The 55,357-nt window shown below is 65.8% G+C and carries 56 protein-coding genes and 1 pseudogene (2 of these 57 only partly in view); 33 read left to right on the top strand and 24 right to left on the bottom strand.

Features of this window, described 5'->3' with window-relative positions:
- On the top strand, positions 1–154 hold the 3' end of the coding sequence (locus ACFTS5_RS09850; protein WP_378629392.1) for a cysteine hydrolase family protein. Its footprint begins 530 nt before the window's first position; the window shows 154 of its 684 coding nt (coding positions 531–684); the start codon falls outside the window, past its left edge; its stop codon occupies positions 152–154.
- A 15-nt stretch (positions 155–169) separates the two neighbouring features.
- Complete coding sequence (locus tag ACFTS5_RS09845; protein WP_378629390.1) at positions 170–1,744, top strand: regulator; 1,575 nt, start codon at positions 170–172, stop codon at positions 1,742–1,744.
- Positions 1,745–1,769: 25 nt separating this feature from the next.
- Here the strand turns inward: ACFTS5_RS09845 and ACFTS5_RS09840 are convergent, their stop codons facing one another.
- The gene (locus tag ACFTS5_RS09840; protein ID WP_378629388.1) at positions 1,770–2,618 is read right to left on the bottom strand and encodes an SDR family oxidoreductase; all 849 of its coding nucleotides are present in this window, start codon (positions 2,616–2,618) and stop codon (positions 1,770–1,772) included.
- Positions 2,619–2,726: 108 nt separating this feature from the next.
- Between ACFTS5_RS09840 and ACFTS5_RS09835 the strand changes: the two genes are divergently transcribed.
- On the top strand, positions 2,727–3,608 hold the full coding sequence (locus ACFTS5_RS09835; protein ID WP_378629385.1) for a DUF5995 family protein: 882 nt from the start codon (positions 2,727–2,729) through the stop codon (positions 3,606–3,608).
- 79 nt (positions 3,609–3,687) lie between these two features.
- Here ACFTS5_RS09835 and ACFTS5_RS09830 read toward each other — a convergent pair whose 3' ends face one another.
- Complete coding sequence (locus ACFTS5_RS09830; RefSeq protein WP_378629383.1) at positions 3,688–5,415, bottom strand: GMC oxidoreductase; 1,728 nt, start codon at positions 5,413–5,415, stop codon at positions 3,688–3,690.
- Positions 5,416–5,493: 78 nt separating this feature from the next.
- Between ACFTS5_RS09830 and ACFTS5_RS09825 the strand changes: the two genes are divergently transcribed.
- The 4 genes from ACFTS5_RS09825 to ACFTS5_RS09810 all read left to right on the top strand — a co-directional run bounded on the left by ACFTS5_RS09825 (position 5,494) and on the right by ACFTS5_RS09810 (position 8,775).
- Entirely contained in the window at positions 5,494–6,228 is a 735-nt protein-coding gene (locus ACFTS5_RS09825) for a MerR family transcriptional regulator (RefSeq protein WP_378629381.1), read from the top strand.
- Between the two features lie 7 nt (positions 6,229–6,235).
- Entirely contained in the window at positions 6,236–6,976 is a 741-nt protein-coding gene (locus tag ACFTS5_RS09820; protein WP_378629379.1) for a TetR/AcrR family transcriptional regulator, read from the top strand.
- Between the two features lie 84 nt (positions 6,977–7,060).
- Complete coding sequence (locus ACFTS5_RS09815; protein ID WP_378629376.1) at positions 7,061–7,654, top strand: hypothetical protein; 594 nt, start codon at positions 7,061–7,063, stop codon at positions 7,652–7,654.
- A 122-nt stretch (positions 7,655–7,776) separates the two neighbouring features.
- Positions 7,777–8,775 (top strand): diiron oxygenase, encoded by a 999-nt coding sequence (locus tag ACFTS5_RS09810; RefSeq protein ID WP_378629374.1) that lies wholly within the window; start codon positions 7,777–7,779, stop codon positions 8,773–8,775.
- A gap of 18 nt (positions 8,776–8,793) precedes the next feature.
- Here ACFTS5_RS09810 and ACFTS5_RS09805 read toward each other — a convergent pair whose 3' ends face one another.
- The 3 genes from ACFTS5_RS09805 to ACFTS5_RS09795 all read right to left on the bottom strand — a co-directional run bounded on the left by ACFTS5_RS09805 (position 8,794) and on the right by ACFTS5_RS09795 (position 11,658).
- Entirely contained in the window at positions 8,794–9,516 is a 723-nt protein-coding gene (locus ACFTS5_RS09805; protein WP_378629371.1) for a TetR/AcrR family transcriptional regulator, read from the bottom strand.
- A gap of 30 nt (positions 9,517–9,546) precedes the next feature.
- Positions 9,547–10,878: a family 1 glycosylhydrolase gene (locus ACFTS5_RS09800; protein WP_378629369.1), complete on the bottom strand. Its 1,332-nt coding sequence runs from the start codon at positions 10,876–10,878 to the stop codon at positions 9,547–9,549.
- Positions 10,879–11,112: 234 nt separating this feature from the next.
- Positions 11,113–11,658, bottom strand: a complete 546-nt coding sequence (locus ACFTS5_RS09795; protein ID WP_378629366.1) for a nitroreductase/quinone reductase family protein — start codon at positions 11,656–11,658, stop codon at positions 11,113–11,115.
- A 110-nt stretch (positions 11,659–11,768) separates the two neighbouring features.
- On the opposite strand from ACFTS5_RS09795, the gene ACFTS5_RS09790 reads away from it, so the two are divergent.
- Positions 11,769–12,251 carry a nitroreductase family deazaflavin-dependent oxidoreductase gene (locus ACFTS5_RS09790; protein WP_378629363.1) on the top strand — a complete coding sequence of 161 codons (483 nt, stop codon included), beginning with the start codon at positions 11,769–11,771 and terminating at the stop codon, positions 12,249–12,251.
- Positions 12,252–12,320: 69 nt separating this feature from the next.
- Here ACFTS5_RS09790 and ACFTS5_RS09785 read toward each other — a convergent pair whose 3' ends face one another.
- Both ACFTS5_RS09785 and ACFTS5_RS09780 read right to left on the bottom strand, forming a co-directional pair.
- The gene (locus ACFTS5_RS09785) at positions 12,321–13,523 is read right to left on the bottom strand and encodes a site-specific integrase (protein ID WP_378629360.1); all 1,203 of its coding nucleotides are present in this window, start codon (positions 13,521–13,523) and stop codon (positions 12,321–12,323) included.
- Between the two features lie 76 nt (positions 13,524–13,599).
- Complete coding sequence (locus ACFTS5_RS09780) at positions 13,600–13,839, bottom strand: hypothetical protein (RefSeq protein WP_378629358.1); 240 nt, start codon at positions 13,837–13,839, stop codon at positions 13,600–13,602.
- A gap of 129 nt (positions 13,840–13,968) precedes the next feature.
- Here ACFTS5_RS09780 and ACFTS5_RS09775 point away from each other — a divergent pair, with 129 nt between their 5' ends.
- Positions 13,969–14,520 carry a hypothetical protein gene (locus tag ACFTS5_RS09775; RefSeq protein ID WP_378629355.1) on the top strand — a complete coding sequence of 184 codons (552 nt, stop codon included), beginning with the start codon at positions 13,969–13,971 and terminating at the stop codon, positions 14,518–14,520.
- 18 nt (positions 14,521–14,538) lie between these two features.
- Here the strand turns inward: ACFTS5_RS09775 and ACFTS5_RS09770 are convergent, their stop codons facing one another.
- A complete protein-coding gene (locus ACFTS5_RS09770; protein ID WP_378629354.1) occupies positions 14,539–15,237 on the bottom strand; it encodes a winged helix-turn-helix transcriptional regulator in 699 nt (232 codons plus the stop codon).
- A 117-nt stretch (positions 15,238–15,354) separates the two neighbouring features.
- Here ACFTS5_RS09770 and ACFTS5_RS09765 point away from each other — a divergent pair, with 117 nt between their 5' ends.
- On the top strand, positions 15,355–16,476 hold the full coding sequence (locus ACFTS5_RS09765) for an acyl-CoA dehydrogenase family protein (protein ID WP_378629351.1): 1,122 nt from the start codon (positions 15,355–15,357) through the stop codon (positions 16,474–16,476).
- A 36-nt stretch (positions 16,477–16,512) separates the two neighbouring features.
- On the opposite strand, the gene ACFTS5_RS09760 is transcribed toward ACFTS5_RS09765, so the two are convergent.
- Positions 16,513–16,953 carry a hypothetical protein gene (locus ACFTS5_RS09760; RefSeq protein ID WP_378629350.1) on the bottom strand — a complete coding sequence of 147 codons (441 nt, stop codon included), beginning with the start codon at positions 16,951–16,953 and terminating at the stop codon, positions 16,513–16,515.
- Between the two features lie 230 nt (positions 16,954–17,183).
- On the opposite strand from ACFTS5_RS09760, the gene ACFTS5_RS09755 reads away from it, so the two are divergent.
- The gene (locus tag ACFTS5_RS09755) at positions 17,184–17,897 is read left to right on the top strand and encodes a hypothetical protein (RefSeq protein WP_378629348.1); all 714 of its coding nucleotides are present in this window, start codon (positions 17,184–17,186) and stop codon (positions 17,895–17,897) included.
- A gap of 27 nt (positions 17,898–17,924) precedes the next feature.
- Here the strand turns inward: ACFTS5_RS09755 and ACFTS5_RS09750 are convergent, their stop codons facing one another.
- Positions 17,925–18,512, bottom strand: a complete 588-nt coding sequence (locus ACFTS5_RS09750; RefSeq protein ID WP_378629347.1) for a TetR/AcrR family transcriptional regulator — start codon at positions 18,510–18,512, stop codon at positions 17,925–17,927.
- A 60-nt stretch (positions 18,513–18,572) separates the two neighbouring features.
- Here ACFTS5_RS09750 and ACFTS5_RS09745 point away from each other — a divergent pair, with 60 nt between their 5' ends.
- Positions 18,573–20,294 (top strand): amidohydrolase family protein, encoded by a 1,722-nt coding sequence (locus ACFTS5_RS09745; protein ID WP_378629344.1) that lies wholly within the window; start codon positions 18,573–18,575, stop codon positions 20,292–20,294.
- Positions 20,295–20,383: 89 nt separating this feature from the next.
- Here ACFTS5_RS09745 and ACFTS5_RS09740 read toward each other — a convergent pair whose 3' ends face one another.
- Complete coding sequence (locus ACFTS5_RS09740) at positions 20,384–20,863, bottom strand: MarR family winged helix-turn-helix transcriptional regulator (RefSeq protein WP_378629341.1); 480 nt, start codon at positions 20,861–20,863, stop codon at positions 20,384–20,386.
- Between the two features lie 102 nt (positions 20,864–20,965).
- Here ACFTS5_RS09740 and ACFTS5_RS09735 point away from each other — a divergent pair, with 102 nt between their 5' ends.
- Positions 20,966–22,048, top strand: coding sequence for an epoxide hydrolase family protein (locus tag ACFTS5_RS09735; RefSeq protein WP_378629339.1), 1,083 nt, complete (start codon positions 20,966–20,968; stop codon positions 22,046–22,048).
- A 6-nt stretch (positions 22,049–22,054) separates the two neighbouring features.
- Here ACFTS5_RS09735 and ACFTS5_RS09730 read toward each other — a convergent pair whose 3' ends face one another.
- From ACFTS5_RS09730 to ACFTS5_RS09720, 3 genes are all read right to left on the bottom strand, one after another.
- Entirely contained in the window at positions 22,055–22,564 is a 510-nt protein-coding gene (locus tag ACFTS5_RS09730) for a DoxX family protein (RefSeq protein ID WP_378629337.1), read from the bottom strand.
- Positions 22,561–23,457: a sterol desaturase family protein gene (locus ACFTS5_RS09725; protein WP_378629335.1), complete on the bottom strand. Its 897-nt coding sequence runs from the start codon at positions 23,455–23,457 to the stop codon at positions 22,561–22,563. Before ACFTS5_RS09725 ends, ACFTS5_RS09730 begins: the two co-directional genes overlap by 4 nt.
- Positions 23,458–23,551: 94 nt before the next feature.
- Positions 23,552–24,202, bottom strand: coding sequence for an MBL fold metallo-hydrolase (locus ACFTS5_RS09720; protein ID WP_378629332.1), 651 nt, complete (start codon positions 24,200–24,202; stop codon positions 23,552–23,554).
- 257 nt (positions 24,203–24,459) lie between these two features.
- On the opposite strand from ACFTS5_RS09720, the gene ACFTS5_RS09715 reads away from it, so the two are divergent.
- Positions 24,460–24,978 carry a pyridoxamine 5'-phosphate oxidase family protein gene (locus ACFTS5_RS09715; RefSeq protein ID WP_378629329.1) on the top strand — a complete coding sequence of 173 codons (519 nt, stop codon included), beginning with the start codon at positions 24,460–24,462 and terminating at the stop codon, positions 24,976–24,978.
- A gap of 115 nt (positions 24,979–25,093) precedes the next feature.
- The gene (locus ACFTS5_RS09710) at positions 25,094–25,738 is read left to right on the top strand and encodes a DUF4097 family beta strand repeat-containing protein (RefSeq protein ID WP_378629326.1); all 645 of its coding nucleotides are present in this window, start codon (positions 25,094–25,096) and stop codon (positions 25,736–25,738) included.
- Positions 25,739–25,828: 90 nt separating this feature from the next.
- Here the strand turns inward: ACFTS5_RS09710 and ACFTS5_RS09705 are convergent, their stop codons facing one another.
- The gene (locus ACFTS5_RS09705; protein WP_378629324.1) at positions 25,829–26,449 is read right to left on the bottom strand and encodes a TetR/AcrR family transcriptional regulator; all 621 of its coding nucleotides are present in this window, start codon (positions 26,447–26,449) and stop codon (positions 25,829–25,831) included.
- A 181-nt stretch (positions 26,450–26,630) separates the two neighbouring features.
- Between ACFTS5_RS09705 and ACFTS5_RS09700 the strand changes: the two genes are divergently transcribed.
- Both ACFTS5_RS09700 and ACFTS5_RS09695 read left to right on the top strand, forming a co-directional pair.
- Positions 26,631–27,239: a CatB-related O-acetyltransferase gene (locus ACFTS5_RS09700; RefSeq protein ID WP_378630021.1), complete on the top strand. Its 609-nt coding sequence runs from the start codon at positions 26,631–26,633 to the stop codon at positions 27,237–27,239.
- Between the two features lie 5 nt (positions 27,240–27,244).
- On the top strand, positions 27,245–28,417 hold the full coding sequence (locus ACFTS5_RS09695) for a macrolide family glycosyltransferase (protein ID WP_378629321.1): 1,173 nt from the start codon (positions 27,245–27,247) through the stop codon (positions 28,415–28,417).
- Between the two features lies 1 nt (position 28,418).
- Here ACFTS5_RS09695 and ACFTS5_RS09690 read toward each other — a convergent pair whose 3' ends face one another.
- A complete protein-coding gene (locus tag ACFTS5_RS09690; RefSeq protein ID WP_378629320.1) occupies positions 28,419–29,153 on the bottom strand; it encodes a ferritin-like domain-containing protein in 735 nt (244 codons plus the stop codon).
- A gap of 188 nt (positions 29,154–29,341) precedes the next feature.
- Entirely contained in the window at positions 29,342–29,623 is a 282-nt protein-coding gene (locus ACFTS5_RS09685; protein WP_378629317.1) for a hypothetical protein, read from the bottom strand.
- Positions 29,624–29,998: 375 nt separating this feature from the next.
- Here ACFTS5_RS09685 and ACFTS5_RS09680 point away from each other — a divergent pair, with 375 nt between their 5' ends.
- Positions 29,999–31,450 (top strand): amidase, encoded by a 1,452-nt coding sequence (locus tag ACFTS5_RS09680; protein WP_378629316.1) that lies wholly within the window; start codon positions 29,999–30,001, stop codon positions 31,448–31,450.
- 121 nt (positions 31,451–31,571) lie between these two features.
- Entirely contained in the window at positions 31,572–31,916 is a 345-nt protein-coding gene (locus tag ACFTS5_RS09675; RefSeq protein ID WP_378629313.1) for a DUF1330 domain-containing protein, read from the top strand.
- A 70-nt stretch (positions 31,917–31,986) separates the two neighbouring features.
- On the opposite strand, the gene ACFTS5_RS09670 is transcribed toward ACFTS5_RS09675, so the two are convergent.
- On the bottom strand, positions 31,987–32,505 hold the full coding sequence (locus ACFTS5_RS09670) for a MarR family winged helix-turn-helix transcriptional regulator (RefSeq protein ID WP_378629312.1): 519 nt from the start codon (positions 32,503–32,505) through the stop codon (positions 31,987–31,989).
- Between the two features lie 73 nt (positions 32,506–32,578).
- Between ACFTS5_RS09670 and ACFTS5_RS09665 the strand changes: the two genes are divergently transcribed.
- Entirely contained in the window at positions 32,579–34,048 is a 1,470-nt protein-coding gene (locus ACFTS5_RS09665) for an FUSC family protein (protein ID WP_378629310.1), read from the top strand.
- A gap of 99 nt (positions 34,049–34,147) precedes the next feature.
- On the opposite strand, the gene ACFTS5_RS09660 is transcribed toward ACFTS5_RS09665, so the two are convergent.
- The 3 genes from ACFTS5_RS09660 to ACFTS5_RS09650 form a co-directional block, all read right to left on the bottom strand.
- On the bottom strand, positions 34,148–34,591 hold the full coding sequence (locus ACFTS5_RS09660; RefSeq protein ID WP_378629309.1) for a hypothetical protein: 444 nt from the start codon (positions 34,589–34,591) through the stop codon (positions 34,148–34,150).
- 643 nt (positions 34,592–35,234) lie between these two features.
- A complete protein-coding gene (locus ACFTS5_RS09655; RefSeq protein ID WP_378629307.1) occupies positions 35,235–36,320 on the bottom strand; it encodes a hypothetical protein in 1,086 nt (361 codons plus the stop codon).
- A 183-nt stretch (positions 36,321–36,503) separates the two neighbouring features.
- A complete protein-coding gene (locus tag ACFTS5_RS09650) occupies positions 36,504–37,673 on the bottom strand; it encodes a hypothetical protein (protein WP_378629305.1) in 1,170 nt (389 codons plus the stop codon).
- Between the two features lie 554 nt (positions 37,674–38,227).
- Between ACFTS5_RS09650 and ACFTS5_RS09645 the strand changes: the two genes are divergently transcribed.
- From ACFTS5_RS09645 to ACFTS5_RS09620, 6 genes and pseudogenes are all read left to right on the top strand, one after another.
- The gene (locus ACFTS5_RS09645; protein ID WP_378629302.1) at positions 38,228–39,478 is read left to right on the top strand and encodes a hypothetical protein; all 1,251 of its coding nucleotides are present in this window, start codon (positions 38,228–38,230) and stop codon (positions 39,476–39,478) included.
- Between the two features lie 88 nt (positions 39,479–39,566).
- A pseudogene (locus ACFTS5_RS09640) lies at positions 39,567–39,731 on the top strand (zinc-ribbon domain-containing protein); the annotation flags it as partial.
- Between the two features lie 634 nt (positions 39,732–40,365).
- A complete protein-coding gene (locus ACFTS5_RS09635; RefSeq protein ID WP_378630019.1) occupies positions 40,366–41,922 on the top strand; it encodes a Mu transposase C-terminal domain-containing protein in 1,557 nt (518 codons plus the stop codon).
- Positions 41,919–42,704 carry an AAA family ATPase gene (locus tag ACFTS5_RS09630; protein ID WP_378629300.1) on the top strand — a complete coding sequence of 262 codons (786 nt, stop codon included), beginning with the start codon at positions 41,919–41,921 and terminating at the stop codon, positions 42,702–42,704. The genes ACFTS5_RS09635 and ACFTS5_RS09630 overlap by 4 nt, the downstream gene beginning before the upstream one ends.
- 98 nt (positions 42,705–42,802) lie before the next feature.
- Complete coding sequence (locus ACFTS5_RS09625) at positions 42,803–44,239, top strand: hypothetical protein (protein ID WP_378629298.1); 1,437 nt, start codon at positions 42,803–42,805, stop codon at positions 44,237–44,239.
- Positions 44,236–45,057: a DNA-binding protein gene (locus tag ACFTS5_RS09620; RefSeq protein ID WP_378629297.1), complete on the top strand. Its 822-nt coding sequence runs from the start codon at positions 44,236–44,238 to the stop codon at positions 45,055–45,057. The genes ACFTS5_RS09625 and ACFTS5_RS09620 overlap by 4 nt, the downstream gene beginning before the upstream one ends.
- Positions 45,058–45,143: 86 nt before the next feature.
- Here ACFTS5_RS09620 and ACFTS5_RS09615 read toward each other — a convergent pair whose 3' ends face one another.
- Entirely contained in the window at positions 45,144–45,272 is a 129-nt protein-coding gene (locus tag ACFTS5_RS09615; RefSeq protein WP_378630017.1) for a type II toxin-antitoxin system ParD family antitoxin, read from the bottom strand.
- Positions 45,273–45,635: 363 nt separating this feature from the next.
- Between ACFTS5_RS09615 and ACFTS5_RS09610 the strand changes: the two genes are divergently transcribed.
- Positions 45,636–46,538, top strand: coding sequence for a hypothetical protein (locus ACFTS5_RS09610; RefSeq protein WP_378629295.1), 903 nt, complete (start codon positions 45,636–45,638; stop codon positions 46,536–46,538).
- Positions 46,539–46,791: 253 nt separating this feature from the next.
- On the opposite strand, the gene ACFTS5_RS09605 is transcribed toward ACFTS5_RS09610, so the two are convergent.
- Both ACFTS5_RS09605 and ACFTS5_RS09600 read right to left on the bottom strand, forming a co-directional pair.
- The gene (locus tag ACFTS5_RS09605) at positions 46,792–48,483 is read right to left on the bottom strand and encodes a sigma-54-dependent Fis family transcriptional regulator (RefSeq protein ID WP_378629293.1); all 1,692 of its coding nucleotides are present in this window, start codon (positions 48,481–48,483) and stop codon (positions 46,792–46,794) included.
- Positions 48,484–48,590: 107 nt separating this feature from the next.
- A complete protein-coding gene (locus tag ACFTS5_RS09600; protein ID WP_378629292.1) occupies positions 48,591–48,770 on the bottom strand; it encodes a hypothetical protein in 180 nt (59 codons plus the stop codon).
- Between ACFTS5_RS09600 and ACFTS5_RS09595 the strand changes: the two genes are divergently transcribed.
- The 6 genes in view from ACFTS5_RS09595 to ACFTS5_RS09570 are tightly spaced (at most 41 nt apart) and all read left to right on the top strand, a layout consistent with a single transcriptional unit that may run on beyond the window.
- Positions 48,747–49,667 (top strand): alpha/beta hydrolase, encoded by a 921-nt coding sequence (locus tag ACFTS5_RS09595; RefSeq protein WP_378629290.1) that lies wholly within the window; start codon positions 48,747–48,749, stop codon positions 49,665–49,667. The genes ACFTS5_RS09600 and ACFTS5_RS09595 overlap by 24 nt on opposite strands.
- A 41-nt stretch (positions 49,668–49,708) precedes the next feature.
- Positions 49,709–50,950, top strand: a complete 1,242-nt coding sequence (locus ACFTS5_RS09590) for an MFS transporter (RefSeq protein WP_378629288.1) — start codon at positions 49,709–49,711, stop codon at positions 50,948–50,950.
- A complete protein-coding gene (locus ACFTS5_RS09585) occupies positions 50,947–52,062 on the top strand; it encodes an alcohol dehydrogenase catalytic domain-containing protein (RefSeq protein WP_378629286.1) in 1,116 nt (371 codons plus the stop codon). Before ACFTS5_RS09590 ends, ACFTS5_RS09585 begins: the two co-directional genes overlap by 4 nt.
- On the top strand, positions 52,059–53,516 hold the full coding sequence (locus ACFTS5_RS09580; RefSeq protein ID WP_378629283.1) for a flavin-containing monooxygenase: 1,458 nt from the start codon (positions 52,059–52,061) through the stop codon (positions 53,514–53,516). Before ACFTS5_RS09585 ends, ACFTS5_RS09580 begins: the two co-directional genes overlap by 4 nt.
- Positions 53,513–54,508: an alpha/beta hydrolase gene (locus tag ACFTS5_RS09575; protein WP_378629281.1), complete on the top strand. Its 996-nt coding sequence runs from the start codon at positions 53,513–53,515 to the stop codon at positions 54,506–54,508. The genes ACFTS5_RS09580 and ACFTS5_RS09575 overlap by 4 nt, the downstream gene beginning before the upstream one ends.
- Positions 54,505–55,357 carry the 5' portion of an NAD-dependent succinate-semialdehyde dehydrogenase gene (locus tag ACFTS5_RS09570; protein WP_378629279.1) on the top strand. Its footprint extends 605 nt past the window's final position, so the window shows 853 of its 1,458 coding nt (coding positions 1–853); the start codon lies at positions 54,505–54,507; the stop codon falls past the right edge of the window. The genes ACFTS5_RS09575 and ACFTS5_RS09570 overlap by 4 nt, the downstream gene beginning before the upstream one ends.

The raw sequence follows: 55,357 nt of genomic DNA, 5'->3' as shown, positions 1-55,357 counted from the left end.
CCTCGTGGTCGCGGACTGCGTCGGCTCCTATTTCCCCGAATTCCAGCGCGTCGGACTGGCGATGATCGCGGCTCAGGGCGCGATCTTCGGCTGGGTCGCCGGCTCCGCGGATGTCATCGCCGCACTCGGCACCACCGCCCCCGTCACGGCCTAGCGAACAGGATCCACCATGTCCGTCGACACCTCGAAAACAACAGTCACACCGGAACAACCTGCGCCACTAGCACTTCCGTGGTGGACCAGGGGAGATACCAACGCCTTCTTCGGGCTGGCGTTCAACATCCTGGTCAACGTCCTCACCCTGACCACACTCACCATCGCGGTGGTGAAGATTCCCAGCACCGATGTGCTCGGCACGGTGCTGCCCGCCCTCGGCGTCGCGCTCGTGCTGGGCAACTTGTACTACATGGTGCTGGCGAGGCGCCTGGCCCGCCGCGAAGGACGCGCCGATGTCACCGCACTGCCCTACGGGCCGAGCGTTCCGCACATGTTCATCGTCGTGTTCGTGGTGATGCTGCCGATCTACCTGGCCACCGGAGATCCCTTGCAGGCGTGGGCAGCCGGGCTGGCCTGGGCGTTCATGATCGGCGTGATCGTGATGATCGGCGCCTTCGTCGGCCCCTACATCCGCAAGGTCACCCCGCGTGCAGCGATGCTCGGCACCCTGGCCGGCATCTCGATCACCTTCATCGCCATGCGCCCCGCCGCGCAGATGTGGGAGGTGGCCTGGATCGGACTGCCGGTGCTGGCCATCATCCTGATCGGTTTCTTCACCGACATCAAGCTGCCGGGCAACATCCCAGTCGGGCTGGTCGCGCTGCTGGTCGGCACGGCGATCGGCTGGATCGGTGGGTACATGTCGGCACCCGATGTCGCCCAGGCCGCGCACGACATCGCGCTCGGGCTGCCCGACCTGCGCCTCGACCTGCTCTTCGACGGACTCGGCAACCTCGCTCCGCTGCTGGCCACCGCCATCCCGCTGGGCATCTACAACTTCACCGAAGCCATGAGCAACGTGGAAAGCGCCGCCGCCGCGGGCGACAACTACAACCTGCGCAGCGTGCTGCTGGCCGACGGTTTCGGTGCGGTGATCGGCGCGGGCTTCGGCTCGCCCTTCCCACCCGCCGTCTACATCGGTCACCCGGGTTGGAAGGACGCGGGCGGGCGCACGGGTTATTCCCTCGCCAGTGGCCTGACCATCGGCATCATGTGCCTGCTGGGGCTTTTCGGCATCCTCGCCACGCTGCTGCCCATCCCGGCGATCGTTCCGATCCTGCTCTACATCGGCCTGCTGATCGGCGCGCAAGCATTCCAGGCGGTGCCGCGGATCCACGCGGTGGCGGTCGTGGCCGCGCTGCTGCCCAACCTGGCGGAGTGGGCCGTCACCCAGATCGACAACGCGCTGTCCGCAGCGGGAACATCGGCGGCGAAGGTCGGCTCGGACGCGCTCGGTCAAGCGGGCGTGGTCTATGACGGGCTGAAAGTGTTCGGGTCCGGTGCGGTACTGGCCGGTCTCGTGCTCGGTGCGATCGTCACGTTCATCCTCGACAAACGTTTCCGTGCGGCGGGAGTGGCGGCGATCATCGGCGCCGGATTGAGCTGGATCGGACTGATTCACGCGCACGCGGTCGAATGGGCCGCCGCGCCCGGTGTGGCACTCGGTTACTTGTTCTTCGCGCTCGTCTGCCTGGCGTACTCGCTGCTGCCGGCGACAACACCCGCTACCGAGGAGACGACCGGGTAAGCCGGTCGGCGCGACTCCCCAGAGTTCAGGAGTTCTTCGGCAGTGTCGCGAGGAAATCGCGGAAGTCGATGGCCAGGTGGCCCGTCAGGTGCGGGACCGCGTCGGTGACCTGCGCGAGGTCGCCCTGGGCGATCGCGGTGTAGGTGCTGACCCAGCCGTCGACTTCCCATTTCGGCGCGTTGTACTTCGCGCGGGAGGCGTAAGCCTCGTCGACGGTCTGCTCGACGTAGCGGAACGGTCGGGCGAGGACTTCGGTCATCTCGGCGGTGGCGGTGGTCAGGCTGAAAGCTCGCGGGCCGGTGAGGTCGAAGGTCGTGCCGTCGTGCGCGTCCGAACCGAGCACCGCCGCAGCGCAATCCGCCACATCGGCACGGGTGACCGCGGCGACTTCGCCGTCACCGGCCGGACCTTCGATCACCCCGTCGGCGTCGGCGAAATGCGGGATGATGTCCTGGTACTGGTTGTCGCGCAGGAAGGTGAACGCGAGGCCGGAGGCGCGGATGGCCTGTTCGGTGTACCAGTGGTCACGGCCGAACGTGAACGTGGCATCGGGCGCGGCCCCCACGAACGACAGATACACGATCCGTTGCACGCCCACGTCTTTCGCGGCGTTCACCACCGCCGTCTGCTGAGCCGCGCGGTCGGCGCTCTCGGTGGCCGAGACGAAGAAGAAGGTCTGCACGCCGTCGAGCGCGGCCGCCACGGTGGTCGGATCGCCGAAGTCGATGGTGGCCGTGGTGGCGCCGTCGATCGGCGCGATGTGCTCGACGTGGCGTCCCAGCAGTCGCAGGCGGGCGCCCGAGGGGGCGAGCAGACGGGCAACGCGGCCGCCGATTTGTCCGCTGGCCCCTGAAATCGCAATCGTCTCCGGCATCGGTCCAGGCTATGGGCCCCTCGCGGCGCGGTGGGCCGACACGCCCATCGGGTGGGTCGATGTGCGCGTCGATGCGCGAATCGCGCCGAGAGATGGTGGAATCGGCGCGTGCGCGTATCGAGTGCAATAGCCGCCTGTGTCACCGTCGCGGCACTGATTCTGCCCGCGGGCCCGGCCGCGGGCGCGGCCGGGGACACGGCCTGTGGGTCCACCCTGTCCCAGACCGACATCGACGAGATCGCGCGGTTGTCGGACACGTCGGCGATCTCCGGCGCCGACAGCCTGGGCCGGCTCGAGGACGCGGTGGCCCGCCATCACCGGATCACCGAGATCCTCGTCGAGCATCGCGACCTACGCGGACTGTTCGCGATCGGGCTCGACGGCGTCGAATACGCCGCGGTGATGCCGATGCAGCGCAACCCGGCCGCGTTCGCGAACCGCGAGTACGCGCACGCCATCAGCTCGGAACTGCTGCGCCGATTTCTCGACAATCTGCATGCCGAATTCACCGGTGGCATCGCGGAACCACAATGGGCACACTATTTCGCACTCGCCCGCGACTGTGGGGCGTCGCGCGCCCGCACCGCCATGGCCGGCTACAACGCACACCTCACCGTCGACCTGACCTACTCGGTGGCAGCCGTGGGCAGCAGGCCGGAGAACGCGCCGGACTACTTCAAGATCGTGGCCGGCATCGCCTCGGTCGGCGACGTGATCATCGACCGCACCAAGGCGGCCTACGGCGCCGACCTCGGCCCGCTGTGGCGGTTCTATTTCGTCGGTGAGGGATTGGACCAGCTGTTCGGCGCCGGCGTCGCCACCGAGCAGATGCTCATCGCCGCCGACCTCGGCGCGAACACGGTGATCTTCACCAACGGCCTCGCCCTGCAAGACCCCGCTCTCGCACCGGCCATCCGCACCGAGGTCACGGCCCTGTGGCAGGCCGCCGATCTGGCTTTCGAAGCACTGGCCCGAATCAACGCACTCTGAGCACGTCTGCGAAGCCGGATTCGAGACGGCCCCGGCCTCGCGGTGGGTGACCGCGAGGCCGGGGCCGGGTTCGTTCTGATCAGCCCGCGGTCTTCTCCGAGCTGCGGATCTCGACGATCGGCAGGACCAGGGCGGCGGGTGCGCCCGCGGGCACGACCGGCTGGTTCGGGCGGACCGGCGCGATCTTGGTGTAGCCGGCGTTCTGGTCGGGGCGGGTGTCGAGTTCGCCCTTGTTCGGCCAGTAGGCGGCTGCGCGCTCGGCCTGGGCGGTGATGGTGAGCGACGGGTTCACGCCGAGGTTGGCCGACACCGCGGCGCCGTCGACGACGCTGAGCGTCGGGTAGCCGTACACGCGGTGGTAGGCGTCGATCACGCCGTGCTCACGGTCGGCGCCGATCGCCGCGCCGCCGAGGAAGTGCGCGGTCATCGGCACATTGAACACATCACCCCAGGTACCACCGGCGACGCCGCCGATCTTTTCCGCGACCCGGCGGGTCACATCGTTGCCCGCCGGGATCCAGGTCGGGTTCGGTTGTCCGTGGCCCTGTTTGGAGGTCAGCTTGCGGCCGCCGAACAGGCCGCGCTTGGTGTAGGTGGTGATCGAGTTGTCCAGGTGCTGCATGACGAGGGAGATGATCGTGCGCTCGCTCCAGTTCTTCACACTCATGAAGCGCAGGAAGATCAGGGGATTGGACAGCACGAGGCCCAGGAACCGCAGCCACCGCGGCACCCGCCCGCCGCCGTCGACCATGAGGGTTTGCAGCATGCCCATCGAGTTCGAGCCCTTGCCGTAGCGCACCGGCTCGACGTGGGTGTCGGGGGTGGGGTGGATCGACGAGGTGATCGCGACGCCCTTGGTGAAGTCCTGGTCGGGCCCGAGCGTCTTGGTCGCGGCACCGACGATCGACTCGGAGTTCGTACGGGTGAGCAGGCCGAGCTTGTCCGACAGGTTCGGCAGCGCACCTTCGTCGCGCATCGCGTGCAGCAACTTCTGCGTGCCGAGCGTGCCCGCCGCGAGCACGACATGCTTGGCGGTCAAGGTCTTGGGCGCCTTGCGCACCCAGGCGCCGGTGCGCTCGGTGGCCACATCCCAGGTGCCGTCGGGCAGCGGCCGCAGCGATGACACCGTGGTCATCGGAATGACCTGTGCACCGGCCTGTTCCGCGAGGTAGAGGTAGTTCTTCACCAAGGTGTTCTTGGCGCCGAACTTACAGCCGACCATGCAGTCGCCGCACTCCACGCAGCCGGTGCGCTCGGGGCCGACACCACCGAAGTAGGGGTCGGCCTCGGTCTTGCCGGGCGTACCGAAGAACACCCCGACGGGTGTCTGCACGAACGTCTCGCCCACACCCATGTCCTCGGCGACGGCCTTGAAGATCTCGTCGGCGGGAGTCATGTGGGGATTTGTCACCACACCGAGCATCTTCTTCGCTTGCTCGTAATAAGGGGTGAGCTCGCTGCGCCAGTCGGTGATCTCGCGCCACTGCGGGTCCTGGAAGAACGGCTCCGGCGGCACGTACAGGGTGTTGGCGTAGTTCAGCGAGCCACCGCCGACGCCGGCGCCGCCCAGGATCAGGACGTCGCGCAGCGGGTGGATGCGCTGGATGCCGTAGCAGCCGAGCTTGGGCGCCCACACGAATTTGCGCAGGTCCCAGCTGGTCTTGGGCAGTTCGTCATCGGCGAAGCGGCGACCGGCTTCGATGACGCCGACCTTGTAGCCCTTCTCCACCAGCCGCAGTGCGGTGACACTGCCACCGAAGCCGGAACCGACGATCAGAACGTCGAAATCGGTGGTGCGCTCGGGCATGGGGGAGCTCCTCGATCGGTGTCGACAGTGACGCGGGTAACGCTAATGGCGACAGCCAGAGCTGTCAACGTAGGCTCCGTGCCCACCTATGCTGGTCGGGTGGCCCGATACACCCGAGCGGAACTCGCCGACGTCAGCGGCGTGGCGTCGCGCACCATCCGCTATTACCACTCGCTCGGCGTGCTGCCGAAACCCGGCCGAGCGGGCAAGGAAGTCGTCTACACCGACGAGCACTTGGACCGGCTGCGCGACATCGTCGCCATGCAGGCACGCGGGCTGCGGCTGGACGCCATCCGCGAGGTGTTCGACACCGAGCCGCAGGCGGGCGACTGGCGCACGCTGTTCGATCCACGGGCGGGACAGTCCATCGAACGCTCGTCCTACCTCGACGATGCCGAACTCGCCGCGATGCTGGGGGAGCGTGGCACCGATGTCCTCACCGAACTCGCCGCGGCGGGATATCTGGAACGACGCGGCCACCGGTGGTTCGTCGCGGACCGCACGATGCTCAAGGCCGCACTCGTGCTCTACGACGTGGGTTTCGACGTCACGCTCAGCGGGGTCTTGCGGACGCTGATCCAGTCGCGCATCGCCGATCTCGCCGACGAGGTGGTCGGTACGGTGCGCGACGCGGCGGGCACCGGTTACGGCGGTGAAGGGGTGGCCGTGGATCTGAGCCGCTTCCGCGACCGATTGCTGGCGACGGCCTGGGCGGTCGGCGGCGCGACCCTGGCCGCCGAGATCGAACGCGCCGCCGCCGAGGACGACACGGCCGGACGCCGGGATCCGGCCCGTGCCGCGAGTGGGCGATGATCGGACGATGAGCTCCGATCAGCTGGGTCCGCGCGCACTGGCCCGCGCGCAGACGATCGCCGACATCAAACGCATCGGCCGCGAGCATTTGGCCACGCAGGGTGCGGCGGCGTTGTCGTTGCGCGCGGTTGCCCGCGATCTGGGCGTGGTGTCGTCGGCGGTGTACCGGTATGTCCGCAGCCGCGACGAACTGCTGACCATGCTGGTGGTCGACGGCTACAACGCGCTGGGCGACGCGGTCGACGCGGCCCTGCTCGACGCACCCGACGACCCCGCGACCCGCTTCCGGGTCGCCGCGCGAGCGGTGCGGGAGTGGGCGTTGGCCGAACCCGCCTGGTACGGCCTGCTCTTCGGCACCCCAGTCCCGGGCTATGCCGCACCGGCCGCCGACACGGAAGCGCCGGGCGTGCGCGTGATCGCGATTCTGCTGGGCATCGTCGACAGCGCCTTCCGGCGGGGCCAGCTCGACGGCCCCGTGCTCGACCCCGCGATCTCCCCGCGTACGGCCGCCGATTTCGCGGCGATCCGCGAGCAGTTCGGCCTCGCCGCCCCCGATCGGGTGATCGCGTCCGCCCTCACCGCGTGGACCACGCTCTTCGGTGCCGTGAACTTCGACGTGTTCGACATGTACGGGCGCGATACCTTCGCTGACCGGGCGGAGATCTTCGACCTGAACATCGACCAGCTCTTGCAACTGCTGGGCTTCGTCGTGCCGCGCCCGGATCAAGTGGACCGGTCGGTACGGTAGCGAATTGAAGAGTTCCCGCGGTATGTGGGGAGAGGGAATGTGTGAACGGCGACATCGACGTCGCCAACGAAGGAGAGTGCCCGAGTGAATTCTCGCGAGGAGATCTTGCGCCGAGTCCGTGACGGGCTGCTCGACCTGCCCGAGGACGAGCGTCGGGTACCCATGCGTCGATCCGCGGGCAGGCACGCGATCGTGGATCCGACCGAACGGGCCGAGGTGCTCGAACGGTTCGTCGACCGATTGCGCGAGCACGGTTCGCTGGTGCGCACCGTCGATGTCGCGGGCCTGCCCGCCGCGGTCGCCGACGTCCTCTACGGCATGAGCGTGCAGACAGTGCTCGCCGCGGTCGAGCCGGGCCCGGCGTGGCTGGATCACTGGGCCGGCGCACCGGGCCATCAGGTCGTGCACAGCGGTTCGGATTCGGTCGAGTCCGGCGACGCGGTGGTTCGCGATGCGGTAGCGGGCGACGCGTCGACCGGTTCGCTGGCACTCGATGTCGATGGTGGACCCGCCGTCTCCGAGTCCGTACCCCAGGTCTGCGTCGTACGCGCCGATCGTGTCTTCGTGTCTCTGCCCGAAGCGCTGGACCATCTCGATCAACGTCGCCCACTGATCTGGCTCGGTGGTCCCGGTGATGTCGAACTGGCTCGTCAGTTGGTGGTGCTGCTCGTCGAATAGGCGGGGAGAAAACGTTATCGCGTCAGGGTTGTGTGGGACTGACGGTCTCAGTTATTCTCGGGGTAACGGTGTGACGGCGATAACAGTGCCGTGCGCGCCGGACGCGAACCGAGGAGGCACCGATGACGCTGACCGAATCGAGCCGTGGCGGACCCATCACCGAGGAGTACCGAGAGGCGCTGGCAACCCTGTCACAGGGGTCTGTCGACCGTCATTTCGATCCCTACCTCGATATCGACTGGGATTCGCCCGAGCTCGCCCTTGACCCGAACGACGTGCGGTGGGTCCTCTCGCCGGAGATCGACCCGCTCGGCGCTACGCAGTGGTACCGCGATCAACCGCTGGACCGGCGCATCGCGATCGGCAAATGGCGCACAGCCAATTCGATCAAGGTCGGCGCCGCCTTCGAGAGCATCCTGATCCGCGGAATGATGCAATACATCATGAAGCTGCCGAACGGGTCGCCCGAGTTCCGGTACTGCTTGCACGAGATGACCGAAGAGTGCAACCACATCCAGATGTTCCAGGAGCTGGTCAACCGCATCGACGTCGACGTGCCCGGCATGCGGCCGCTGTTTCGCGCGTTGTCGCCGCTGATCGGTGTGGCTGGCGGCTACGCCCACACGATCCTGTTCATCGGCATCCTCGGCGGCGAGGAACCGATCGATCACTATCAGAAGGCCGTGATCCGCGCGGGCGCGACGATGCCGCCGATGGTGTTGCGCACCATGGAGATCCATATCGCCGAGGAAGCGCGTCACATCTCCTTCGCCGGTGACTTCCTCACCGCGCACATCGGGCGGATGGGCAAGTTCAATCGTGGCGTCTGCTCGGTGGCCTTCCCGATCGCGATGCGCTGGCTGGCCAACGAGATCATGGCGCCGCCGCGGTCGTTCGAGCGCGAGTTCGACATTCCACGCGAGGTCATCGAGCAGGCGTTCTGGAAGTCGGAGCATTCCCAGCAGATCCTGTCGGGCTACTTCGGCGATATGCGCAAACTGGCCAATGACCTCGGTCTGATGAACCCGACCGCGAAGTGGCTGTGGCGCAAGTTCGGTATCGACGGGCCGGCATCGCGCTACCGCAGCGAGCCGGAGCGAAGCGCGCGCCGCGTCGCGTGAGCGGATCCCGGCGGTGACTCAGTTGCCGGCGACCAGCTGGGTGATGATCTCGGTGAGCTGCTGATCGGGATCGAGGTTCAGGCCGTGGCGGCGGGCGACGCCGTCGACCACGTGCCAGGCGTAGGAGGCGACTTCCTCGATGAGCTGATCCCTGGTGAGGGCGGGCACGGGGTCGTTGGCCCAGCGGGTGACGGTGGCCTCGGTCATCGACACGATGGCGAAGGTCATCGTGTCGGCCGAGGCCTCGTCGGTCACGCCGACCACCCCGGCCAGACCGGTGACCAGAGCCCGGGTCGATCCCGCGATGGTGGCGATCAGGGCGCTCATCGCGTCGATATCGGGATCGGCCTCCGACGGCCCGGTCCGCAGGAACTCGTGTAATCGGGGATGGTCCTGGATCCAGGTGACTACGCCGCCGATCGTGCGCACCAGGATTTCGTGGATGGAGCCCTCGGCGATGTCGAGCGCGTCCTCGATGTCGGCCACGAAACGGTCGGCGATCTCGCTCCTGATCCGGCGATCCAGCTCGTCGCGGCCGGCGAACTGCCGGTAGACCACCGATTTCGCGAGCCCCGCGTGCTCGGCGATCTGGATGATCGGCACCTCGACACCGGCGGGCGCCTGTTCGATCAGCTCGACCGCGGCCAGCACGATCCGCTCCCGGCGGCTGTCGTTGTGCGGCTGCCATCGGGCTTGCCTGCCGCTCACGGCGCTGGAGGGGCGTGACGCTGTGCTCGACACCCGCCCGAGTGTAGAGCAAACGTTGACGCTTCAAACCCCTACCGGGGGGACCGACACCGGATCGGTGCAACTGGCGAGCCCGTCGACGAGCGAGCACGGAGCGACGGGGCGCGTCGGCCGGTAGTCGGGGCCGACGCCACCCGCCGTGGTGATCGCCCGGTAGGCCGCGACCGCGTCGGTCGGTGTGCGGGTCAGCGTCGGGTCGGTGAGCACGTCGACGGTGTAGAGGCCGAAACGGGGTGTGTAGGAGCCCCATTCGTAGTTGTCGGTCAGGCTCCAGTAGTTGTAGCCCATCAGCGGGATGCCGTCGGCGACGGCGCGCTGCAGCCAGTAGACGGTGTCGCGGAGCGAATCCGCGCGGGTGTAGCCGTCGGCGCGTGGCCGGCCGTTCTCGGTGGGGATGCCGTTCTCGACGATGTAGAGCGGGCGGCCGGGAAACTTCCGGGCATAGTGGTCGAGCGCGTAGTAGATGCCTTCGGGTTGCAGCGGAATCGTCCAGAGGCGGTCGGGATCGGGGACTTGCAGCTGCGTGGGGGAGAGGCCGTAGTAATAGTCGATGCCGATGTAGTCCAGGCGCGCGGAGATCCGGTCGAGCAGGGGCCCGCTGACCGCGTCGTCGACGCCGGGGATGTAGGCGACGTTGCTGGTCACCTGTGCGCCGGGGTGTACGGCGTGGATGTAGTCGTAGATGCTGTTGTGGGCCTGGGTGATTCGTTCACCCATCGTCAGGACGTCGGCCGCGCCGATGCCGCCGTGGCGCAGATCGTTGACCAGATAGAACGTGGGCTCGTTGAAGGTCACCCACAGCGGATCGGCGCCGGCGTACCGGTCGACGACGCGGCGGGCGCTGGACAGCCAGTTCGTCACGATCTCGGGATCGCGCCAGCCGCCGCGGTCGGCCACCCAGCCCGGATACACCCAGTGGTCGAGGGTCAGCATCGGCCGCATTCCGGCCTCGGTGATCGCCGCGATGACGTCGTCGTAGAACGCGAGCGCCGCGTCGTCCCAGATTCCGGGTTGCGGTTGAACCCGGGCCCACTCGATACCGATGCGGTACACCCGCACACCGAGTTTCGCGGCAAGGTCGATGTCGGAGCGGTATCGAGCGCGAAAGTCCACCGAGTTCAGGTAGGGGTCGACCGTGCTCCCCGATTCGACATAGCGGCGCCAATTGCTGTCCGGCGCATCACCTTCGGCCTGAAAACCGGAAGCTGCCACGCCCCACAGGAATTCGGGTCCGAGGGGCGCCAAGTGGGCAGGTGCGGGTGGTCGAGCGAGAGCGGGGGAGGGGCCGGTCGCGAGCAGGGCCGAAGCGGCCACAGCGAATGTAGCGAGAATGCGTCGACCACTGGGGGAGGGCATGGCACTCCTGGCGGCTAGGGGAGGGGAGTGAGATCCAGTGTGCGACATCGAGGGGACTGTGCGGGGGAATTGAGGCGGAGCGGCGGGGCTGGAACTTGTCACAAGTACAACATGTAATTACGTAGATATGCGCATCTAAACATGTAATGCTCTTGATTCCCGAACACTTACTCAACCCACGACATGTCCGTACGAAACGACGAACTCACCAGCAAGGACGGGGGAGGGCCTCCGCTAAGTCGCCAGATCGACGGCTACGGCACGACCGGTGTCGAACCAGTACTCGTGCAGCCGCCGGATCTTCGCCCGTGAGGGCATACCGCGCAGGTGAAGCGCGCATTCGCCGAAGTCGACCAGCACCACGGTGTCGCACAGCAGAGCGCGCGCGGTGGCGAGTTCGGCCGGGTCGGTGATCTCCCTGGCAATCCCGCTGTAGGTGCCGCCGGGCAGCTTCACGGTGACATGCGGATCGGCGCGGACATTGAGCAGCCAGGCATTGACCGCGCCGGGCTGCTGAACTGTCACGTGCGGCGGCATCAACTGGACCAGGTACGCGCGATCACCGTCGCGGAAGATCCGGACGCATTTCGGGCGCGGATGACCGGTCTTGCGCCCCGTGGTGGTCAGAATTCCGTACCCACGGGGTGTGCGGAGGCGGAAGAACGGCAGCATGCCCGCGCTGAGCAGCTTGCCGTCGCGAGGGCCGCGCACGAGCCGGCCGTGTTTGCTGATTTCGGCCTCCGCCGCGGTGCGCCGAGCGTCGTTTCGGGCCTCGTCCATGCCCCTATGGTCCGCTTGCGGCGATCGATCGTCCAGCACGCCGAGTGAGTTGGCTCTCAGCACACCGTCGTGAGTGGGCGAACCAGGTTCGCTCGAGCCAGGATTCGGGGATGGTTTGGAATCCCTTGCCGGGCTTTGCGCGCGTGTTCGCGTCGCAGCCCTGGGTGATGCGTGGCGCCGGCGTCGTTCTGCCGACCGAGCGGCTGTTGCGCAGGCTCAGCGGCGGTCGGTGGGGTGTGCTCGATCTGGCCGGGCTCCCGTCGATCGAGATCACGGTGGTCGGGCGCAAGTCGGGACAGCCGCGCACCACCTCGCTGCTGTGTGTGCCCGACGGCGACGGCTTCTATCTGGTGGGCTCGAACTGGGGTAAGCCGGAGCATCCGGCCTGGTCGGCGAACCTGCGTGCGGCCCGCACGGCATCGGCGCGCTTCGACGGCAGCTCCGCGTTCCCGGTGTCGGTCACCGAGATCACCGGTGTCGAGCGTAAGCGGGTGTGGGACCAGGCCGTGGAATTCTGGCCGGGCTACGAGATGGAGTTCCAGCGCTCGGGAGGTCGCGAGTTCCGCATCTTCCGGCTCGACCGGATCGCCTGATCAGCGGGCCTTGTCGGTAGATCGCGAAGTTCTCTTCCTCGGGAATCGGTGAGTAGCGTTTGCGGCGATTCAGAGGCCGAGTTTGGTGACAGCGTTGTCTTCGAGCGGATTCGCGGTGCGGATGTAGCCGTGGACGGTGCGGGGGTTGGCCCAGCGGCCCTGGCGCATGATCTCGCGGTCGCTGGCGCCGCCGAGGGCGGCCTGGGTGGCGAAGCCGGCGCGCAGGGAGTGCCCGGAGAACAGGTCGGGGTCGAGGCCCGCGCGGGCCGCGTAGCGCTTGACGAGTTCGGCGACGGCCCGGCCGGACAGCGCGGTGGCACCGATCGAGCCGTGCCGGTTGATGGTGGGGAACAGCGGGCGGTCCGTGTCGGTGCTGAGCCGGGTTCCGGTGAAGCCGTGGCAGCGGTGGATCGCGGTGTCGGCGGCGAGGTTGTTCGCCGTCCAGGATCGTGCGCCCTCGTCGCCGGCGTCGGCGTGGACTTCCAGCAGGCGGACCCAGTCGGCGAACGCGCAGATCGGGCAGGTGCGTGGGTGTTTGCCGCGAGGCAGGGCGATGCGCTGTTCGGCGATGCCGGTCGGGTCGGTCTTGGTTGTCGGCAGGTGCACGACGAGCAGCGGTTCGCCGGTGGTGTGGTCGGTGCGTACGTGCACGTCGCTGATGCGCAGGCCCGCCAGTTCGCTGCGGCGCAGCGCGCCGGCGAACCCGACCAGTAACGCCAGACCGTCTCGGCGGCGCGCGGGTTCGGTGGGCCAGGCGGGTGCGGGGAGTTCGGCGAGAAGCTGGTCGAGGGTGTGCAGCAACACCGGTCGTTTCCGGGTCGGCGGGGTGCGGCGGGTGCGGCGGATGCCGCGCAGGGTGAGTCGCACGACGTCGGAGCGGGTCGGTGAGGGGAGTCCGTTGGCGGCGTGGACTGCGGCGATGGCGGCGGACTTGCGATCCAGGGTGGCCGGGCTGAACGCCCACGTGCCGTTCTCTCGTCGGGCGTCGGCGGAGGCGGCCAGGTACACGGCTACGTCGAGTGGGTCGGCGGGCAGGGCCTGTCGGTGTTCGGCCGCGCACCAGCCCGCCCAGGCGATCCAGTCGGTCCGGTAGGCGCGCAGGGTGTTCGCCGATTGGGACGCTTCGAGGTAGCGGCGCAGTGCGCCTGCCTGGGTGTCGTCGAAGCGTTCGCGAACCAGGCGTAGAGCTGCGGTGTCGACGAGGACGCTGCGCACTCCGCGGCGCAGCTCGGTGCGGACTTGCTCGGGAAGTACGACCGATGCGTCGCTCAAGCTCGCCACTCCTCCGCGTGAATCGCCTCTGCCGCCGATGGTTGCCGGCGTCGCAGCTTATGTCATCGGCGTGCGGTCACGGCATCTCTTCGAGTTCGGCGAGCTGGGTGTGGATGAAGGCCGCGAGGCGGTGGCGGGCAGCGCCGGTGAGGAAGCTGGTGTCGCCCAGGCGCGGGAAGTGGTCGTCGACTGCTCCGGTCGGCGCCGCGGCCGTGTCAGGAGCTTCGCTGACTAGTTCGAGACGGGCCGGATGCTGTTGGGGCAGAGGAACATTCGGTTCGTACGGCTCTGAGGTTACTGCTCCGGTACGCACCATGGTCGAATCCTAACGTTTTGATTACGGCGGCCGCCAACATGACGTGGCATGTAGTGATTACCGCCACGTTTTGTTCCATATAGTTCATGACACCCGGCCCGGGCCTGCTCGAGCCGACATCATGGACCGATGCAGGTGGTCATCGCCGACACGGAAATCCGGTTCGCCGACTACCCTTTCGCGGGCGCGTCGGTGTATCCCGACGGTGTGATCGCGGCATCCGCGATCAGCGAAGCCGATCCGGGCGCGACACCTCCACACGTGCGTACCGCTGCCGGTGAGACGCTGTTCGTGCGCGCCGAGCACCGCCTCGCGCTCGACGATTTCTGCCGACGCAACGCGATTGCGGTGCATCGACGTCTCGATATCTGGGCTGATCTGCTCGAGCCGTTCCTCGACACCTGGTTCGATGCCGAGGACCAGCAGGCGACCGAAGCACGGTTGCACGGGGTGGGACTGGGGTCGAAGGAGATCGCCGAGATCCGCGGGCGTGTCGAACAGGCCATGATGTCCTACAACTTCGACAGCATGCTGTGGGAGTGGGTCTATCTGGGCCTGTACGACCTGTTGTCCGCGGCGAACGGCGTTCTCGTGCGACCTGAATCGCAGGCGACGCTGGGAGATCCGGTAGAGCTGTACCACTGGGCGATGGGCATCGCCGGGCGAGCCCAATCCGCCTGAACGGCAAGATCTTCCGGATCACGAGGCGCGTGCTTGCTGATCCGGGCGCGCGGTTGCCGCGACATATCCAGCCACCGGACTCAACCGCAACACCGAGGGCATGCGGCGGGTCAGCGCGGGCGGGCCGGTGAAGGTGATCCGCCCGGTGCGCTGCGCGTGGGTGAGCGGCATGCGCCCCAACCACACCTCGTAGAGTCCGGCGACATCCGCGCTGATCGTGACGTCGACGGGATAGCCGGGATCGGTCTCACACACCGAGGGCACCGCGCCTTCGACCACGATCCAGAAGCGACGAACGTCGTCGGTGAACCGGACGTGCAGCACCTGCCGTCGCCCCGGCAGCATGGAGGTGTCGACGCGGGTGTGCATCCACCACACGAGCAAGGCGGCGTCGAGTTCTTCCTCCTGTGGCGCGCCGAAGGTCCAGCGTGCGCCCCATTCGCCGAGGCCGAACAGGATGGGCTCGAGCTGGCTGCCTGCTTCGGTGAGCAGGTGTTCGGTGCCGAGTTTCTCGATGAGTCCGGCGCGTTCGAACTGGCGCAGCCGTTTGGCGAGCAGGCTGCGCGACAGACCCGGTAGCCCGCGGGCGAGGTCGTTGAAGCGGGTGGTGCCGAGGAACAGGTCGCGCAGGATGAGCAACGACCACCGTTCGCCGAGCACGTCGAGAGCGCGCGAGATCGGGCAGTACTGGCCATAGCCTGCGGTCGTGATGGTCATGGGCACCTCAGCGGTCGGCAATTGCTCCTCCGTCACATCGACGGGGTCCAGTTTCTGGACCGGGAGAGTCCACTTTCTGGACTATCTGGTTATCGCGGCGCTTCCTACCTTCGAAACATGACTTCCACAATTTCTGACACCACGTCCAGCACCGACCGGGTTTCGGTTGCCCGCGAGATCGGTGAAACCTTGCGTCTCGAGGTCCCTGAGCGGGACCGCACCGGCGAAATCTCGGTCGCCGCGTTCGATCGATTGCGGGCGAGCGGTCTGTCCGCGGCGCTCGTGCCGGTCGAGTTCGGCGGTGGGGGCGCCTCCCATCGGGAGATGGGGGAGATCCTGCGTGAACTCGGCAGGCACGATCCGTCGACGGCGGTCGCGGTCGCGATGCATTCGCACCTGGTGGCTGCGCAGGTGTGGCGGCACAACCATGGGGTGGACACTTCGGCGGTGTTCGCGAAGGTGGCGGGCGGGGCGATTCTGGTCAGCACCGGTGCCTCGGATTGGGTCGATTCCAACGGTCAGGCCGTGCGCGTCGAGGGTGGGTACAGGGTGAGTGCGCGGAAGGCGCCCGCGAGTGGTTGTGAGGTGGGGGACGTGCTCGTCACCAGTGTCCGCTGCGACGGTGAGGTGCTGCATTTCGCGATCCCGTTGGCCGCCGAGGGCGTGAGCATCGACAAGACCTGGGATTCGTTCGGTTTGCGGGCGAGCGGGTCGCACACGGTCGTGCTCGACGAGGTGTTCGTGCCCGATGCCGCGATCTCGATGACCCGCCCGGCGGGTCCGTGGCCGCCGGTGCTGAATGTAGTGATCGGCGCGGCTCTTCCCTTGGTGCTGGCCGCCTATCTCGGTGTCGCGGACGCGGCTGTCGAGCTCACCGCGCGTCTGCTGGAAGGCCGTTCCGACGCCCACACTGTCCAGTCGGCCGGCGAAATGCTCAACGCCTACACCACCGCCGAGGACCTCGTGGCCGCCATGTTCACCGCTTCGGAGAACCTGAGTTTCCCCAACACCGACGCCTACGCCGCCCGCACCCTCAGCCGCAAAACCGTGGCGGCCGACGCGCTCATCACCACTGTCCGCCTGGCGATCGAAACCACCGGCGGCGCAGGCTATTCCCGTGCCTGCGACCTGGAACGCCTCTACCGCGACATCCACGGCTGCCAATTCCACCCGCTGCCTCGCGCCAAGCAGACCCGCTTCAGCGGCCGAGTTCTGTTGGGGCACAGTCCACTCGACTGAGCGGCAAGGGGTCATCCACGCCGGGTGACCCCTTGTCTACTGGTACAGGTGGGCGGTGACGGTCGGGTCGTTGGCCAAGACGAAGTCGACGACATCCCAGAACTCCGGGAGGCGGGGGTGGGCCAAGCCGTCCGCGCGCGAGAGCACCACTCCGTGGACGTCGTCGGCGGATCCGTCCAGACAGGCTTGGACCAGGGTCGCCGCCGGGTACGGATTGTTCTGGACCGGGCCGACACGGCAACCGAAAGTCACATGATCGTCGGCGGATTCGGTGTCCCAGGTTCCCAAGATGACGTCGATCCAGGTGTCATGGGCTTGGTCGGTGTGGTGGTAGCTGTTGGCGAAGTACGCCGCGTAGCCGATTCCGTCGCGGGTGACCATGTTCCAGGTGCGCTCGATCGGCTCTTCGCAGCAGGGGCATTCGTACCGGGCGAACTGTCGTTCATCCAGATCCGCCGCGAGTTCGGTCGGATTCATGTCAGACCGCAGATCACCACGACCGGACGCCACTCCAGCATCCGGACCTCGGGTGTGCCGGCGAATTCTGTCGCCCTGACCCTCAATCGATCTTGGTTCACCGCCACATGATCCGCTACAGCGGTGAAAATCTCCTACTCGAGCGAACTTTCACGTGGCTCAATCACCGGGTGATGTCGTGACGACGTCTGTTCCAACCCGACGGGCGGTTCCGGAACGGAAGGACGACCATGATCGACAACGACCCGTCTACGGGGACCGGAGGGTTCGGCGAGATCCTCGTCAGCTCGCGCTCCCTGCACGAGTACCGGGCGATGTTCGCGCTCACCGACGACGATCTCGAGCGCCGAATTCTGGACTGCCCGGGCGGTGCGGCCGGATTCGCCGCCGAGGTCAGCCGACGCGGCGGTGATGTAACCGCTTGCGACGTAGCCTATTTCGACGGTGGTATCGACCGGGTGGCCGCGACTGCGGTCGCCGAAGCCGACCGCGGCAACAGATACGTCCGCGAGCACGCCGACGCCTACCGATGGACCTTCTTCGCCGACCCCGACGAACACCACCGTGCCCGCCGCGAGTCAGCAGAACACTTCGCCACCCACACCCGCACCTCGCCCCACCGCTACATCCCAGGCCGCCTGCCCACACTCCCGTTCGCCGACAACACCTTCGACCTGGCCCTGAGCTCCCATCTTCTCTTCAGCTACGCCGACGACCTCGACTACACCTTCCACCACCGATCCATCATCGAACTCGCACGCGTCGCCACCACCGAGATCCGCCTGTTTCCCTTGACGCCCATCGGTTCGTCGGAGCGGTACCCGCAGCTCGACCAGTTGCTCGCCGATCTGTCCGAATCGGGTATCAGCAGCCGGATCGCGGAGGTCGACTACGAATTTCAGGCGGGCGCCAACGAGATGCTGGTCTGCCAGGTGCCGAGGTAGTCGGCGGGCTCGTCGACGGCTGCGGAGTCATCGCTGTGTTGTGATGGCTTGCAGGACCGTGCCGAACAGGTCTGCGGGTACGACGCCGGGTTCGGTGAATTCCTCGATCGACAGCCCGCTGTTGAGTGCCAGCACCAGGACCGCGGTCGTGGCGGGGTCGACCTCGGTTCCGAGGTCCAGTCGCTGGACCGCCGCCGCGATCGCGGCGCGGACGGTACGGCGGTGCTGCACGAATCGCTCGCGGACCGACTCGTCTCGGAGAGCGCGCAGCCAGTATTCGGTGAACAGCAGCTGCCAGTCGCGGTTGTCGAGCATGCCCTGCATCAGCAGATCGCCGATCGCTGTGATCGTGGGTCGGGTGGCGGCGGCGTCGGCCAGCGCGGTGACCGCCTCGATCCGTCGACTGATCTGCTGGTCGAGCAGCGCGAAGAACAAGTCGTCTTTGGAACCGAAGTTGGAGTAGACGGCGCCTTTGGTGAATCCGGCGACGTCGGCGATCGCGTCGATCGTGGTGCCGACGAACCCTTTGCCTGCGAACTCGGACAGGGCCGCGGCCAGGACTCTCTCCCGTACTTCAGCGCGCGGGGTGCGGATTCGGGGGTTGACTGTGGTCACCATGCTGACGATACTCGCCAGTATCCAAATTTCAATACTCGCCAGTATCGAAGGGTTCTGATGTCGCACTATTCGCTCGTCATCCGCAACGGCACCGTGTTCGACGGTGCGGGGTCGGCACCCGTTCGCACTGATATCGGCGTGCGTGAAGGCAAGATCGTCGCGCTCGGGACCATCGAGTCGGGGACCGCCGAGCGCGAGATCGACGCCACCGGCAAATGGGTGATCCCCGGCATGCTCGATGTACACACCCACTACGACGCCGAGGTCCTGGGATCGCCGGGCCTGGGTGAGAGCGTGCGGCACGGGGTCACCTCGGTCGTGCTCGGCAATTGCTCGCTCTCGACTGTCTACGCCGACGCCGACGACTGCGCCGACCTGTTCGCCCGCGTCGAGGCGTTGCCCTGGGACGCGGTGCATTCCGCGGTCAAGCAGCACAAGACCTGGACCGATCCCCAGTCCTACGTCGATGCCATCAACGCGCTGCCGCTCGGTTGCAATGTCGCCGGATTTCTCGGGCACTCCGATATCCGTGCCGCGGTCATGGGTTTGGATCGCGCGACTTCCCCCGGTGTCGTACCCACCGACGCCGAGCTGGCACGGATGAAAGCAATGCTGACCGCCGCCCTCGATGCCGGATTCGTCGGTCTTTCCACGATCCGCAGCTCGTTCTCCAAGCTGGAGGGGACCCGATGGCCCGCACGGTTGCTGCCCTCGACCTATGCCAGCTGGCGCGAATTCGGTGCGCTCAACGCGCTGCTGCGCGCGCGTGGCCGAATCCATCAGAGCACACCCAATCTCGCCAAACGCTCGGAGATGGCACGCTACTTCGCCCAGAGCATGGGCCGAAAGCGCAAGCCGCTCAAGACCACCATCATCAGCGCCGCCGACGTCAAGGCCGACCGCACCGTGGTGCGCATGGCGATCGCCGCGGCGAAGATCGTCAACAAACTCGGCGGTGACGGGTTCCGCTGGCAGCACCTACCGGTCCCGTTCGAGGTCTACGCCGACGGTATCGACGTGGTCGTGTTCGAGGAATTCGGTGCCGGTGCAGCGGCTTTGAACATTCGTGATGTCATCGCCCGCGGCGAACTGCTGGACGATGAAACCTTCCGAGAGCGCTTCCGCAAGGAGATGACGGCGAGCGGCTTCAAGGTGTGGCATCGCGACCTGCACGATGCCGAGATCGTGGCCTGCCCCGACGTCTCGGTAGTGGGAAAGTCGTTCGGCTCGGTCGCGGTCGAGCGGGGCCTCTCCCCGGTCGACGCGCTGCTGGATCTGGCGGTGGCGTACGGCACGGACCTGCGCTGGCGCACCACCATCGCCAATGACCGCGACGACGTTCTCGATCGACTCCAGCAATCGGCCCAAGTGCAGGTCGGGTTCGCCGATTCCGGCGCCCACCTGCGCAATATGGCCTTCTACAACTTCGGGGTCCGGATGCTCGAGCGGGTACACACCCGCAAATTCATGCCCCTCGAGACCGCGGTGCATCGCCTCACCGGCGAGTTGGCCGACTGGTACGGGCTCGACGCCGGACACCTCGACCTCGGGTCGCGCGCTGATATCGCGATCATCGACCCCGCCGGCTTCGACGGTTCCAGTGCCGCCTACGCCGAATCGCCCATGCCCGGCCTCGACGGGGTCGACCGCATGGTCAACCGCAACGACCGCGCCGTCGCGGCCACCATCGTGGCCGGACACGTGCTCTACGAATACGGTGTTTTCGCCCAAGGATTCGGCACCACAGTGCACGCCGGGCAGTTCCTGCCGGCCGAGTAACAGCCCAAGCCCGGCCGCCTCTCCATCGGACGAGCCGCAACCAGCGCTGTTACTCGACGGCCACCATGTACGTGCCCATCATTCGTGCTTCAGCGCAGCGGCTCGTCCGGGTACCCGGTTCGCTGATTGTGGTGCTCCAGCAGCTTCGACAGCAGGCCGGTCAACTGCTGCCGTTCCGCGGGGGAGAGTGGGTCGAGGAGTTCTTCTTGGCTGTGGGCGAGTTGCTTTTCCAGGCGGCGGAGTTGGCGTTTGCCCGGGGTGGTGAGGGTGATGACGTTGCGGCGGCGGTCGGTGGGGTCGGGGGCGCGGTCGACGAGGTCGTGGTCGGCGAGTTCGTTGATGGTGGCGACGATGTCGCTGACGTGGATGCCGCTGCGGCGACCCAGGGTGGCTTGGCTGGCTGGGCCGAATTCGTCGAGGGTGGCCAGGATCCGGTAGTGGTAACCGCGGGCGTCGGCGGCCGCGAAACCATCGCTGACCAGGCGGTGGGCGTGGTTCGCTGTTTGGGTGAGTAGCCAGGTGGGCAGGTTTTTCCACCTGGCTGGGGACGGCTCGGGTGGGTGTTCCATGTGACAACTCTAACAAATCGTTTGTGCGACCAACGATCGCGATATCGTTGGTCGCACAAACATTAGTCGCCCGAACATTGGGCAGACGAAGGAGTTGAGAGCATGATCGAGCCGTTCCGCGTCGACATCCCCCAGGCCGATATCGACGACCTCAACGACCGCCTCGCCCGCACCCGCTGGCCCAACGAGCTCGCTGACGCCGGCTGGGACTACGGCTTCCCGCTGGCGCGGCTGAAGGCGCTCGCCGAATACTGGCGCACCGGCTACGACTGGCGAGCGCATGAGACGAAACTCAACGAACTCGCGCACTTCACCACCGAAATCGACGGCCAGAACATCCATTTCGTCCATGTCCGCTCGCCGAAGCCGGACGCGCTCGCCCTGATCCTCACCCACGGCTGGCCCGGCTCGTTCCTGGAATTCCTCGACGTGATCGAACCGCTGTCGCGCGACTTCCACCTGGTGATCCCGTCCATTCCGGGCTACGGCTTCTCCGGGCCGACCCACGAGCGCGGCTGGGACATCGTCCGAGTGGCACGCGCGTGGGCCGAGTTGATGCGGCGGCTGGGCTACGCGCGTTACGGCGCCCAAGGGGGTGACTTCGGCTCGGGCATCTCCCAGTCACTCGCAGCAGTGGCACCGGGCAACGTTGTCGGCGTCCACGTCAACTACCTGCCGACCCGCCCGAACCCGGACGTCGAACTCTCCGACGCCGACGAAGCACGACTCGACAAGATCAAACACTTGATGGCGAATCGACCGCCCTACCAGGCGCTCCAGGCCGTCACCCCGCAGACCATCGGCTACGCGCTCACCGACTCGCCCGTCGGCCAGCTCGCCTGGATCGCCGAACGTTTCGCGCAATGGACAGACCCACGCTCACCGATCAGCGACGACCGGATGCTCACCGACGTCTCCCTGTACTGGCTCACCGCCACCGCGGCGTCCTCGGCACGCCTGCACCGGGAATCGGCGCGGGGGAGCGAGCCGTGCCCGGTGCCTCTCGGCGTCGCCGTCTTCGCCCATGACATCACCCAGTCGGTGCGCCCGCTGGCCGAGCAGCTCTACGACATCAGGCACTGGTCGGAATTCGACCGGGGCGGTCACTTCGCCGCGATGGAGGTTCCCGACCTGCTCGCCGCCGATATCCGAGAGTTCTTCCTGAACGGCATCAAGGAGGGCTGACATCGCTCAGCGGCTGTCGCGCGGTGTGGGCCGCCAGAACACACCGAGCAGCAGCGTCGCAGAGACGACGCCGAGCACGACCGAGATCATCAGCGGCGCTGCGCCGTCCATCGCGATGCCGGCCAGGTGATCAACCGACCAGCGACCCGGCCCGAGAGTGGCGACGGCGACGGCCATCGCGGCGAGGACAGCGGTGTACTCCCAGCCCTGGCCGGGCCGGAAGATGAAGAACCCGTTGCCCCGGTGTGCGGTGACCAAGGCGACCGTCATGGTCGAAACGACCGCGGCTGCGGCGAAAGGAGTGAGCAGCCCGACGATGAGCAGCAGGCCGGCCGCGTTCTCGGTCACCGTGGCGAGCACCGCGTGCACCATCCCCGGACGAAGACCCATCGAGGCGAACCAGCCCGCCGTGCCGGTGAGCTTGCCGTCACCCCAAGCGTGATTGATGCCGTGAGCGAGGACGACGGTGCCGAGGGTGAGCCGGAGAACGAGGGCGGCGGCGTCGACGGAATTCATGCCGCCTGCTTCTTCGCGACACTCACCGCGGGTTCCCGCACAGCTGGTTGCCACCCGGGCGGGGCGAAGACGTAGCCGAGCCGGTCACGCCAGCGGCTCGCACGGCGAACGTCGCGGACGATGTTGGCGTACTCGTGATACTGCAGGCGCAGCACGTTGTAGGTGCCGACCGGGGTGGTGAGACCGTAAGTGGGAGTGTGCAGTTCCGCCTGGAAGGTGCCGAACATGCGGTCCCAGATGATCAGGATGCCGCCGTAGTTGCGGTCCAGGTATTCCGGGTCGCTGCCGTGATGGACGCGATGGTGGGACGGGGTGTTGAACACGAATTCGAGCGGGCGCCACATCTTGTCGATCGTCTCGGTGTGGGTGAAGAACTGGTAGATCAGATTGAAGGCGAAGGCCACATAGATCGTCCACGGTGCGAAGCCCAGCAGGGGTAGCGGCGCCCAGAAGATCGCCTCCGACCAGGGGTTCCACTTCTGTCGCAGCGCGGTGCCGAGGTTGAAGTACTCACTCGAGTGATGCGCCTGATGCGCGGCCCAGCCGATACGGACACGGTGGGAGAACCGGTGATTGCAGTACCAGGCGATATCGACGACCACCATCAACAACGGCCAGTACCACCAGGAGCCGGTGGGCAACTTCCAGGGCGCCAGCTCGGCGTAGAGGATCACGAACACGATCAGCGTCGCCAGCTTGAACAGTGCCATCGCGCCCATCGCACCGAAACCCATCGTGATGCTGGTACGCGAGTCGATGGGCGAGTAGGCCCGCGGTGTGTCCTCGGCGTCCGCGTGGCGCAGACTCAGCGCTTCGATGGCGATGAAGACGAGGAAGAACGGAACTGCGTAGACCAAAGGGTTGTTGATGTGGTCCCAGAACGCGGACAGCAAGCCGACTCCTCTTATTGACGTATGAGTAATTTACAAAATAGTAAATTCACTGTCAACGTCTGTCCATCGGTCGCCTCGCCACTTCTGTCCGGAGCTAGAGCTGGACCGGCTCCCCGACGCGAAGACGGTGATACACGCCGGGCAGAATCGCGCTCATCTGATCGGTCAGCGTCAGCCCCACATCGTTGAGGTCGCCGTCGTGGATCGGGACGATCACCCGCGGGCGCAGTGCGGCGACGTAGTCGACGGCGTCGGCGAACCGCATCCACGGTCCGCTCACCGGCAGGAACAACACCTCGATATCGATGCCGTCGGGCAGCGCCGGGAACGCGTCACCGGGATGGAGCATGCGTCCGTCGATCACGTAGGCGAGGTTCACCGGCGAGGGCAGTGTGTCGTGCACCTCGGCGTGCACGCCGGCGATCGCCTCGACAGCCATCCCCGCAGCCTCGAAAGCGCGACTGTCTGTCACGACGTCGATCTGGTCGGCCGAAGTTCCGGCCGCGGCCAGACCGTCGGCGACATCCCTGGGAGCCCAGACGCGACTGCGCGGGTCGGCGGCCAGGGCTGACGCCACCAGCGCGGTATTCACGTGGTCGGGGTGGTCGTGTGTGATCAGGAATGCGGCGACATCGTCGAAGGCGGCGGCGGGGGCGAGCACCCCGGGGTCGATGACCAGCGACAGGCCGTCACGTTCGAGTCGTAGAGCGGAGTGTCCGAAGGAAGTGACCGCGATCTGTGGCATGCGCTTCTCCTGATCTGTCGGTGATCGTAGGAAGAACTTCTGTCCGCGGCAGTCGCTGCGCTGTGGCCACCCGCTCGTGCTTCCCTTCGCCGGGCCCGCTCCCGGCGATATTACCTCGAAGTAATATCGCCGCGGCGTAGCGCGCCTTGCCTGTCGGGCAGCGAAGATCCAGGCGAAAACATGACACCCGTTGTCAAGGTTGTGGTCGACGATGGGAATCGCCGATCGACACATCGCCCCACAGATAAGGGATCGCCTTGCGTGAAACTCCAGAAGACCTCGCAGCACTTCAGGCGCTTCTCGACGCCTCGCTCACCAGCGCCACATCACACTTGCGATCGATCATCGACGCCGAGAACACAATGACCGCAGCCGAACTCACCCAGACCCTCACCGGTATGTGCACCCTCGCGCTGTCCACCGTGACGGCGAAGGGCGAACCGCGGATCAGCGCGGTAGACGGACATTTCCTGCACGGACAATGGCACTTCGGCACGGCGCGCACTGCCGCGAAGGCGCGCCACCTCGCGGCCAGGCCCGCAGCCAGCGTCGCGCACTTGCGCGGTGAGAACTTGGGCGTGTTCACCCACGGCACGGTCGAGATCCTCAACCCGCTGGGCGGCGCGCCCGGCGCGGGCTGGCCGGAGCTACTGGCGTACTTCCAGGACTTCTACGGCGGCGACGCCTTCGACTGGGACAACGAGGTGGTCTACTACCGCCTGCGTCCACACTGGATGACGGTCTACGCGCCCGATGTCGCGAGGCTCGCTCCCTGATCGTCTGTGCACGGCCGAAAACTCCCTCTTGCGCTATACGTATACATCTACTTATAGTGAGAGCACGCAATGTACGTATACATCTACGTACAACCTTCGTAGCCTAGGAGTACAGATGCCTACTTTCCAGACGCCGCAGCCGGTCGCCGTCGCCGTCGACGTGCCCTGTGGTGACGTCACCGTGGTCGCCTCCGATCGCACCGACACTGTTGTCGAGGTCCGCCCGGTCGACACCTCCAGCAAGGCCGATGTCCGTGCCGCCGAACAGATTCGGGTCGAGTTCGCCGCCGGCAAGCTCACGGTCGAGGCTCCGAAGAAGTGGAATTCCTTCACCCCGTTCGGTGGCAACCCGTCGGTCTCGGTGACCGTCGAAGTGCCGAGCGGCTCCGCACTCGACGCGACCCTCGCGATGGGTCGACTGGTGAGCGTCGGCGAATTCGACCAGTGCGATCTCGAAGTGTCCGCCGGTGACATCGTGGTCGAGCGCCCGAGCGGTTCGGTCAGCGCGAAGACCGCCAAGGGCAACATCCGCGTCGACGAGGCCGCGCGGGGGGTGCTGCGACTGGACACTTCGATGGGCGACCTCGAGGTCGGCATCCGGCCGGGCAGTGCGGCGCGGCTGGAGGTCAACGCGCTGCACGGCAGTGTGCAGAACCGGATGGAACCCGTCGACCAGTCGAAGACGAGCGGGGAGGCCGTTCAGGTTTTCGCGCGCAACCTCTACGGCAACGTCATCGTCGGCCACGGAACCCTCGTATAGACCGAGGGTTTCGACGCTGGTGTGCCCGAAGCCGTTCGCGTGCCGCCTCGCCGTCCTCGCAGCGACCGCATCCCGATCGGTGGGAGTGGGTCATCGGGTGAAAGCGCCCGCGTCTGCTGCGAGGGTGGCGCTGGTGGCCGCGAGGTCGGGCAGGTGGGGATCGTGTGGGCTGCGTAACAGGACCAGGTGGTGGTAGATCGGTGCGGTCGCGGCGATCAGGAGGGCTCGTGCGTCGACGCCGGATGCCAGCTCGCCGCGACCGATCGCACGCTCGACGATGATCTCGGACTGGGTGTAGCGGTCATCCCAGAGGCGCCGCAGTGCTCGGGCCGCGTCCTCGGATCGGAACGACGCGGCGATCAGCGCCATCGCGAGCGAGGGCTCCGCGGTGAACGAATCCTGGATCTCGTGGTTGAGCGCGGCGAGGTCACCGCGCAGGGAGCCGGTGTCGCGGGGGTGCCACTCCTGGCCGCTCGCCGCGTCGAAGAGGTCGGCGAGCAGGCCTCCGACGTCTTGCCAGCGGCGATACACCGTCGCGCGGTGCACGCCCGCACGAGCCGCGACCGCGTCCATGCTCAGTGCGTCGTAACCATGTTCGGCCAGCTCGGCGGTGACGGCGTCGAGCACCTGGGTTCGGATGCGCGCGGTGCGGCCACCCGGGCGGGGGCGCGTCGGGGGAGCGGGCTCGGAAGCAGTCGATGCGGATCTCATTGTCGGCAAACCGATCGCTTGACGGGACAGTGCCACCGTCGTAGCTTAGTGCGACAGATGTCGTATTAGGAAGCCTTGGTGTTCGACGTCCACCGCCACCGGACAGCCCACGCGCCGAAGGAGTTCCGCTGTGCCGCACGATCGCACGCCTGTTCCCGCCGACCCGACCGTGCTGCACCCCATGCCCGAGCAGCCCCGGGTTGTGCTGTTGAAGCCGCTGATCACCTCACCGCTCATCGAGGTCGGCGAGTACTCCTACTACGACGATCCCGACGACCCGACCGCCTTCGAAACCCGCAACGTCCTCTACCACTACGGTCCGGAGAAACTGATCATCGGGAAGTTCTGCGCCCTGGGCACCGGAACGCGGTTCATCATGAACGGCGCCAACCACCGCATGGACGGCCCGTCGACTTTCCCGTTCCCCACCATGGGCGGTTCCTGGTCGGACCACTTCGACCTGCTCACCGGCCTGCCGGGCCGAGGCGACACCGTCGTGGGCAACGACGTCTGGTTCGGCAACGGCGCGACGGTGATGCCCGGCGTGCGGATCGGCCACGGCGCCATCATCAGCACAGGCTCCGTCGTCACCGGCGATGTCCCCGACTACGGCATCGTCGGCGGAAATCCCGCCCGCCTCATCCGAACCCGCTTCGACGACCGCGACATCGCCCGCCTGCTGGCAGTCGCGTGGTGGGACTGGCCGGCCGAGCACATCACCGCACACGTGCCGGCGATCATGTCCGGCAGCATCGACGACCTCGAAGCCGCCGCCGAATCCTCGAAGTGAGTGAAATGCCCTCTCACCCAGCCCATATCGCGATGATCGGCACCCCCATCGTCAGCCACGTCCTGCCGAGCCTGGAGCTGATCCGTGAGCTGGTGACTCGCGGCCACCGCGTCACCTACGCCAACGACCCGGCCGTCGCGGACCTGATCACCGAAGCCGGCGCCGAGCTGATCGCGTGCACCTCGATGCTGCCGGTGGCCGACAACACCTGGCCCGAAGACCCTGTCGCGGTGATGAATCTGTTCCTCGGCAATGCCCAGCTCGCACTGCCTCAGCTGCGCACGGCCTACGACCACGACCCCGCGGATCTCTATCTCTACGACATCGGCGCCTACGCCGGACGCGCCCTCGCTGAAACTCAGGGCCGCCGCATGATCCAGCTCTCGCCGACTTTCGTGGCGTGGAAGGGCTACGAACACGAAGTCGCGGCACCGTTGCGGCAGCTGCCGGGCGCCCACGCCTACCAGGCGAGGTTCGCGCGCTGGCTCGCCGACTGCGGCGCCGCGACCACCGATGTCGACGACTTCTCCGGCGTGCCCGATCAGGCGCTGGCGCTGATTCCCCGAGCGATGCAACCGCACGCCGACCGAGTCGATTCCGACACAGTGACTTTCGTCGGCCCCTGCTTCGACACCCGCCCGTCAGCGGGCTGGGACCGCCCCGCCCACGCCGAGAAGGTCCTGCTGATCTCCCTGGGCTCGGCATACACCCGCCAACCCGAGTTCTACCGCCAGTGCCTGCAGGCCTTCGGCGACCTCCCCGGCTGGCACGTCGTTCTGCAGATCGGCAAACACACCGACCCGAGCGAGCTCGGCGACATCGCCCCCAATGTCGAAGTGCACTCCTGGGTTCCCCAGCGGGCGATCCTGCAACGCGCCGACGCCTTCGTCACCCACGCCGGCATGGGCGGCTGCGGCGAGGGACTGCTGGCGGGTGTCCCGATGATCGCCGTGCCCCAGGGCGCCGAGCAGTTCATGAACGCGGACCGGCTCGTCGAACTGGGCGTTGCCCGCCGCATCGACACCGCGGACGCCACCGCCGCGAACCTCCGCCAGGCTCTGCACGACGTGATCACAGACCCGCGAGTCGCTCGCCGCTGCGCTCGACTGCGTGCCGACGCACACGCCGAAGGCGGGACGATGCGCGCGGCCGACCTCATCGAAAAGCTGCTGGGCTGAATCAGGTCCAGACGTAGCGTTGCGGATCCATGCGGTGCCATGCGCGGTTCATTGTGGCGTAGGCGGCCCGGCGGTAGTGCGTCCATGTGTACCCGCCGGCGCGCAGCGCGCGGTGGTGGCCGACCCACACCAGGAGCATCACGGCGAGGAACAGGACACGGTGGACGAGCATGGTGCAGCGGTAGCGGGTGCGGGATCGGTTGTGGAGCAGCACCGCGAGTCGCTCACATTGCAACCGCACATGGGGCACCTCGTCAACGAGGATCTGCGCGCAGACCGCGCGCAGGACCGGTGAGCCGGTAGCCCGACGGATCGCGTTGTAATAGACCATCGCCAGAACTTCGACCATGACCACGGGGGTGGTCCAGACTTCGATGTCGGTGATGCTGTACCGAAGTCTGCGAAAGAGTGTGTCGCCCCAATCGGCGTGTCGCCGTGGAATTCCCGCATCGTCCAAGATCCGACCCAGCAGCGCGCCGTGGCGCTGTTCCTCGCGGATGAACAGGTCGATGACATCGCGATACGCGGGATCGTCGGTGGCAGTGGCAAATCGGTCAGCGGACGCCGCCAGATGCCGCCCATCCGACGTTTCGCCGAGCTGCCAGGCCTGCAGCGACCGGCGAAGGGGTGCCATCTCGGCGGGAGATGCCCCGACCCCGTTCGATTGCCACGGAATCTCGCGCTGCCGGAGCGCATTCTGCTGGAAATAGGCGAGCCATTCCTCGGTGGAACGCACTCTTCGGCCACCTGCCCCGTGACCGATCGCTGATGTCGCGTTTTTCGATTCCCGCACAGCGTCCCCCTCTGCTCGCCTCCAGTCGTACCCGAAGCGGGAGTCGGCCGCCAGCGGACCCGGCGCGCGACCGACGCCGAGTCACCAGGAAGGTCAACTTCCGGTGACTCGGCGCCGGGTGTCCGCCTGGGTTACTTCCAGGACGGCAAGCAGCCGGCCGCGCGCAGGCGGGAGGCGAAGCCGGTGTCGACGCTGCTGCTCGATCCGGTGGCGGAGCCCGTCGTGGCTCCGGTGAACGCGGCGGCGAGTTCGCCACCGAGCCCGGCACCGATGGAGCACCCGAGCAGATTGAGGTCGATGGTGATGATCTCGTTGGGCTCCGCGGGGTTGTCGGCAGCGTTGGCCGGTCCGGCGAGGCAGGCGATGGTGGCGGCGACGGCTACCGCGACGGCACCGGCTGTGACAGAACGCATTTTTCTCCTGGCAGTTGATTCGGCGAAATTCCGGCGCCGATCAGCCAGTGGACGACAGTCGGCACCGCGGCAGTACGGCCCGACCGGTCACGGCGGGGCGACTCCCCTGACCGAACTACCCATCACATCCACTGTCGAAAACCCCGATCGTCGACAGGCGCAGTGAGACATCCCTCGCGTTGTGCGCAGCGGAATTTCGTGGCCGACGCGCACCTGTGCCCCGTGGTGTCGACCCTGTGAACTGGGATGATTCACCGTCGACGGCGTAGCAAGAACGCGATTTCCTCAGTGCGGGTGAGCCGTTGGCCGTACATGGTCGGCAGGGGCACGCGCAGCGCGAGCGAGAGCCCGCGACAGCTCGGTACGGTCGCATTCATGGAGTGGAGCTTTCAATCGGCCGAACAACTCGCCTCCGCGCTGCGGGCGCGTGCGGTGTCATCAGTGGAACTGACCGACGAGGCGATCGGCCATATCGAACGTGACGACAAGGCGATCAACGCGATCTGTGTGCGCGACTTCGACCGTGCGAGAGAAGCCGCACACCGTGCCGACCAGGCACGCGCCCGCGGTGCCGACAGCGCACTGCTCGGCATTCCGGTGACGGTCAAAGAGTCCTACAACATCGCGGGGCTTCCCACGACCTGGGGCATGCCGCAATTCGCGGACTACTCTCCGCCCGAGGACGCGGTGCAGGTGTCGCGGCTCGCCGCTGCGGGCGCGGTGATGCTCGGCAAGACCAATGTGCCGTTGGGGCTGCAAGATGTGCAGAGCTTCAACGAGATCTACGGCACCACCAACAACCCGTGGGATCACGCGCGCACCCCCGGTGGATCCTCCGGCGGGTCCGCGGCGGCACTGGCCTCCGGATTCGGTGCACTGTCCATCGGGTCCGACATCGGCGGTTCGCTGCGCACCCCTGCGCATTTCTGCGGGATCTACGCGCACAAGCCGACACTCGGGCTGGCCGCGACTCGCGGCATGGTCGCACCACCCGCGACGGCGTTGCCGGTCGATCTCGACCTCGCGGTCGTCGGTCCGATGGCGCGTACGGCTCGTGACCTCACTCTGCTCCTCGACGTCATGGCCGGACCGGACCCGCTGACGAACGGTGTGGCATACGACTTGGCACTACCACCTTCGCGCCACGAGCGGCTCGCCGACTTCCGTGTCCTGGTCCTCGACGAGCATCCGCTCATCCCGACCGGGTCCGCGGTGCGCGCAGGTGTGAACCGGGTAGCCGACGCACTGGTCGAGGGTGGCGCCCAGGTGCGACGACACAGCTCACTGCTACCCGATCTCGCCGAAGCCGCGGCGGTCTACATGCAGTTGCTGTTCGCCGGCGCGGGCGCACGTTTTCCCGCCGACGCCTACGAGCAACTTCGGACCCGAGTCGCGCAGCTGAGCGCCGACGATCGCAGTCTGGTCGCGGTGCGCCAACGCGCGCTGGTGTTCAGCCACCGCGACTGGCTCGAAGCGAACAACAGCCGCGAACTCCACCGCGCCGGTTGGCGGCTACTGTTCGCCGAATTCGATGCCGTCGTGTGCCCGATCACGCCCACTCCCGCGTTCGCCCACGATCACGACCCCGACCTGCTGGGCCGCCGGCTCGACATCGACGGTGTGGATCACCCGTACCTCGACCAGCTCGTCTGGGCCGGTGTTGCCACGATGCCCGGCCTGCCCGCCACCGCCATCCCGGCGGGACGCTCACCCGAGGGCCTACCGGTCGGGGTGCAGCTGATCGGCCCGCAGTTCGAGGACCGCACCCCCCTGCGGCTTGCCGAACTGCTCGAACAGAAGATCGGCGGCTTCCAGGCACCGCGGTAGAGCCGTGGTGGCTGTCTCCTCAGTACCTATAGACGACAGATTCCGGATCGCTGTCGGCCACCTAACTTGGTGAACACAACGCGATTACGAGCATCGAGCCGCTACTGAACCGAGGAGAATCATGACCGCCTACGCCATAGCCAGATTGCAGGACGCCCCGCTGCACGAGGACATCGCCGACTACATCGAGCGCATTCCCGCCACCTTCGAGCCGTACGGGGGCCGCTTTCTCGTGCACGTGACACCGCACGAAGTGAAGGAGGGCAGCTGGAGCGGGGGCATCGTGATGATCGGCTTCCCGGGGATCGACCAGGCGCGCGCCTGGTGGGACTCACCGGCGTACCAGGAGATCGCGCCGTTGCGCTCGCGGCACATCGAGGGCGACATCATCCTGGTCGGCGGGGTCGCCGAGGACTACGACCCTGCCGCCACCGCCGAGGCCATGCGTGCCGCGCTGAGTGCCTGAGGTCCGAGCAGGCCCGCTGTGATCACCCTCCGGCGCGTGGAGCTGCGACGGCCAAGGCAGCCTGGAAGGCTCAGGATCCGGGGGCCGGCCAGGCGGCCGCGTCGGTGTTGCGCGATACCCGGCGGAGCAGAGTCGCGAGCGTCTGGCGCTCCTGCTCGTCGAGTCCCTCCAGCAGCCGATGGTCGCGTGCTACGCGGCTGGGCAGTTCGGTGTCGACGAGATCGCGCCCGGCGGCGGTCAGCTGCAGCAGCACCACGCGGCCGTCGCGCTCGAACGGCAGCCGTTCGACCAGTCCGATCTTGGTCAGCCGGTCGGCGTGTTTGGTGGTCGAAGCGCCGCTGGTCATGGTCCGCGCGGTCACCTCGCTGGCGCGCAGTGGGCGGCCGGCGCGGGCCAGGGCGCACAGGATGTCGAATTCGCCGCGGTTGACGCCCCTCGGTGCGAGCGCCCGGTCGAGCTGGTGCAGCGCCAGTGAACTGATCCGGTTGATCCGCCCGATCACCTCGATCGTGGAGGTGTCCACCTCGGGATAAGTCTCGGCCCATTCGGCTCGAACGCCGTCGACGAAGTCGGGGGAGGTGTCGCCCATGTGTTCATCCTAGCGATCGGTCTCACACTATTTCAGATATACTTTACTAGTAAAATATATTTAGGATGGCAGCATGCCTGCCGCGACTTCCGACCTACACAACCCGCCCACCGCCACCCGGCTGCGGCACTCCCGTGGCGCATTGGCGCACTCGGTCTCGGCATCCACCTGGCGGCGCGCGCTCGAAGTGCGGCCCGCCGACGCGACCGTGGCGGCTTCGTTACGCGTCGGGGCCGCCGCCGCGCTGGTCTTCGCCGGCTGTGGCCTGTTCGATCTGCGGCAGTACGTCGGCTTCGCGGTACTCGGTGCACTGGCCTCCGCGTTCGCGCGGCACGAGCCGATGGTCCGGGTCGCTGCCAAGGTGACGCTCGTCGGCGTGCTGGTTGTCGCTTTCGTCGCAGGTGGTGGTCTGCTCGCCCTCGCGCACGTGCCGATGTGGGCCGAGGTCGCGTTGATGTCGGTCGGTGCCGCGGTCGCGGCGATGTCGGTGTCGGCATTCCGGATCACCGGTCCAGGCCCGGTGATCCTCGTCTTCGCGGCCACCGCGGCGATCGGATACGTCACCGCCCCCGGCGATCTCGTCCACGTGTGCTCGGCCGCGGCGATCGGCGCCGCGGTGGGACTGCTCGCGCAGACGGCGCCCCTGCTGGTGCTGCCTCTGGGGCCCGCCCGGCTGGCCGTCGCGCGGGCGCTCTCGGCTGTCGCCGCGCTCGATCACGGTGGGTCCGTCCAACCGGCCCGCGTCGCGATCGCGCACGCTCGGGAGAAGGTGGCGCTCAGCGGCGTTCGGGGCGGGGATGCCAGGCACCGCCGTGACCTGATCGCCCTGCTCGATGAGGCGGAGACCGCGGTCGACGATTGGACAGCGGGGGACCGAACGCGACTGCTCGACGTGGTCGGGCACGAGGCAGAACTGCGCAAGATCAAGCGGCGCAGCATCATTTTCGACCGTGGCGCCGAAGTCGGGGTGTCCGCGTTGCCGCGGCCCGAGGGGTTTCTGGCGGCGGGCCTGTCCGGACTGCGCTCACGCGCGGTCCTCGGCAACGCGGCGCGCATCGCGCTCGCCTCGGCCTGCGCGGGGTGGTTCGCGGCGGCGGCCGGGCTCGCCAGTCCGCTGTGGGCGTCGATGGGTGCGATGGCCGCGATGCAGGGCGTCTCGTACGCGATGACCGTGCAGCGCGGCATCCAGCGACTGCTCGGCAATGTCGGCGGCGCGGTCATCGGGGCGCTGTTGATCGCGGCAGGCCTGGGGTACTGGGCGACGGCCGTGGTGATCGTAGTGTTCCAGGTGAGCGCCGAAGTGATGGCCGCCCGCAACTACGCGCTCACCTCGTTGGCGGTCACACCGATGGCGTTGCTGATGGTCGGCCTCGGGGTGCACCTCTCGCCCGAGATCGGCGTCAGCCGGATCGTGGACACCCTGATCGGCGTCACAATCGGCGTCGTCATCGCGGCCGTGACGATCAGCCGCTCGGATCTGCAGCATCTCCCTACCTCCGCAGCCATCGACACGAGGCAAGGCGCCACACGCGTTCGTCCCTGAGATCGGGGTGGCGAGCACAGCACTGGCGACAGTCTGAGCGCGCCGTTGCGGCAACGTGGGATCGGAGTTGAGCAGCACGCTGCCAGACACCGAATCCGATCAACCAACCGCTCGATCGTGATCATCCCGCGTCGCCGCGATGTAGGCGCCGCCAAGCATCAAGAGGCAGCCGAACAGCTGAAGCTGCGTGGGGTTTTCATCGAGGAAGAGCGCCGTCAACCCCAGCGCGCCGACCGGGCCGAGCATGAGGACGGCGGCATTCACTGTGCTGCTCAGCGCGTCGGCGGCGAACAGAACCCCGGCCATCGCCGCGACCATGACCGGCCGCCGAGACAGTGGACCGTCCCGACGACGTTCCCTGCGCGAGCAGCCACAGTGCGTGTACGGCCAGCGCACATCGGAAGAAGGTGGCAGTCGCGGGGGAGACCGCTGCAGTGCGATGAACACGCCCGGGGTGGCGATCCCGAGCGAACCCACCACCATCACCAGGCGCGGTCGTTTCCCGCTGAGACACGTCATGAAAGTGTCAGTGCGATGCGTCATGAGGATGTCAGTAGCTCCGTCTTGGGTTATAGAGCCGAATGTCGGAACATGCTGTTCTGCAATGTAGTTCACCGCCTGGTGCGGACTTCACCAGTGGTCGGCGGCCTTCGTCGAGCGACGGGTAGCAGCCTGCCCTTGGTGGGGCGCACGACTGTCGCTTGCGATCCGACGTACCCCCGGGACGCGCTGTCAGCGACCGGCAAGCTACTGACATTCTGATGACGCTTATGCTGTCATTGGCTGACATATTGCCTGCTCGCGGCGCTGCCGGGTCGTTGCACACGTCAAGTGCTGTCAGTAGCTAAAGGCGATTCTGCCCGTAACCCTGGGCAACGGCCCGTATCGTTCTGCGGCACGGGGTGGCTTGCCCAGTACCGGCACTGTCAGCCAGCGCAGGGCGGAGTCGCAGCCGCGTGCATCGGTCCCGCTGGCGAAGCCTAGGTCATCAGCAAGCACGCTCGACGTCGACCAAGGGGGGAGCTCGGGGCGGAGGTCGAACGGCTTGGACGAGGTTGATCTCAGTTCGCGCTCGTCGGCTGGATAGCCAACTGATGCGAACCTTCGAGCCTTACCTGGTGTCCGAGGTCGCGTTGAGTCCGTCGACCTTCTCAGTCGACGCGAATCCTCCTCGAACCGGGCCGACCTACTGACGCTCATCGTTTTGAGCTGCCGATTTCCACCCCATCGTCACACCAATCGGTACGCATGCACTTGCCACCAGGCCTGACTGAAACCGTGCTCGACGTGAGGTCCTCATGTAGCTGTCGATGATGGACGCCGGTCTGGTGCGATCGAGCGGTGCGGTGGGCAGTTCATCGGCCGTCTCCGGGAGCTCGGCTTCGAACTCGATGAGCTCGATCCCTGTCTCTGTGAACCGAACTCCCGCACCACCGTAAGTTACGAACGAGTCGTCGCCGCAGGCGAATCCAATCCGGAGTCCCCGTGCGCGGGCCGCGTGAGCGAACAGTCGGGTCATTTCGACGTGGTCCAGAGACTGGACGATCTCCGCAGTATCGTCAAACGAACGGGTGAAGACGAACGCGGCCTCGAGCAGACTCAGCAGCCGGAGGGGTCGGTAGACCTGATTGTCGTTTTTGGTTGTAGCGACGAGATAGACCTCGCCGAATGGTGACTCGTTGAGAGCGTCTCGCAACTCCTCCACGAGCAGTTCACCAACGTCATGCGACTCACCGACAAGAGGTCCGTGTTCGATCCAGTCATAAACGAGTAGATCGACGCGGGCCACCTGTTTGAGGTAGTCAGGTGCGAGGGTGTTCTTATCGATGATCCGCGCCGCGAGCTTGCGTCCGTGCAGATCCTCTGGGTTTTGCTCACGGAAGATTACCCGAAGGCCTTCGTGCTTGACGTTGCCATCCTTGTCGAGCACCGTAACTGACTGCACTGGCAGTTCCTGCACATCATTGGCGTGCCGATACGGTGACCCCTTCCGACTGATCTTGCCAGCGAGGATGTCATCGAAGTAGCCCGGAACATTCATCAGTCGGGCATCGGATTCGCTGGCGAACAGTTCGGTGATCTCCACACCGTAGGACCACTCCTCGGACCCTGTGCGCTTGAGCAAGAAGTCGGGTCGTTCACTTTCTGTGTAGTCGAACCGGTTCGTGTCAAAGACCGTAAGGAAAAGAGCCAGCTCCTTCGTCTTCTTTCTGCTGTCTCCGAGACTTCTCGACATCAATCCAATCCACCCTTCATGCGCCTCGTTCGCCACCGCCTGTGGCTCATGCTAATGCGGCAGGAGACCAGGGCGACCGAGTCGGGAGACCTTGCTGCGGAAACCTCAAGCGTCCCATGAAGTCGTCTCTCGCGGAGGAGGAGCGGCAGCCGCCCGCCGAGCCCGAACGGCTTGGGCGAAGTTGATCTCGGTTTTCGCTCGTCGGCCGCGTCAGGCTTGCTAGGTCATCATTTCGCTCGGCCACGACGTGTACAGCCGCCACTGACCTGTGTCGGGGTGGATGCCACCGTCAGGATCTTCCCATATCCAACGGAGCGTCGGCTCATAGTCGCGGTCGTTGATAGTGAGCTTGACCGTGATGTTGCACATGGCCAGGGCTGGCTGATCCACAGCAAGGATCTCGAATGCGGTCAGTCGGTACTTGTCATAGCGATTTCGCATTTTCGCGGGCGGAACGATCGGTGTGCGTTTCGAATGACGGGCAAGCGATTTGGGCATGTGACCATAGTTTGTGCGGGTCCATAACGTCAGAAACTCCTGGCACGCAAGGTATCCCGGATGTAGCTCCATCCCCTGATCGCCGGATCGGAGTGTTTCGGGTTGGAATGCGGCCATCCGCCGCTTTGTGTCGCTGGACTGCTCGATTGTCGAAAGTAGCTTCTCTAACGACTCTTCCGGAGTAGGGTCAGGCTGGACGGGCGCCTGCCGCTTCTCCTCGGCCAGGGCCCAGTCGACCACAGCGAACAGGCGATTCCACGCCTTGGTTGCGACCATGATGTTGTTGTAGTTGGGCAGCGTGCCGTGAACGATGCCGTTGCGGTACAGGTCTACCGTCTCAGTCTGATCGGTGGCGTAGACGCCCTTTCGGAAGGTTGCATGCGCAGAGGTCAGCCCCATGTGGTGACCGACGACGCTGTCCCATGCATCGACCTCGCTCTCCTCCCGTGCGTGCAACCCCTTGCGTAGCTTCGTGTCGACATCGTTGACGAAACCGTCCATGACACTCATGAGGACGTGAACTACTGCGTAGTACCGTCCGGCTTCGTAGTCGGTGAGTGCGAAGTTGATGAGATGCTGTCGTGGACGTATCGCCTTGTGCTTTCCGGCTCGAAGCGTCATGAACCGAAGAGTGCCTTCTTCCTGGTAGTAGGCAACCAGCGCACTTTCGGCCGCCTCATGGTTACCACCGCTTTCTTGGATCAACGTTGCCATGCGGTCAAGGCTCAGCTGATCGTGGAAGACCCAGTTTCGTGGGCCGAGCAGCTCACCGAAAGCGTCGACAGTGTCGGTGATGTGCCGAAGCTTCTGGTGTAGCTGGTCGAAGTCGGGGCGCTGATCTTCGGGAAGGAGGCGTGCCAGCGGCTGATAGGTCTCCAGCTGCTGGTACATCTCGACCACGGAAGGCAGATCGCGTGCGGAACTATATGGCATTGCTACCTCTCAGGTCTTCTGCGGCTGCAATCAGCTATCTGCCGCCTTGCCGAAGCTGCTCTGACTTCCTCCAAAGCTACTTCCGTCAGATCATTGTCACCACGCATTTTCGCGGCATGCGGCTGTACACCTGGTCGTGTCCACCTCGGCTCGCTGGCCGTTCCAGCGCCGGAGACCGTTGTGCGTTCGACAACGCGAAAACCCAAGCCAGTGTCGATGACAGCCAGAAGGCGGACGCGCACTCCGCAACGCCGCTGAGGGCAGGAACAGTCAGCAGATGTTCTGCCCGACAGCTGAGCCTGCTCAGGACCCTGGTGAGAAGGCCGACGGATAGCGAATCGAGGAGCCACCTCTTCGCTACCCCGTCCGGCCAACAGAGCCAGCTCGCACAGGAGATGCGTTGATCGCGAATTGTATGCTCACGCAACAGAAGTCGATGTGTAGTACTGCATTCAGAGCCCCCACCCTGGGGCTGCCATCGCATGGAGTCGGTGTAGCTAAGATCTACCTGGGTGATCGGCCACCCCGGTGCACGATCTCCTCCTCTCGAAGGGCTTGAGTTGGGCAAGAAGTGTGGGCGCGGCGAGATCCCGAAGAACCGGACTGTCACGCGGATGCAGATGACTGTGGCAGTTGCGCCTTCGGGTCCGTTGAGCATCCAGGGTGAGTTACAGCTGTGTCGATCGGCCTTGCTGTACGCGGACTCGGTGACGTTGATCAGCCCACAGATGTCCTATTTGCAGCTGATGGCTGGATACCGCCAGGCGCGAGACATCGAGTACCTGCGGCTCGCGGCGAAGGGGGCCCCGGTCTACGCGCCCGATGAGGCGGAGAGACTCAATCAGATGGTCGATCAGTACGACCGCACTTCGCGTGCTGACCGCCGCGCCCAGAAGAAAGAAATCCAGCAGTTCTTCGAGGTGCTGCGCCCGACGAAGGAATTGCTGATCGCCAACGCGGTGAATACCCTGGCGAACTGTGGCTACGATGAACTGGAACTGGCAATCAACGAAGGAATTCTGACTATCGAGCCGATGGATAATGTCGACCTCACGACATTCGGCGATGACCGCGAGTCTACAATCGGAACCTTTGAATACTTCAATCGTGTTTCGAATACACTTCTTACTGGAGATAGCTATCCGCTTTTCGATCAAGTGACAGGTGACCTCGTCAGGAAAGGCGTCGACGCAGGAATTCTCGCGCCGGTGCAGGTTGCTCGTCGACGTGGCCGGAACGCTGCTCTAGCCAACGGATTCTTCGACCATCTCCCATACTTCGAACACGCCACAATTGATGAGATCCTGGATATCCGGACCGATCTACGGAAGCCGCTCGGCAAGTTCCGTGAAGGCGTACAGCAGATCTCCAAGGATATAGACATCAATCCTGAAGACCCTCAATTCCCGCACATCATAGCGGATGAATGGACCGCGAAAATTGCTCCTGCATTGGATGAAATCGATGAGCTGTTCGCCGAGAACTCCAGCTACCGCGACCTACTGCGGCGGGGAATCTCTGATGCTGCGGGATTGGCTGGACTGACAGGGCTTGGGAGCATGGTTGTCGCTGCCGGCGCAGCCGGTGGCACCCCCGCGGCGACAACTTTGCTACTTGGAGGCGGAGTCGCTGCCGCGCTGGGTATACCGATGGCCACCTTGCGAGCAATGCAGGCGCAATGGAAAGATCTGGAAACTGCCAAGAACGCGCAGTTCTACTTTCTGTATGAGGCCAATGCTCGGCTTGCGAGTCCGGCCAGCTAAATGCGGTGTGAGCTACGGGCCGGCATTCGATCGCTTCTCTGCGCGACGTGTGATCTGAAGTAGCAAATCGGCTAGCTGGAACGATGATGCGCTGGTCGCCGATATCGTTGCGCGAAGCAACCAGCCATGGTGGTGGCGCTGCGATCCTTGCGGGCACCAATGGTGTGCACTGCCGTCGAACCGCGCCAATCCGGTGCTGAGCCGCCCCGCGTGCCGCAATCGCCGTCCACGACGCGAGAACACATCTATCTGATGGACCCGATCGTGTAGCGCGCCCGCCGCCCGGTCGAAACCGATGGTGCGCCGAGGCTAGTCGCTCGTCGTCGACACCGCGGTCGCTGCGGTCAGGCTAGAGACCTGGTACCTCATGCTCTGGCTGATGGCCTGAAACTGGAGCGGATTCCCGCCGAGGTCAGCGCCCAGCCCGACAGATTCCCTGTAGACCGTCACTGGTCGTTTCGGCAGGTGGTGGTCGGCAGATCGCGCCGACCCGGAGGCGCAGCGTCGGGCGGGTCGGGGTCGCCGCGATGTACAGATGCCCGGCGTCGGCGTTGTGATCGCGACGGAAGGAGTCATATCGGACGCAACACCGCAGCACTCCTACACCAGAAAGGGGACCACGGTCCGGCCGCAGTAGGCCTGGGTCACTGCTCAGTGCCATACGAACGATCGACGCTTCGAAGCCACGACACGTCCGCACGCCCGACTGACGACCATGCACCACCGCAATGTCAGTGAACTGCGTTGCCGCAACGTCAGCACTTTTCGTTGACCTTGTCGACAGATACGTGGTCGAATATTTCAGATCGAGTTTCTCAAGGACGAAGCTTCGGATTCCAGGCTCGGCTGGTCGCAGTGCACAACAACTCTGCGGGAGGCGGTGTGTCATGGTCGACCCGGCGGTTCTTGCATTGCGCCAGGCGGCGGCAGACCGGCTGGCCGTGCTGGATCAGCACGGGGATCTGACCAGCCACCATGTCAGGTTGGCCGCCCAAACCGTCGGTGTGTCGGAACGGACAGCGTGGAGGTGGGTTGCCGCACGGCGGGCAGCGGAACCGATGTGGCGCAAGCGTGAACGGTTCCGGATCGACCACCGGCTGCGGATCCGATTCGCCTACTGGCGCGGCAACGCCGCGGCGTTGCACCGCGAACTCGTCGAACAAGCCGAGCAAGGCGGCGCCCCAGCTCCGAGCCTGGTGACCGTGCAGCGCGCGCTGCGCAAGGATGTCTCACGCGGTGACCGCGCGGGATTGCGTGCTGGGGAACTGGAGCGCCGCAAGTTCGATGTCTTCTTGAAACGGCCCTCGACCTACCGCAATGCCGAGTGGGAGGCAGATCATGTCGAGGCCTCGGTGGAAGTCGATGTGGGTGATCGGCTAGCGAAACCCTGGGTGACCTGGTTCGTTGATCGGCAATATTGCCTGATCATGGGGGTCGCGGTCACACCACGGTTCCCCAATCGGGAAGCGATCCTGGCGTCGCTGCGCGCGTCGATCCTGACCGAGGAGCCCTACGGCCCGGCAGGCGGGTTGCCCACGGTGGTGCGCATGGATCAGGGCAAGGATTTCTTGTCATCGACGGTGCAGGACGCGTTGGGTGTGTTCGGGACTCGCGTGGTGGTGCTGCCGGGGTATACCCCGTATCTGAAAGGTGCGGTCGAAACGGTCAACGGCGCGGTCAAGCGCATGCTCTTCAAGGGCATGCCTCGCTACACCCATTCTCAAACCGGGGTCAACGGTGCGGTGGCGGATCCTGATGCGCCCGCGCTGCCATTCGAAGCGTTCGTCGCCGATCTGCTGGACTGGGTGAGGACCTGGAACAACAGCACCGACCACGACATCGACCGTTTGAACGGGGTCTCGCCGTTGGACAGCTGGCTGGCCGATCCGACACCGTTGCAAGAGCTCGACCGCGACCGGTTGTGGATGTTCACCCTCGAAGATGATCGCAAACCGCGCGTGATCTCCACCAAAGGCGTCGCGCGCGGCAAGGGCCGCCACTACATCGCGGACTGGATGGTCGGCCTTGTCGGTGCGAAGGTGCGGGTGCGATACATGCCCAACCATCACCACGAGATCGAGGTGTTCGACGCCCAGACCGGCCGCCACCTGGGGCCCGCGATCTTGGCTGACCAGGCACCCCCACAGATGATCCGCGACGTCCAACGTGCCCGCGCCGGCCGCGCCCGCCAGTTGCGAGCCGACCTTGCAGCGGCCGAACGCTCACGGCGGATCCGATACGCCGCGGTCACCCGAGCCGAGCCTGCGCAACCGCTGGACATGATGACCGTCGAGCGAGCGAAGCAGGAGCTGGGTGCCCGGAGCGACTCAGAACTCGCGAAACTGGCACGGCCACTCGTCATCCCACTGTCACATCCACCACCGGAGTGGGTACGGCCGATAGAACCTTCACCCAAGCGGGAATTGAAGAAGGACAAGCCATGACGGCCACACCCACGCCTGAGAACAACTATGGCGATCCTGTCCCCGAGCACTATCTAGGCTTGGCGGGAGTGAACGTGGTGGCGACCGAGGCGCTGATGATGGCGCACGACAACCTCGCCGATGTGATCGAGGCACAGGCGATGATGTGTGTGCATGGTGACGCTGGCCTGGGCAAGACTTTGTCGGTAAACGCGGCCTTGTGTCGGCTCGCACCGGGGCTGGTATGTCGCGTCCAGTTCCGGGCTCGCCCCACGCCACGCGACATCCGGCACACTCTGTTTACGGCGTTGGCTGTGAGCGGGCGGCCGCCAGCCAAACCGATCGAGTTCGACCTGATATTGAAAGATGTTCTCGCGGAACGATTCCGGATCCTTGTCTGCGATGAGGCTCAATGGTTGTCGCGAGAGTGTTTCGAGTACTGGCGACATCTGTGGGACGACCAACGCACCCAAATCGCGATCGTCTTTGTCGGCGGAGGGGACTGCTACGAAGTGCTGCGGCGCGAGCCGATGCTCAGCTCGCGAGTATACGTGTGGCAGGAGTTTCGGCGGATGACCGCCGAACAAGTACTGACCGTGATCCCGGCCTACCACCCGATCTGGGCCCAGGCCGACCCCGAGATCATCGCCTACGCCGATACCCATGCCGGCCACGGCAACTTTCGCTCCTGGGCCAAAATCACCTCCCACGCCGCCCGAACGCTGAACAAAGCCGGACGCGACACCGTCGATCATGACGTCCTTGGTTACGTGTTCTCCAAACTCAGCGGACGAACTGGATGAGCACGCCCGGGTCGGCGATGTTCCCTGTCAGTGACGACGAGCTCGCCCCAGAACTGAGATGGTGCTGGCTGCCGCCGCGTCGTCGCCACCGACAGCGCATGATTTTGCTGCTCGATCCCGCCGACGACAAAAACATCACCGCGACCTTGCTGGCGGGCAGTAACTTGAGCGCTGGCATCATCACCGTCCACCCGACGCCAGGAACCCGCGGGTCGGCGATGCTGGCCCACGACATCCTCGTCGCCCTAGGCCGTTCGGCACGCAGGTTGGAAGGCCAACACATTGGCAGCGAACGATCCGCGTGGATCGCGGTGCGGTCCTGGATTCGCGCTCATGACGTGCGACGGGTGATCGTGTTGCGTGCGCACCGGCTGTCTGAGGCCGGATGGACGGCGTTGATCGGCTTGTGGCGCGACACCGGCACCCAAGTGGTGTTGGTGTGCCATGGCGTTGGAGAAGAAGAGGCTCTGGCCCGCTTTCCCGACGGTGTCATGCCGAGGGTGGTCCATCGTGCCGATCGCGTACTGCGCGACAGGCACGCACGGCGATCCGCCCCGTTGGCCTCGCGCACGCCCCGGCCGTTGCCGATGGTGCCCGACACCGACGTGGCACGCTTTCGTGCCGATGCCTTCCGACGTTTGTCGCTCGAAGAGTTCTCCCGGGTGGACGCGGTTTATCGGCAGGGCATGGACGCGGCGTGCCGATGGTCGGCGACCCTGCCCGACCCCGCGACGGCGGGCGTGGGGGGCCATATCGGCGAGTTGTTGCCGCGGGGAAGGCTCGGTAGCGAACTGATCGTGGGAGCGCAGGCATTGGCCCAGAGGTACGGCGAGGCGGAGTTGCGTCGGCTGGCGGCTGGACTGCTCTGTGTGGGGTATGGGCATGGTCTGACCACCTTTCCCCAGGAATTCGACGACGCCGAGGAAGTCCACCGATTTGTCACCGGTCTCGTAGCTCGCGCGCATTCTGCCCAACACGCGATCACGTTGTTGCGGGGCGCGCAAGCTGGCGCGTTGCTGCACGGCGTTTTGCTGCAGATGCCATCGGACCTGGTAGATCTGACCGGCCCCGGTCTGACCGGGATACCGATCACCCCCCAAGTCGCTGCTCATCTGCGCAGCGAAGTCGTCAATCCTGCTTACGCGGGCGCGGTCGCGGTCGCGGTCTACACCGGGTTCGATACCGAGGACCTGATGCGGATCCCTGTCGCGGCCGTGTCCGACGAGGGGGGCACACTGCGCTGGAACACCGCACAACGTTGGGAAAGGCCGGATTGGTGTGTGCTAGCGATGCCCGAGGCATCGCGGCCGTTCTTGGCCGCTGCCCGGACCTACGCGATCCTGCAAGGATTGGCGCCGGACAAGCCGCTATTCAAAGCCTCCGCGCAGTTAACCGGGCCAAAGATCGCCCAGCAGGTTGAGGCCGCCGGGCTCGCTCCCGCACACAGGACACCGGCCAGCTGTCGCTGGTGGCGCACAGTGCGCGCCTGGCACGTCGCGACACCGCTGCACAACGACCGCGGATACGTCCGATGATCCCCCCTGGGCCGTCCCGGTTGAATTATTCGCGAATCCGCCGACGCGCCGCCGAACTCGGCCTGACCGAGCAGACGCTATGCCAGGCGACTGGCGTGCACCCCTACAGCGAGCGCGATCCCGACCAACGCACCGTCACCCTCACGGTGCTCTCACGCCTTCGCACCCTGCTCGGACTGACGTGGGCCGAATTGGTGATCGAACCAGACAACGCCGCACACGAGGCCTCGGAGATCGCCCACGCGGCGCCGGAGGGCGAAGATGCCGCTGACGCAACCCTGCTACTAGGGGTGCTTGCCTCCAGAGGCGGGGCGACGACACAGACAGTGCTGGGACGGCTCGCATGGACACACGCCCGCCTCGATGCAGCCATCGATGTCGTCCGCGACCAGTTGGCAGGCACTGCGTTGCAACTATCGGGCACCGAGCTATACCTCACGTTGACAGTCGTGCCGGGCACGGTGTCCGGCACGGTCGATGATCGCTTGATCGAGGAGGACGCACGTCGGGTCGCGTTGACTCCAATGCTCGCGGAAGACTTGTTGCGCCTGGTGCGGCAGAAGATACTCGCGCCGTTCCCCGGCGAGCCCGATATGTGGCCGGCGGAATCGGCCGGGAGCCATTTTCAGCGCCAGACCGCGCTACTGAACCAGTGCATCGCCATCGGACGCCGAAGTTCCGTCGGTGACGAGTTCGCCCGCCACCGTGACAGTGCCGACGAATTCACGACTTCCTACGAGGTGGTCGCCAACCTGCAGATTCACCCCGACGTGATGTACGCATTGGGCTTGGCCGGACCGCCCCTCCAGGCAGGCTGACCATCCGCAAGATCGGCTGCTGAACAACCGTTTTCGACGAGACAGAATCGAGAAGCGTCAACGACCGACCGCTGCCATGTCAGCAACTAAGGCGCAGGAAGGTCTTGAGTGGCGACATTCAAGCCTTTCACCTCTTCGATGCGGCGGTCGAAATCGAGCTCGGTGGACGGCCCACTAACCTCGCCAGCCGCGACGGCAGCCCGTAGCGCTTCCAGCTTGCGGGTTCCTCTCCATAGCCCGAGACGGCCAATTGCTGCTGCTAACCGTTCTGAACTGGTCAGACGGTGCCATCAAGGAGCTGCACTGGCGTCGTCGCCAAAGCGGTCGGATTGATCGATGGCTTTCCGGGGTTGGCCATACTTCGCCCGCTCATCTGTCAAACGCGAAATGATCAAGAGCGTAAACGTCTTATGTGCTTCCAGTTGATCTGTAAACGCCGTATAATGCCGAGTCGATCGTCCGTGGGCGACCTTCTCGATCGGACTAGTCAGTGGTCCGCGTATTCCAAGCTCGGCGAGCCCGGCAAGGTCGGCTTCGCCTAGAGCGACTGACCACATCACATGAGATCGGAGTGAGCGATGTCCACAGTGATCGTGAAAGGACGCCAAGTAGGTGTCGACCCCCGAGCTGAGTCGTGGCTGGCCGCGACCGAACTAGCCGGGGACGTCGAAGCCGCACACAGGTTGTCGCGTGCAGTAGACCCAGAACGATACGGTTTCAGCAAGCGAGAACGTTTGGATCTCGCCACGTGCACCGGCGACAAGGCCGAGCTGGTGTTGTGGATACTCGAAGCCGGGCAAGTACCCACACCTGACGCGGTAATGAAAGCAGTCACCGGGCCACCCATGCTTAACGCCTCGGTCGGCAAAGCAGAAACATCGGCAGAAACGAAGCGACTGACGTCGGTCATTCGAGCCGAGCGAGACAGGTTCGGAGAGCTCGTCTCGGAGGCCATCGCTATGCACTGGGCGCGCTTCGGCGTTGGCCCGACGTGGCAGGAGGCATGGCGATCCGAGGCGTTGACCTCCTGGTGGGTGTTGTCCGAAGGCTGCGTCCCTGAGTACAGCATCGCGCGCGGTCCGATGTTTAGAACCCTCGAGCGAGCAGGATGGATTGCCTACAACCGGAACCCACACTCGCTATGTACCGGGCGGCAGTTTCACATCCGATTCCATGGGGACCATGTTTCTGCTGCTCCAGCACCGATTGTCGGCTATCTCGTCGCCAACCACATCGGAATCCATCGGCGCCTGCACAATTGCAGCCCGACCTGGTCCGAACTCGCAGAGTTGGCCACCGACGCCAAAGGCCTTCCACTCTTCTTCAACGCCGGGGATGCTCGCGCACAACAACGTTGGCTGGAAACCCAAGGATGGATCAGGATCGAAGACACCGAGCTACGCCGGGGCGAGCGCGCGAAAGCCGAAACCCGTAGACGCGCTGCGCTCCGAAAGGCCACGGCGGCCAGTCGCGCCGCCTGATTGAGCCTGACCTCGGATGGCCGGGGCAGGCCGGGCGTGAGACCATGCCGGTCCCCATGGATCCCCGCGCTGACCTCCCCTAGTCACAAGTCGGCATAACGGAGCTGCGGTTCCGTGAAGCCGATGGAGTCAGGTTTGCGCGCCGCGAGGACTTCGAGCACTGTCGCCGTCAACAGTTTCGCGACCAGGGTGTCGAGTAATGACCTTGATTTGACGGTACCTCTCGGTCACCTGGGGTCAGAGCTTCGTGTATTCAGCCCAATCCCAGCGCTGCTAGTTTCCGGTAGAGAGTGGCGCGTGAGATTCCGAGCGCTTCGGCGGTTTTGAGTCTGTTTCCGTTGGCTCGTCGAAGTGCGGCGGCGATCGCTTCGCGTTCGGCTTGTTCCAGATGGCTCAGGCGTTTGTGGGAGGAGGTCTGCGCGGTGGTGGTGGGTAGGTCGGCGGGTTGTAGGCGAGGGCCAGTGGTGTGGTCGAGTGCGGCGCGCAGGGTGCGGTTGAGCTGGGCGATATTGCCGCGCCAATCGCGTTGGCAGAGTTCACGAATGGTTGACGCGGCAAGTCCGACGGTGCCTTCGCTGAGTCGGCGGATGAGCATTTCGGCGAGATCGGTGACGTCTTCGGGGCGGCGGGACAGGTCGGGGACCTCGACGACGTATTCGAACATCGTCAGCAGGCGAGGGTCGATGTCCTCGGCGCGCTCGGCGGTCAGGGTTGCCACGGCGAAGCCGCGATCGTGGGCGTCCAGTTCGGCACCGAGCGTGGCCAGTTCATCGGAGCTGCGGTGGGTGAGGTCGCCGAGTAGCTTGCCTTCGCTCGCTTTTCTCGCGACCGTGATGCGGTTGCCGCTCACCGCGCCGGCCAGGGCGGTCTTGCCGACACCTGGCGCGCCGTAGAGGAGCAGGCGGCCCTCGGTGGTGGCTGCTCGCGCTGCCGCGTGCACGGCTGATCGCCACAGCCAGCTGCGGCCGGGAAGTTCGTCGAGTATCGCGTCGACGAGGGCGGAGACGGAGTCCGAGGTGGAAGACGACCGGGTGGGTTCGGTCGGTGCGGTCGACAGCTGCAGCAAGGCGCCCGCGACATCGCCGGAATTGTGGACCAGCCGCAGCCCGACATCGATGGGAGAGCCGTCGCCTGCGGTCAATCGCAGTGGTTGCCCGCCCAGGGCGATGGTTCGCTGGACCGAGTCCCACAGCTGGTCGTGGGAGTAGCGGGAACCGACCAGCGCCGACGCGAGGGTGTTCGCCATGATGATGCGATCGTTGAGGGCGATCACGGGTCGACGTGATCCTCGGCGATCGGCGTGCAGGAAGGCGTCGAGTAGGGCGCGGTCGTCGGCGGCGTATCCGCTGAGCAGGCGATCCCCGGCATCGCGGGCGGCGCGCTCGACCAGTGCGGCGAGGACCTCGTGGGGGGCGCCGGTGGGACAGACGAGGTCGAGAACGCCTTCGATGCTTCCGCTGCCGGGCCGGATCACCGGCACTCCGACAGCGACGACGGGGTCGAAGCATCGGTTGAAGTGTTCGGCGCCGTCGACGATGGAGATCGCGCGTTCTTCCAGCACGGTTCCGAGCCCGGTCGATCCGACGCTGGCTTCGTCGAACCGTGCACCCTTCAGTACCCCCATGCCATCGAGCAGGGTGCCCATCGAGGTGCTGGAGACCCACCGGTCGGCGATGTAGGCATCACGGTCGGTCACCATCATCGCGAACTCGGCGGTGCCCAACTGGGCCATGATGTCGTGAACCACGGGTCGGACCGCGCGCAGCAGTGCGCTGTCGGGGTTCATCGCGGAAGCGAAGACCACGGCCGGTTCGGTGTCGGGGCGGACGCCGCCGAGCTTGGCGCGCTTCCACGCACGCAGGGTGGCCGGGCGGACATCCGCAGATTCCACTCCCTCGTGCAGAAATGCTTCCCGCGCCGCGGCAATCAGCGATTGATCATTCATAGCTCTCCTCATCGTCGCTGCTCAGCACGGGTAATTCGCATCACCACCTTGTGTGACCGGCAACACACTCGCCCTGATGGTAACCCCGAACATCGGCGAGGAGTGTCTCAGATCTGCGACACAAAGCCGCGCTGTCGAAGGACGCCGGTGCCGGTCGGTGCGATCTCGAAATCGAGACACTGCGAGGTGACGCGGCGCACATAGCCTTCGTTCACGGCACTCGCCGAATTCAATTCTTTCTCGATGCAGCGGAGGAACAGCTCATGGAAGAGCGCGTCACATTTCACAGCGATGGCGAGACCTTGGTCGGCACCTTGTTCCGGCCCGACGGTGTGGAGGGTCCGTTGCCCACGGTGGTCGCCGGCGGTGGCTGGTGCTACGTCAAGGAAATCGTGCTTCCGCATGTCGCGCGAATCGTGGCCGAGCAGCAGATGCAATTCCTCGGATTCGACTATCGGGGATTCGGTGAGAGCAGCGGCGCGCGGCGCCAGCACATCGATCCATGGGAACAGATCGCCGACTACAAGAACGCACTGAGTTATGTCGAAACTCGTGACGATGTCGATGCGCAACGGCTCGGGGTGTTCGGCATCTCCTACAGCGGCGGGCACGCCCTGGTGCTGGCCGCCACCGACAGCCGGGTGAAGGCCGCGGTGAGCGTGGTCCCGGTGGTCGAAGGCTACGACAACATGCGTCGTGCGCACGGTGAAGTCGCGTTCGCTGAGCTGGAGGCCACGATCCTGGCCGACCGCAGGATTCGTGCCGGCGGCGGCGAAGGTGCGACCCTGCGCATGAGTTCGCTGGAACCGTGGAAAGAGTTGTCCACCTGGCCCTTCCCGCGAATCGGGGAGGTGTTCAACAAGCTGAGGGAGTCCGGGGAAGCCGAGCGCCATGAGCACTGGAGCACGCTCGAGTCCACCGAGTTGCTGCTGAACTACTCGGTGTTTCCCTTCCTGCCGCGCATTCTCGACAAGAAGGTGATGATGATCGTCGCCGAGGGCGACAACATCACGATGTGGGACCGCGAGATCGCGGCATTCAACGACATTGCCAGCCCGGCGAAACGTCTCGAGATCTTGCCCTCGGTCAGTCACATGAGTCTGTACTCCGACCAGCGCGACACGAATATCGCCGCCGCGAAGGCCGCCGATTGGTTCGGCTCCGCATTCAGTTCTTCGAACTGAAACCCAGTCCCTCACACATTTATTGACAATGGGGTCGTTAGATGAATATTCCCGTTCGGTGGATCATCTTGATCGGATCGTTCACCGCTTATCTGTTCGACGCGCTGGAAATCGTCATTCTTTCGCTGGCTCTGCCGTCGATGCGTGCAGACCTCGGTATCAGTGTCGTGCAGGGTGGCCTCTTGGCCACTTCGACCTTGCTCGGGATCGGCGCCAGCTCGGTCACGGTCGGCCGGATCGCCGATAAACACGGCCGGAAAGTGGCCTTGTTGGGCAGCCTGGCGCTGTTCGGTGTGTGCACGGCATCGGTGGCGGTGATGCCGAGCTTCGGCTGGATCATGGTGTTGCGGTTGGTCGCCGGCTTCGGGTTGGGCGGTGTGTGGGCGATTGTGTCGACCTACGTGGTCGAGTCGTGGTCCGAGCGGGAACGGGGCCGCGCCGTCGCGTTCGTGATGAGCGCGTTCCCGGTGGGTGGCATGCTCGCGGCGCTGATCGCGGGCACCTATGCCTCGAACTGGCGGGCGATGTTCTTCGTCTCCGGGGTCGGCGTGATCGTGCCGATTGTGCTGATCTGGCGGTTCTTCCCCGAATCGCGCGAATGGCTCGACAACGTCAGCGCTCGCCGCGCGGCGGGCGAAGCGCCGACAGCGAACACCCGGGAGATCTTCGGCCGCACGCTGATTCGCTCCACGGTCCTGGGCACCACCGTGTGTTCGCTGGCATTGCTGGGCTTCTGGGGAGCCAGCGCTTGGCTGCCCACCTTCCTGGCTGAGGACCGTCAGGTCCCCGCCACCACGGTCGCGGTCTTCATCAGTGTGCTGAACCTGGGAATGTTCTTGGGGTACAACGTCTTCGGATTCATCGCCGACAAGGTCGGCCGAAAGCGCGCACTCATCGCGTCGTTGCTCGGGACCGGCCTGGTACTTCCCCTCTACGTGGTGGCCGCCAACGAGACGACACTGCTGGTGCTCGGGCCCGCCTACGCCTTCTTCGCCGTGTTCACCGGCATTCTCGGCAGCTATCTCGGCGAGCTGTATCCCACCGAGCTCCGCGCGACCGGTGCGGGATTCTGCTTCAACGTCGGCCGCGGTATCTCGGCGCTGGCCCCGCTGTTGCTCGGCTACCTGGCGGGCACCACTGGTTTCGCCATCGGCTTCGCGCTCTGCGGTGGGCTGTTCCTGCTCGCGGCCGTCGCCGTCATCGCGCTGCCCGAGCGCTACAGCCCGGCGACTGTCCTGTCCGACGACACATTGTCTGCCGAAGACGACGGAGTGAAGCTGTGAAAATCCGCGGTGCGGTGCTCGAACGAGTGGGCGCGCAAACTCCGTTCAGCCAATCCAGGCCGCTGCGAGTCTGCGAACTGGACCTGGCGGATCCACGAGCGAACGAACTACTGGTTCGGGTGGAGGCCGCCGGAGTCTGTCACTCGGATCTGTCGGTGCTCACCGGGAGCAGGCCACGTCCATTGCCGATGCTGCTCGGTCACGAAGCCGCCGGGTCGGTGCAACGTGTCGGCTCCCGCGTCGACGACATCGCGCCGGGAACTCGCGTCGTGATGACGTTCCTGCCGCGGTGCCGCGACTGTGCGGCCTGTGACACGGCGGGACGCGTGCCGTGCCCAGCGGGCTCAGCGGCGAACGCGGAAGGCGTCATGCTCGACGGCGGTCGCCGCCTGACCCACGACGGCTCGACCGTGCACCATCACCTCGGGGTATCGGCTTTCGCCACCCACATCGTCGTGGACCGGCGCTCGGTGGTGCCGGTGGGTGACGACGTTCCCGCCGAGGTCGCGGCTGTGCTGGGATGCGCGGTGCTGACCGGCGGCGGTGCTGTGCTCAATGTGCGCGCGCCGGTGCCGGGGAACACGATCGCCGTCGTCGGTCTGGGTGGAGTGGGGATGGCCGCGCTGCTGGTCGCGCTCGCGCAACGAGATTGCCGTGTCATCGGCATCGACACCCTCGCCGACAAACTCGACTCCGCCCGAGCGCTCGGCGCTGACGACGTGTTCACGCCTGCCCAAGCTATCGACAATGGAGTCGAGGCCGACATCGTCGTCGAGGCGGCAGGCCATCCACGCGCACTGGAGACAGCGATCGCGTGCACCGCGGTCGGCGGGACCACGGTCACGGTCGGACTACCCGATCCGCAGGCGCAGATCACCCTCTCGCCCCTGCGGCTCACCAGCCGTGCGCATTCGCTGGTCGGCAGCTACCTCGGTTCCGCCGACCCCGCCCGCGACATCCCTCGCTACGAGCGGCTGTGGCGAGAGGGGCGTCTGCCCGTCGAACGGCTGATCTCCTCGCGCATCGCCCTCGACGACATCAACACCGCCATGGACCGCCTGGCCGGCGGCAACGAGATACGTCAAATCATCACCTTCGGAGACGACACATGACCGAACACCTCTACGACGCGCTCATCATCGGCGCCGGTTTCGGTGGCCTCGGCGCCGCCGCCCAACTGACACGCCACGGCGTGCGCAACTTCTGCCTGCTGGAAGCAGGCGACGAGATCGGGGGTGTCTGGCGCGACAACACCTATCCTGGCGCCGCGTGCGACACCCAGTCGGTGATCTACTGCTACAGCTACCTACCGCACCTCACGGTGTCGCGAATGTATGCGGGCCGCGACGAGTTGCTGAGCTATTTGCACCATCTCGCGCAGCACTTCGCACTCACCGAGCATATCCGCCTCGGCACCAGAGTCGTGCGGGCGCAGTGGGACGAGTCGAGATCGCACTGGGTGGTGACCGACCGAAACGGCAACGAGTTCCACACGCGCGCACTGATTCCCGCGTGGGGGCAGCTCGGTACACCGCACATCCCCACCTTCACAGGCCAGGACTCGTTCCGCGGCAACATGTTCCACTCCGCGCGCTGGGACCACACCGTCGACTTGACGGGCAAGCGAGTCGCGAGTGTCGGGGCGGCGGCGAGCGCGGTCCAGTACGTCCCCGAGATCGCCGCGTCGGCAAAGCAACTGGTGGTCTTCCAGCGTTCGGCGAACTACATCCTGCCCCGCAACCAGCAGGTGTTCACCACCGCCGAACTCGATACGCACCGGAACGACCCGGGAACCTTTCACGCGCTGCGCGAGCGCATTCACAACGAACGCGAGGAGGGCTTCGATCGAACCAGGCGCGGGACCGACGGTCAACGTAGCGGTGCCGATGATGCCCGCCGACATCTGGAAAGCCAGGTCGCCGACCCCGATCTGCGTGTCGTACTGACTCCCGACTACGACTTCGGATGCAAGCGCATCCTGCGCAGCGACGACTACTACCCGGCCCTGACCCAGCCGAATGTCACCGTGGAGACCGCGAACATATTGCGCTTCACCCCCGACGGCGTACTCGTCGACAACGGCGAGTTCTACCCACTGGATGTGGTCGTCTTCGGCACCGGATTCGCCAGCCAGTCTTTCCAAGGCGACACCGCGATCATCGGCTGCGGCGGCCGATCGCTGCACGAGCGATGGGGGACTACCCCTGAGGCGTATCTGGGCATGCTCGTCGACGGTTTCCCGAACATGTTCCTCGTCTACGGGCCCAACACCAACCTCAACCACAACTCGATCGTGGCGATGCTCGAAGTGCAGCACGAATTCATCGCCGAATCCGTCGAACGGCTGTGTGCCTACAGCGAACTGAACATCGATGTCGAGGAGTACGCGATCCGCGGGTACAACGCGTGGCTGCAGGTACAGCTGGAGGATTCGGCGTTCACCTCCGAATGCTCATCCTGGTACAAGAACGGCGACGGCAAGGTCATCAACAACTGGTGCGGCACCGTCGAGGACTACCGGCGATTGGTGACGGCGCGGACGCGACCCGAAGCGGTGCGTTCGTGAGCACTGAATCACCCGATCGCGGCCTCGACGACGTAGCCGCCGACCAACGAGCTCTCATTCGCGCCTTCCGCGACAACGGCAGCGCATCGTTCGACACCCTCGGTGTCGACGCCGCGCGCGCGGCCTATACCGCGGGCTGCGCAAGAAGCGGGCTGATTCGGGTCGAGCTAGCTCGGGTCGAGGACATGAACATCGGTGCGGAGCAAGACCTTCCGATCAGGTTGTACAGCAACTACCCGGCCCGCTCCGCGCGCCCGGTACTGCTGTTCGCCCACGGTGGCGGCTGGGTGATGGGGAGCCCGGACACCCACGACACGCTGTGCCGTTACCTCGCCGCCCATGCCGACGTGGCGGTCGTCTCGGTCGACTACCGATTGGCCCCCGAACACCCGTATCCCGCGGCCGTCGACGACATGCGCACCGCGACCCGGTGGCTGATGGAACACGGAATCGAGCACGGTCTCGATGTCGAACGGGTGATCGTCGGCGGTGACAGCGCCGGTGGCCAGCTCGCCGCGGCCATCGCCGCGGAATGTCCCCGCGTTCGCGCCCAGATGCTGCTGTACCCGGTACTCAGCCTGGCCATGGACACCGCCTCTTATCACCGTGTCCAGCAGGGATTTCCGCTGACCGCTGCGACAATGCACTGGTTTGCCGACCTCTACCTCGGCGGTATCGCGACATCACGGGACGCACCGGATCTCAACCCCGGCCTGCACCCGCACCCGATCCCCACCTTCTTGTCCACGGTCGGCAACGACCCGCTCTGCGACGAAGGCATCGACTACGCCGCGACCTTGGCCGCGTGCGGAGCGCCGATCACCCACATCCATCTGCCCCGGCACGCGCACGGCCTGTTCACCTCGGCGGGGGTGGTCGCAACCGGTCGGGCTGTGCTGGATCAAGCCTGCGTCTTCCTGGCCGCCATCGCCCATGAGGAGGTCGACCGAGGGTTCGCCCCGACCGGTGAACCCGAAGGAGCACAACGATGATCGACGCAACAGCAGTGATCGCCGACACCCCGCAGGGCCTATGGATCGACGGAGCAGCGGTCGATGCCACCGACGGCTACCGGTACCCGGTCCTCGACCCGGCCACCGGCGACACCCTGACCACCGTCGCCGACGCCCGCGCCATCGATGCGATGCGGGCCATCGAGTCGGCCGATCGAGTCCAGCGCCCCTGGGCCGCCACCGCACCCCGCGAACGCTCCCAGATCCTGCGCAGGGCATGGGAGTTGGTCACCGAGCGCGCCGAAGATCTCGCATTGCTCATGACCGCCGAGATGGGACGCGCCCTGCCGGACAGTCGCGCGGAGGTCGCCTACGGCGGGGAGTTCTTGCGCTGGTTCAGTGAGGAAGCGGTGCGCGTTCAGGGCCGATACACGCCCGCACCAGCCGGCAACGGCCGGATCCTGGTCACCAAAGCACCGGTAGGGCCGGTGCTGGCGATCACCCCGTGGAACTTCCCGTTGGCCATGGGAACCCGCAAGATCGGTCCGGCACTGGCCGCGGGCTGCACTGTGATCGTCAAGCCCGCGGCCGAGACACCGTTGACCATGCTGGCGCTGGCACGGATCTTCGCCGAAGCAGGCCTGCCCGCCGGTGTCCTCTCGGTGCTGCCGACCTCCGATGCCGCATCGATTTCGACGCCGCTGTTCGCCGACCGCCGACTGCGGAAACTCACTTTCACCGGTTCCACGCGGGTCGGGCGAATCTTGCTCGCCCGAACGGCTTCCGGGGTGTTGCGCACCTCGATGGAACTGGGCGGCAACGCCCCCTTCCTGGTCTTCGACGATGCCGACCTCGACGCCGCGATCAACGGTGCGATGGCCGCGAAGA

The sequence above is a fragment of the Nocardia sp. NPDC056952 genome (assembly GCF_042674185.1).
In the GTDB taxonomy this organism is placed as follows: domain Bacteria; phylum Actinomycetota; class Actinomycetes; order Mycobacteriales; family Mycobacteriaceae; genus Nocardia.
The sequence above is the reverse complement of the archived record's forward strand: the minus strand, read 5'-3'. Positions and strand labels throughout refer to the sequence as shown.

What these genes read in the sequence shown, in the direction of transcription:
- ACFTS5_RS09845 (WP_378629390.1), top strand. Translation starts at nt 170, where the DNA reads ATGTCCGTCGACACCTCGAAAACAACAGTCACACCGGAACAACCTGCG.
- ACFTS5_RS09840 (WP_378629388.1), bottom strand. Translation starts at nt 2,618, where the DNA reads ATGCCGGAGACGATTGCGATTTCAGGGGCCAGCGGACAAATCGGCGGC.
- ACFTS5_RS09830 (WP_378629383.1), bottom strand. Translation starts at nt 5,415, where the DNA reads ATGCCCGAGCGCACCACCGATTTCGACGTTCTGATCGTCGGTTCCGGC.
- ACFTS5_RS09820 (WP_378629379.1), top strand. Translation starts at nt 6,236, where the DNA reads ATGAGCTCCGATCAGCTGGGTCCGCGCGCACTGGCCCGCGCGCAGACG.
- ACFTS5_RS09810 (WP_378629374.1), top strand. Translation starts at nt 7,777, where the DNA reads ATGACGCTGACCGAATCGAGCCGTGGCGGACCCATCACCGAGGAGTAC.
- ACFTS5_RS09800 (WP_378629369.1), bottom strand. Translation starts at nt 10,878, where the DNA reads ATGCCCTCCCCCAGTGGTCGACGCATTCTCGCTACATTCGCTGTGGCC.
- ACFTS5_RS09795 (WP_378629366.1), bottom strand. Translation starts at nt 11,658, where the DNA reads ATGGACGAGGCCCGAAACGACGCTCGGCGCACCGCGGCGGAGGCCGAA.
- ACFTS5_RS09790 (WP_378629363.1), top strand. Translation starts at nt 11,769, where the DNA reads ATGGTTTGGAATCCCTTGCCGGGCTTTGCGCGCGTGTTCGCGTCGCAG.
- ACFTS5_RS09780 (WP_378629358.1), bottom strand. Translation starts at nt 13,839, where the DNA reads ATGGTGCGTACCGGAGCAGTAACCTCAGAGCCGTACGAACCGAATGTT.
- ACFTS5_RS09775 (WP_378629355.1), top strand. Translation starts at nt 13,969, where the DNA reads ATGCAGGTGGTCATCGCCGACACGGAAATCCGGTTCGCCGACTACCCT.
- ACFTS5_RS09770 (WP_378629354.1), bottom strand. Translation starts at nt 15,237, where the DNA reads ATGACCATCACGACCGCAGGCTATGGCCAGTACTGCCCGATCTCGCGC.
- ACFTS5_RS09765 (WP_378629351.1), top strand. Translation starts at nt 15,355, where the DNA reads ATGACTTCCACAATTTCTGACACCACGTCCAGCACCGACCGGGTTTCG.
- ACFTS5_RS09760 (WP_378629350.1), bottom strand. Translation starts at nt 16,953, where the DNA reads ATGAATCCGACCGAACTCGCGGCGGATCTGGATGAACGACAGTTCGCC.
- ACFTS5_RS09755 (WP_378629348.1), top strand. Translation starts at nt 17,184, where the DNA reads ATGATCGACAACGACCCGTCTACGGGGACCGGAGGGTTCGGCGAGATC.
- ACFTS5_RS09745 (WP_378629344.1), top strand. Translation starts at nt 18,573, where the DNA reads ATGTCGCACTATTCGCTCGTCATCCGCAACGGCACCGTGTTCGACGGT.
- ACFTS5_RS09740 (WP_378629341.1), bottom strand. Translation starts at nt 20,863, where the DNA reads ATGGAACACCCACCCGAGCCGTCCCCAGCCAGGTGGAAAAACCTGCCC.
- ACFTS5_RS09735 (WP_378629339.1), top strand. Translation starts at nt 20,966, where the DNA reads ATGATCGAGCCGTTCCGCGTCGACATCCCCCAGGCCGATATCGACGAC.
- ACFTS5_RS09730 (WP_378629337.1), bottom strand. Translation starts at nt 22,564, where the DNA reads ATGAATTCCGTCGACGCCGCCGCCCTCGTTCTCCGGCTCACCCTCGGC.
- ACFTS5_RS09720 (WP_378629332.1), bottom strand. Translation starts at nt 24,202, where the DNA reads ATGCCACAGATCGCGGTCACTTCCTTCGGACACTCCGCTCTACGACTC.
- ACFTS5_RS09710 (WP_378629326.1), top strand. Translation starts at nt 25,094, where the DNA reads ATGCCTACTTTCCAGACGCCGCAGCCGGTCGCCGTCGCCGTCGACGTG.
- ACFTS5_RS09705 (WP_378629324.1), bottom strand. Translation starts at nt 26,449, where the DNA reads ATGAGATCCGCATCGACTGCTTCCGAGCCCGCTCCCCCGACGCGCCCC.
- ACFTS5_RS09700 (WP_378630021.1), top strand. Translation starts at nt 26,631, where the DNA reads ATGCCCGAGCAGCCCCGGGTTGTGCTGTTGAAGCCGCTGATCACCTCA.
- ACFTS5_RS09695 (WP_378629321.1), top strand. Translation starts at nt 27,245, where the DNA reads ATGCCCTCTCACCCAGCCCATATCGCGATGATCGGCACCCCCATCGTC.
- ACFTS5_RS09685 (WP_378629317.1), bottom strand. Translation starts at nt 29,623, where the DNA reads ATGCGTTCTGTCACAGCCGGTGCCGTCGCGGTAGCCGTCGCCGCCACC.
- ACFTS5_RS09680 (WP_378629316.1), top strand. Translation starts at nt 29,999, where the DNA reads ATGGAGTGGAGCTTTCAATCGGCCGAACAACTCGCCTCCGCGCTGCGG.
- ACFTS5_RS09675 (WP_378629313.1), top strand. Translation starts at nt 31,572, where the DNA reads ATGACCGCCTACGCCATAGCCAGATTGCAGGACGCCCCGCTGCACGAG.
- ACFTS5_RS09670 (WP_378629312.1), bottom strand. Translation starts at nt 32,505, where the DNA reads ATGGGCGACACCTCCCCCGACTTCGTCGACGGCGTTCGAGCCGAATGG.
- ACFTS5_RS09665 (WP_378629310.1), top strand. Translation starts at nt 32,579, where the DNA reads ATGCCTGCCGCGACTTCCGACCTACACAACCCGCCCACCGCCACCCGG.
- ACFTS5_RS09660 (WP_378629309.1), bottom strand. Translation starts at nt 34,591, where the DNA reads ATGACGCATCGCACTGACACTTTCATGACGTGTCTCAGCGGGAAACGA.
- ACFTS5_RS09650 (WP_378629305.1), bottom strand. Translation starts at nt 37,673, where the DNA reads ATGTACCAGCAGCTGGAGACCTATCAGCCGCTGGCACGCCTCCTTCCC.
- ACFTS5_RS09635 (WP_378630019.1), top strand. Translation starts at nt 40,366, where the DNA reads ATGGTCGACCCGGCGGTTCTTGCATTGCGCCAGGCGGCGGCAGACCGG.
- ACFTS5_RS09630 (WP_378629300.1), top strand. Translation starts at nt 41,919, where the DNA reads ATGACGGCCACACCCACGCCTGAGAACAACTATGGCGATCCTGTCCCC.
- ACFTS5_RS09625 (WP_378629298.1), top strand. Translation starts at nt 42,803, where the DNA reads ATGATTTTGCTGCTCGATCCCGCCGACGACAAAAACATCACCGCGACC.
- ACFTS5_RS09620 (WP_378629297.1), top strand. Translation starts at nt 44,236, where the DNA reads ATGATCCCCCCTGGGCCGTCCCGGTTGAATTATTCGCGAATCCGCCGA.
- ACFTS5_RS09610 (WP_378629295.1), top strand. Translation starts at nt 45,636, where the DNA reads ATGTCCACAGTGATCGTGAAAGGACGCCAAGTAGGTGTCGACCCCCGA.
- ACFTS5_RS09605 (WP_378629293.1), bottom strand. Translation starts at nt 48,483, where the DNA reads ATGAATGATCAATCGCTGATTGCCGCGGCGCGGGAAGCATTTCTGCAC.
- ACFTS5_RS09595 (WP_378629290.1), top strand. Translation starts at nt 48,747, where the DNA reads ATGGAAGAGCGCGTCACATTTCACAGCGATGGCGAGACCTTGGTCGGC.
- ACFTS5_RS09590 (WP_378629288.1), top strand. Translation starts at nt 49,709, where the DNA reads ATGAATATTCCCGTTCGGTGGATCATCTTGATCGGATCGTTCACCGCT.
- ACFTS5_RS09580 (WP_378629283.1), top strand. Translation starts at nt 52,059, where the DNA reads ATGACCGAACACCTCTACGACGCGCTCATCATCGGCGCCGGTTTCGGT.